Source organism: Xylophilus rhododendri, from assembly GCF_009906855.1.
Taxonomy (GTDB): Bacteria; Pseudomonadota; Gammaproteobacteria; order Burkholderiales; family Burkholderiaceae_C; genus Xylophilus; species Xylophilus rhododendri.
In genome coordinates, this window is record NZ_CP047650.1 from 2,189,602 (window position 1) to 2,244,138 (window position 54,537).

Consider the following 54,537-nt stretch of genomic DNA (forward strand, 5'->3'; position numbering starts at 1 on the left):
GTGGCCGCGCAAGGCACGCTGGTCAACAACCTGGTGCTGTACTCCAAGCCCGGCTACGACCCGCTGAAGGACTTCGCCTATGTGGCCCACATCGGCGACGTGCAGAACGTGCTGGTGGTGAAGGCCGATGCGCCCTATGCCGACGTGGCCGCGCTGCTCAAGGCCATCCGCGAGCAGCCCGACGAGCACTTCAAGTTCTCCTCCAGCGGCGCCGGCACCAGCCACCACGTGGCCGGCGTGCTGCTGGGCCAGCACCTGAAGAAGAAGCTGCTGCACGTGCCCTATACCGGCGCGCCGCAGGGACTGACCGCCATCCTCTCGGGCGATGTCGATTTCGGCCTCTACAACCTGCCGGCCGCCTACGGCCTGATCACCTCCGGCAAGCTCAAGGCGCTGGCCATGACCGGGCCGGCTCGCGCCACCGTGCTGCCCCAGGTTCCGACCCTGGCCGAATCAGGCCTGGACGGCTACTCGGTCACCCTGTGGTGGGGCGTGATCGCGCCGGCCGCCCTGCCGGTGCCGATCGCGCAGAAGCTCAACGAAGAGATCAACCGCATCGTGGCCCAGCCCGATGTGCGCAGCCGCATGGCCGAGCAGGGCTTCACCCTGCCGCCGCTGCCGGGCCGCACACGCGAGCAGTTCGCCGAGCTGGTGCGCAGCGACATCCGCACCTCGCTGCCGCTGCTGAAGCAAATGGGCCTGTCGGCCAGCGAATGAGGACATGAGCGACATGACCCTCTGCGAACAACTCGCCGCCCTGGCCGTGGACACCCCCCTGTCCGCCCTGCCCCCCCTGGCCATCGAACGCGCCCAGATGGTGCTGGCCAGCACCCTGGCCAGCGCCGCCGCCGGCTACGGCATCGATTCGACCCGCATCGTGCGCGGCCTGGAGATCGCCGACGGCGGCCGTCCCGCCGCCGCCGTCTGGTTCGGCGACCAGCGCCTGCCGCTGCGTGCCGCCGCCCGCGTCAACGCCATCGCCAGCGACGCGGCCGCATCGGACGACAGCGACCTGCGCAGCATCGCCCATATCGGCACGGTGATCAGCGCCGTCTCCCTGGCCGTGGCTGAAGCCAGCCGCAGCACCGGCGCGCAGGTGCTGGGCGCCATGGTGCTGGGCTACGAGATCGCCGGCCGCATCGACGAATCGCTCACGCCCGAACGCATGCGGCGCGGCTTCCACGGCTCGGTCTCCACCGTCTTCGGCGGCGTGGTCGCCGGCGGCCGGCTGCTGGGGCTGGACCAGGCGCGCATGGCCCAGGCCATTGCCCTGGCCGCCACTTCCATCGGCGGCATGGCGATGGCCGCCGACACCAGCTGCGCACGGGAATACCACGCGGGCCTTGCCGCCAGCACCGCCGTCAACGCCGTGCTGGCCGCGCAGGCCGGCTTCCAGGCCGAACTGGCCGTGCTCGAATCGCCACGCGGCTTCCTGCAGGCCCTGGGCGCGCAGGACACAAACGCCATCACCGCCGGCTGGGGCGAGAGCTGGGACATCGTCACCGACATGGCCATCAAGCTCATGCCCGGCGCCCACCCCTTCCACGCCACCGCCGAGGCCGCGGCCGATGCCGCCGCCCTGGCGCGCGCCGATGGCGGGCTGCGGCTGGAGGACATCGCCCAAGTCGAGATCTCCGCCGCCGTGCAGTGGACGCATTTCCAGGGCGATCCGCATCCACGCAACCTGGTCGATGCGGCCCACAGCATCGTCTACTTCGTGGCCGCCGCCATCGCCGACGGCGCCTTCGGCTGGCAGCACATGGACGTGCGGAAGATGGCCGACCCCGCCATCGCCGCCCTGCAGGACAAGGTGGTGATGGACCCCGCCCCGCCGCCCCTGCCCGACCGCTTCCCGCACCGCCACGGCGGCGCCGTGACCATCACCCTGGCCGACGGCCGACGCTTTCGCAGCGAATGCAAGGCCCCGCGCGGCTCCGGCCCGCGCGGCGTGTCGTGGAGCGACGTGGAGGACAAGTTCCACCGGCTGATGCCCGAGAGCGGCCTGGACGCCGCCGCCATCGCCGAATGCCTGGAGGGCGTGCGCCAGCTGCCCTCGGCCCAACGGATCGACCGACTGGTCGAAAGCACCCGCGTCGCGGGTGTGGTTCCCGCCTAGTTCCCGCCTGGTTCGAAACAAAAAAGGAGACATCCATGTTCAAGTTCCTCGCCCGCGCAGCCCTGCTGTCCGCGCTGGTCCTGCAGTCCGCCTTCGCGGCCGACGCCTATCCCTCGCGGCCGATCACCATCGTGGTCGGCGTGGCGCCCGGCGGCAGCCTCGATGCGCTCGCGCGCCTGGTCGCCGCGCAGATGACGATCGACCTCAAGCAGTCGGTGGTGGTGGAGAACACCACCGGCGCCGGCGGCCTGGTCGGCTACCAGAAGATGACCCGGTCCGCGCCCGATGGCTACACGCTGATGTTCAGCAACAGCTCCATGGTGCTGATCCCGCTGATGTTCCCCAAGGCGGGCCTCGACATCGTTGGCGACACCACCCCCATCGGCCATGTGGCCAACGTACCCATGGTGGTGGCGGTGAGCAACCAGAGCGGCATCCAGGACCTGGGCGCGCTGATGACGCAGATGAAGTCCGGCGGCGCCAAGCTCAACTTCGGCTCCGGCGGCCCCGGCACCACCTCGCACCTGGCCGAGGCGGTGTTCATCAAGATGGTCGGCGGACAGGGCGAGCTGGTCGCCTACCGCGGCTCCGGCCCGGCCCTGGCCGACGTGATGGCCGGCACCATCGAAGGGATCATCGACCAGACCGTCACCCTCACCTCGCTGCACCAGAGCAAGCGGGTGAAGGCCCTGGCCGTGTCCTCGCCCAAGCGCACCGCCCAGCTGCCCGACGTGCCCACCTTCGCCGAGGCCGGCCTGCCGCAGTTCGACATGCAGATCTGGAACGGCCTGGTCGGCCCCAAGGGACTTCCGCCGGCCGTGGCCGAGGTGCTGCAGAAGTCGCTGCGCCGCATCGTCGAATCGCCCGAATGGCGCGACCGCATCGGCCAGCTCGGCGCCGAGCCGCCGCCGGCATCCGAACTCGGCCCGCAGGCCCTGCGCGCCACGCTCGCCGCCGACCAGAAGAAGCTGGCGGGCATGGCCGGCGAACTCAATCTGCAGGCCCGCTGAAGCGCGGTCGCCTGGTCTTTTTTCGATGCATCACAAGGAGCGCAAAGTGACTCAGAAGGTTTATGGATTCGTCGGTCTCGGCAACATGGGCGGCCCCATGGCCGCCCGCCTGGTGGCGGCGGGCTACACGCTGCATGTGTACGACCGGGATCAAAAAGCGGTGGACGCCGTGGTCGCCAAGGGCGCGACCGCACAGGCCTCGGCCCGGGCGGTGGCAGACGCCAGCGACGTGGTGTTCCTGAGCCTGCCGGACGGCAAGATCGTGAACCTGGTGGTGAGCGGCGACGACGGCCTGGCCGGCGCCAGCCGCGCCAAGACGGTGGTGGACCTGTCCACCATCGGCCCCGATGCGGCCCGCAAGGCCTTTGCCACCCTGGCCGAGCGCAGCATCACCTATGTGGACGCGCCGATCAGCGGCGGTGTGGGCGGCGCGGTCAAGGGCACGCTGGCGGTGATGGTGGCCTGCCAGCAGGCGCTCTACGACGAGCTGCTGCCGGTGCTGCAGACCTTCGGGACCGGCTTCTACATGGGGCAGGACGCGGGGCTGGCGCAGGTCATGAAGCTGGCCAACAACCTGCTCTCCGCCACGGCTGTTGCCATTACGGCCGAGGCCATGGCCATGGGGGTGAAGTCGGGGCTGAATGCGCGCACCATGATCGATGTGATCAATGCTGGCTCGGGTCGCAACTCTGCTACTGCGGACAAGTTTCCCAAGGCTGTGTTGACCGGGACCTTCAATGTCGGTTTCGCTGCGAAGCTGGCGCACAAGGATGTGCGGTTGTGCCTGGCGGAGGCTGAAGCCATCGGGGTGCCGATGATGGTGGGGGCTGCGGTTCGGGAGATGTTGGTGGCTACCACGGCCATCTGCGGGCCTGAGGCGGATTACTCGGATGTGGCGCGGGTGGTGGAGGATTGGGCTGGGACCAAGATCCGAGGGTGATTTCTTCTTTTTGGGGGGCCTTGTTTTTCCTTCTTCCACTCCGTGGGAGGGTGGAGGTGGGGCTGGCGTCGCCCCACACCCCCGGTAACTTTCTTTCCATTGAAAGAAAGTCACCAAAGAAAAATTCAATGCGGGATCGGGGACGGGCTTTCGCCCGGGTCGGGCCTTTGTTTCGCTTCGCTTCACTCGGCTCTCGGCATGGCGTAGTGGGCTCAGCAACCGGAACGAATGCTCGAGGTTTGGGCCGCTCGTTCGCCAAAAGCTTCACGCTCTGGCGCGCTTGGTGAGCGCTTGGTTTCGCGCACTGGCGGTTTCCAGCGGATTGGACGCAGCGCTTGATCAAACTAGTCGGACGGCAGAGCGTGAAGCTTTTGGCGAGCGGGCGGCCCGATCCTCGAGCTTTTGCAGTCGTTGCTGAGATCAAATCGCCATGCCGAGAGCCGAGTGAAGCGCAGCGAAACAAAGGCCCGACCCGGGCGAAAGCCCGTCCCCGATCCCGCTTTCTAATTTTTCTTTGGTGACTTTCTTTCAATGGAAAGAAAGTTACCGGGGGTGTGGGGCGACGCGAGCCCCACCTCCACCCTCGGTAGGAGTAGAAGAAGTAAACAAGCCGAAGGCAGCCAACCAAAAAAAACCAACGCCGAAAAATCAAACGTGCTCAGCAGAAACAGCCCGCGTTTCCCCAGTCTCGACCAAAGTACGCGTAGCATCCACACGCCCATAAATCCAAAGGATCTTCATCCCATCAACATCAGAAGCATTCCGAAACCGATGCGGCACCCCCGAAGGAATAAACGTCGTATCCCGCGGCTGCAAATCATGGTGCTCATCACCAATATCAAAGACGGCATGCCCCTCCAGCAACATCACACTCTCCTCGCAGTTGTGAAAATGCCAGGGAATCTGCGCCCCAGGCCCGAACTCGGTAATCCCGTTGATGAAACTCTGCGCCCCCAGCCGCGCGGAAACCAGCGGAATCGTCCGCGCCCCCCGCCACGTTCATAGACCTTGAGGGCGCTAGGTCGCAAGATGGATGCTTCGCTCATGAATATCGGTCTCCTCTTATTCAGCCTTGATGTTGTTGGCCTGAATCACCTTGCGATACAGCTGGAACTGCTCCTGCAGCGCCACACCGAACTCGCCCGGCGAACTTCCGCGAATCGTCATGCCCTGGGCCACCAGCTGGCGCCGGGTGTCCGGGTCGTCCAATGAAGTCTTGACCGAGCGGTAGAGCCGGTCGACCACCGCCCGCGGCGTGCCCTTGGGCGCCACCAGGGCGAACCAGGAATTGAAGTTGAAGTCCGGCAGGCCGGACTCGCTCACCGTCGGTACGTTGGGGTACTGCGCCAGCCGCTGCGGGGCGGACACCGCCAGCAGCCGCAGCTTGCCGCCGGCGATCAGCGAGGTGACCGTGCCCAGCCCCTGGAAGGCCGCATCCACCTCGCCGCCCGCCACCGCGATGGCGGCCGGGGTGGCGCCCTTGTAGGGCACATGCACCATGTCCAGCCCGGCGCGGCTGGCGAACATCGCCATGGCCAGATGCTGCGGGCTGCCGCTGCCGCCCGAGCCGTAGTTGAGCTTGCCCGGCCGCGCCTTGGCGGCCTGGATGAAATCGGCCACGGTCTGGTAGGGCGAGTCGGGCTTGACCACCAGGCCCCATTCGATGGTGCCGACCAGGGACACCGGCACGAAGTCGGCCAGCGGATCCCAGTTGGCCTTGTAGATGTTGGGCACCATGGTCAGCACGCTGTCGTTGAAGCCGCCCAGGGTGTAGCCGTCCGGCGCGGCCTTGGCCACCCGCTCGGCGCCGATCAGGCCGGAAGAGCCGGGGATGTTCTCCAGGTAGAAGGACTGGCCGAGGTCGATGCCCATGCGCTGGGTGAGCACCCGGGCGCCGTTGTCCACCGCGCTGCCGGCCGCCAGCGGGATCACCATGTGGATGGACTTGGCCGCCGGCCAGGCCGGTTGCGCCAGGACGCCGGTCGTGACGGCGGCGGCGAGGACGGTGCCGGCCAGCAGGTGCTTGAGCAGGGTGTTCATGCTTGTCTTGTCTCCGGATGTCTTCTGTCGGGGTGCCGGCGCGCTCGATCGGCGCTTTTGTCAGGCCGGCGCGGCCACCGGCTCGCTGCGCGCCAGCGGCCGGATCGCCAGGCGCGCGGCCAGGCGGTCCAGGTCTTCCACCAGGGCCAAGGGCAGCGGCACGCCGGATTCGGCGTAGGCCCGGCGTTTGCCGTGGCTCTGCTCGCCGGGCAGCCAGATGCGTTCCACGCCGGGCAGTCGTTCGCTGCCGCGGATGTCGCGCACCAGCGCATCGACGGCGGCCTTGAAGGGGGCCGCGCCGCCGAAGGCCGCCAGATCGATCACCAGGATGGCCTGGCCGGTGTTGGTGGGCGTGCGGTGGTCGGTGTTGAAATCGACCACGTCGCGCCCCATGGCCGCGCCCTGCAGGGTGCCGGCCAGCAGGCCCACCATCAGCGCCAGGCCGTAGCCCTTGTGGCCGCCGATGGGCATGAGGAAGCCTTCGCTGGCCCGGTTCGGGTCGGTCAGGGGCTGGCCCTGGCGGTCGATCATCCAGCCCTCGGGCATGGGCTCGCCGCGCTTGGCCTTGGCCTTGACCTTGCCGTAGGCGGCCACGGTGGTGGCCATGTCCAGCACCACCGGCGGCTCCTCGGCGGTGGGGAAGGCGGCGGCGATGGGGTTGGTGGACAGCAGCATGTCCATGCCGCCCCAGGGCGGCAGGTGGTTGGCGTTGCCGACGGCGAAGTACAGGCCCACCATGTCGTGCTGCAGCGGCATGCGGGCGTAGAGCGATGCCGGTCCGGCATGGTTGCTGTTGCGGGTGCCGACCCAGGCGACACCGGCCTGGCGCGCCTTGTCGATGGCGATGTCCACCGCGCGGGAGACCACCAGGTGGCCCATGCCGTTGTCACCGTCGACCACGGCCATGGCGGCGCGCTCCTGAACCACGCGGATCCCGGGCCGCTGTTTGATGCCGCCGCATTCGATGCGCTGGATGTACTGCGGCAGGCGGATCACGCCGTGGCCGTCGGAGCCCTGCAGGTCGGCCTCGGCCATCAGGCGGGCGACGGTGGCGGCATCGGCATCGGGCAGGCCGACGCGGCCCAGGGCGGCGGCGATGAAGCGGCGCAGGTTCTCACCCTGCACCCGGATCTCGGAACTGGCGGATGTGCTCATGGCTGGACCGTCGCGCGCAGTCGCCGCGCCGGCCTCCCTGTCTGGTGCTTGTGGTGGCGCAGTCTAGGAAGCGGCGCGGGAGCGGTCCAATGCCGAATCCGTCGCGGCTCATATCATGCCGCTATGGCCCGCCACTTCCCGCCCCAGCCGTGAACCTGCGCACCCTGCGTTATTTCGTCGCCATCGCCGATGCCGGCAGCTTCACCGCGGCCGCCGCGGCGGTCGCCATCGCCCAGCCGGCGCTGACCCGCCAGCTGCGCGACCTGGAGGCCGACCTGGGCGTGCAGCTCTTCCAGCGCGGCGCACGCGGCGTGCGCCTGACACCGGCCGGCGCCACGCTTTACGAATCGGCGCGCCGCATGCTGGCCGAGGCCGAGCGGGTGCGGCGCCAGCTCGGCGGCGCGGCGGAGGATGCGGACAGCACCGTCACGCTGGGCCTGTCGCCCACCCTCACCCGCGTGCTGCTGCCGGGCGTGTTCGAGCGTTGCCACCAGCAGCTGGCCGGCGTGCGCCTGGTGGTGCGCGAGGCCTTCACGCCGCAGCTGCTCGACGGGCTGGAGCGCGGCGGGCTGGACATGGCCATCCTCACCAATCCCGAGCCCCAACGCGGCCTGGCGCTGCAGCCGCTGCTGGTGGAGCCCTTCGCCCTGGTCACGCCTGCCGCGCGCGGGCTGCCGGCGGTGGTGCCGCTGGCCCAGCTGGCGCGGGTGCCGCTGCTGATGACCCGCCTGCACCGCAGCATCGTGGAGCGCGGCCTGGCGCCGCTGGGCGCGCAGCTGTCGGTGGAGGCCGAGATCGACTCGGTGGATGCGATCCGCGAGCTGGTGCTGCAGGGGCGGCGCTGCACGGTGATGCCGGTGTCGGTTTTCAAGGATGCGCCGCCCGCCACGGTGCGCCTGTCGGAGATCTCGGGCGCGCAGCTGCACCGCATGCTGGTGCTGGCGCGCAAGGCCGAGGCCCGGCCGCGCGCCGCGCTGGGTGTGGTCGGCGAGCTGGTGCAGGCCGAGGCGCAGCGGCTGGCGGCCGAGGGTGTGTTCAGCTTCGGGCGGGTGCGCGCGCCGGAGCCGCCCGCTGCATGAAGAGCGGCTCTCTGGCACAGTGCACGCCTCTTCACGCCAGGCCCTCACCATGCGCCAGACCCCGTCCCTGCACCGCCGCCGGATCGCCGCGGCCACCCTCTTGCTCCCCTGGTTCGCCGGCTGCGCCAGCCCGGCGGCCGGCTGGCAGGCCAGCCCCGAGGCGATCGCCGCGCTGGCGCCCACCGGCCGGCTGCGCGCCTCGATCAATCTGGGCAATCCGGTGCTGGCCCGACGCGAGGCGAGCGGCGAACTGGCGGGTGTGTCGATCGACCTGGCGCGCGAACTCGGCCGCCGGCTCGGCGTGCCGGTGGATCTGATGGCGGTGGATTCCGCCGGCCGTTCGGTGGAGGTGGTGCGCGGCGCCAATGCCGACATCGGCTTCTTCGCCATCGATCCGCTGCGCGGCGAGGGCGTGGCCTTCACGGCGGCCTATGTGGTGATCGAGGGCGCCTACATGGTGCGGGCCGATTCGCCGCTGCAGGCCAACGCCGAGGTGGACCGCCCCGGCCGCACCGTCGCCGTCGGCAAGGGCAGCGCCTACGACCTCTACCTCAGCCGCGAGATCAAGCAGGCCACGCTGGTGCGCATCCCCACCTCGCCCAAGGTGGTGGACGAATTCATGGCGCAGAAGCTCGACGTGGCGGCCGGCGTGCGCCAGCAGCTCGAAGCAGATGCCAAACGCACGCCGGGCGTGCGCCTGCTGCCGGGGCGTTTCATGGTGATCGAGCAGGCCATGGGCGTGCCCGCCGGCCGCCCTCCGCTGGCGCAGCAGAGCCTGCGGCGTTTCGTCGAGGAGATGAAGGCCAGCGGCTTCGTGGCGCGCTCGCTGCAGCGCCACGGTATCGAGGGCGCGGCGGTGGCGCCGGCCGCCTGAGCCTTCAGGCCGCCGCTGTCGCGCCAGCCGACAGCCGCGCCAGCGCCAGCCGCAGCGACTGCGCCTGCGCCGCCTCGTACAGCGAGAACTCGTCGGCCACCGGCGCGCCCAGGTCGCGTTCGAAGGCCGCGCGGTTGCCGCCGCCCTCGTAGCTGCTCTGGCCTTCCGAACCCAGGTTGGAGCGGAAGATGCCGGCGGCGCTCACCGGCAGGAAGTCTTCGTAGATCAGCGGCTCGATGTCCAGCCAGCCCTGTGCGACCAGCTCGGCGGGCGCCAGGCCGGCCGGCGCGGCCTCGCCCGCATGCAGGCGCTGCGCGGGCGCCTGGAAACGCACATAGGCCAAGCCCTGGTCGAACAGGGCACGCAGATCGTCCGGGAAGGCGGTGAAGGCCTGCACCAAGGCCTCGCCACGCGGCTGGCCGGCCTTGCCGGCGGCCTGGGCCTGCTGCAGCAATGCGTCGTAGCGCTCGCGGCCGGCGGGGGTCAGGGCGCAGCCGCGCTGCTCGATCTCGCCGAAACGCGCGGTGTGGGTGCCGTCGTCCGCGCTGCCCACGAAACGGATCGGCTCCTGCAGCGCCAGGAAGCTGGTCTGGCGCAGCAGCACCGGGCAGGCGCGCTGCGGCGGGCCTTCGATGCTGTCCTTGGCGCGCATGCCGCGCGAGGCCATCGCCGCCTGGGCGGCATCGATGTCGAGCACCCGCGGCGTCAGGTGATTGATGTGCGGGCCCTTGAAGCAGACCACGTCGGCGATCAGCGGATGCATGGCGCGCAGCTGCTGGTAGCTCTGGGCGTCCACCGTGGCTTCGCGGTGCCAGCGGAAGGTTTCCAGGGCCTGGGCGACGAACTCCCGGGCCTGCGCCGCATCCAGGCCGCCCTGGCTTTCGGCGAGGGCGATCAGCTCGCGGCAGCGCGCGGTGTAGATGTCGCGCTGGCCCAGGATGGCGGCGGCGCGCTCGCGCAGCGCGGCGTCCTCGATCAGCTCCAGGCGCAGCAGGGAGGTGAAGACACGGAAGGGATTGCGCAGCAGCGCGGCCTCGTCGGTGCAGCGGAAGGCGGTGGAATGCACCGGCACGCCGGCCACCGACAGGTCGTAGTAGCCGACCGCCTCCATGCCCATCACGGCGAACAGTCGGCGCATGGTGGCCAGCTCGGCGGCGGTGCCCAGGCGGATCGCGCCGTGGCGCTCCACGCCCAGGCGCTGCTGTTCTTCCTCGGCCTGCGGGCCGGTGGAGAGCGGGCCGTCGCGGCGGATGACGGCGATGTTGATGTCGGCGACCAGCTCCAGCAGCGTGCCGTACTGCGGCACCTCGGCCTTGTACATGTCCGACAGGGCGCGGGAGAAGGCGGTGCGGATGTCGTCGGGATGGAGGAAGGCGGTGGGGCTCATGGGGCGTGCGTGGGCGGTTTTCGAAAGTGCCGCGACTATCGCAGCGCGCCGGCCGCCGCGCTAGCAAGGAATCGGAAGGACTTCATTCCCATATCGCAACAACTTGAGCGCAAGGTGCCGGCGGCGTGCGATGCTCTGCTTCATCGCGACCACGCCGGATGTTGCCGGCACGACATGATGTTCAAACGGGAACTGCTGCCGCCCACCGCCCTGCTGATGGCTTTCGAGAGCGCCGCGCGCCACGGCAGCGTCTCGCGCGCCGCCCAGGAGCTGCACCTGACCCAGAGCGCCATCTCGCGCCAGGTCGGCCAGCTGGAGACCCGGCTGGGCTGCGCCCTCTTCCACCGGGTGCGCCAGCGGGTGGTGCTGACCGACGCCGGCCGGGTCTACGCGGCGGAACTGCGCCAGCATTTCGAGGCGCTGTCCGCGGCCACCCAGCGGGTGATGACCCTGGGCGGCGGCGGCGAGGTGCTGAACCTGGCGGTGCTGCCGACCTTCGGCACCGAATGGCTGATACCGCGCATGCCGCGCTTCGCCGATGCGCATCCCGAGGTCACGGTGAACTTCTCCACCCGCTCCGAGCCCTTCGACTTCGAGCGCGAGCCCTTCGACGCGGCCATCCATTTCGGCGAGGACTTCTGGCCCGGCGCCTCCTGCGATTTCCTGCTGCGCGAGGACGTGGTGCCGGTGTGCAGCCCCGCCTTGCGCGACCGCCACGGCCTGCGGCGGGAATCCGACCTAGACGGCGTGCGCCTGCTGCACCAGTCCACCCGGCCCGAGCAGTGGAGCGAATGGTTCGCCCTGGGCGAGGTGGCGGCGCAGCAGGCGATGCGCGGGCCGCGCTTCGAGCAGTTCTCGATGATGGCCCAGGCGGCGGCCAGCGGGCTGGGCGTGGCGCTGGTGCCGCGGCTGCTGGTGTCGGAGCTGCTCGACAGCGGCCGGCTGGTGGTGCTGTTCGACCGGGCCCTGGCGTCCAGCAAGGCCTATTACTTCGTGATGCCCGAATCGCGCGCGCGGGACAAGCTGGTGCTGGCCTTCCGGCGCTGGCTGCTGGAGGAGGCGGCGGCCGGCGCGGCCGGCGCCGTTGCCTGAGCGGCGGCCAGGCGCGCGGCGGCGGCGCGGATATGCCGCTGGATCGCCTGCTCGGCCGCCGCCGCGTCGCCATCGACGATCGCCTGGTAGACCGCCCGGTGCTCGGCCTGCGCCTGCTGCGACAGCCCGTCGGCCTCGGCGCTGCGGCTGCGCGCCACGTCGATCGCCACCGCGTAGAAGCGCCGCAGGTAGTCCATGAAGAGCCGGTAATGGCCGTTGCCGGTGGCGTCGGCGATGGTGCGGTGGAATTCCAGGTCGGCCTCGCTGCCGCTGCTGCCCTCGGCCAGGGCCCGTGCCATGTCGTCCAGGCAGTGTTTGAGGCGGGCCAGCTGTTCGGGCGTGCGGCGCGTGGCGGCCAGGGCGGCAGCCATGCCCTCCACGCCCAGGCGCAGCTCGGCCAGTTCCAGGATGGACTGGGTCGATTGCGCGCTCGGCGCCTCGAAACGGAAGGGCGTGCGCACCGAAGGCGCCAGCACGAAGCTGCCGCGGCCCTGTTGGGTGTCGATCAGGCCATCGGACTTCATGCGCGCCATGGCCTCGCGCAGCACCGTGCGGCTCACGCCGTAGTGCTCGCACAGCGCGGGCTCGGCCGGCAGCTTGGCGCCCACGGGGTAGCGGCCGGCGGCGATGTCGGCGGCGATGGCGTCCACGAGGCGCTCGGGCAGCGAGGGCATGGCAAGAGTCATGGGGCTGGAAGATACCGCAGCCCAAGTCATACTATGATCTTACGTATGACGAATACGGCTCCGGCGTCCATCGCCCGCATCGCCCCGCCCGCGCCCCTGGCTGCGCTGTACCGCGACTTCCTGGCCGCCCTGCAGCAGGCGGGTTTCCAGGGCGACATAGGCGCCAGCCATGCCGAGCGCCTGGTGCTGGCCACCGACAACTCCATCTACCAGCGCCAGCCGCAGGCGGCCGTCTATCCGCGCGATGCGGAGGACGTGGAATGCCTGGCCCGGCTGATCGCCCAGCCGCAGTGGCGCCGCGTCGTGCTGGCGCCGCGCGGCGGCGGCACCGGCACCAACGGGCAGTCGCTGACCGACGGGCTGGTGGTGGACATCTCGCGCCACATGAACCGCATCCTGGAGATCGACCCCGCCGCCCGCCGCGTGCGGGTGCAGGCCGGGGTGGTGAAGGACCAGCTCAATGCGGCGCTGAAGCCGCACGGCCTCTTTTTCGCGCCGGAGCTGTCCACCTCCAACCGCGCCACCATCGGCGGCATGGTCAGCACCGATGCCAGCGGCCAGGGCAGCTGCACCTACGGCAAGACACGCGACCATGTGCTGGCGCTGGACTGCGTGCTGCTGGGCGGCGAGCGGCTGCGCAGCCAGCCGGTGGACGAGGCCGAGCTGGCTCGCCGCTGCGCCGAACCCGGCCGGGTGGGCGACGCCTACCGCGCCGCAGAGGCCATCCAGCGCGAGCAGCAGGCGCTGATCGAGGCGGTCTTCCCCAAACTCAACCGCTGCCTCACCGGTTACGACCTGGCGCATCTGCGCGAGGCCGATGGCCGCTTCAACCTCAACAGCGTGCTCTGCGGCTCGGAGGGTTCGCTGGGTTTCCTGGTGGAGGCCACGCTCAACGTGCTGCCGATCCCGAAACACACGGTGCTGGTCAACATCCGCTACGCCGGCTTCATGGATGCGCTGCGCGACGCGCAGGCGCTGATGGCCCACCATCCGCTGTCGATCGAGACGGTGGATTCCAAGGTGCTGCTGCTGGCGATGAACGACATCGTCTGGAACGGCGTGGCCGAGTATTTCCCCGGCGATGCGGCCCGGCCCACGCTGGGCATCAACCTGGTGGAATTCAGCGGCGACGACGCGGCCGAGCTGCAGGCCCGCGTCGCCGCCTTCACCGCCCACCTGCAGCAGGACCGCAGCGTGGAGCGCCTGGGCCATACGCTGGCCACCGGCCATGCGGCGGTGGAGCGGGTGTATGCGATGCGCAAGCGCTCGGTCGGCCTGCTCGGCAATGTGGACGGCGAAGTGCGGCCCCAGCCCTTCGTGGAAGACACCGCCGTGCCGCCGGAGAAGCTGGCCGACTACATCGCCGATTTCCGCGCCCTGCTCGACAGCCACGGCCTGGCCTACGGCATGTTCGGCCATGTGGACGCCGGCGTGCTGCATGTGCGCCCGGCGCTGGACATGAAGGACCCGGCCCAGGCCGCGCTGATCCGCCCCATCTCCGACGGCGTGGCCCGGCTCACCCGCCAGTACGGCGGCCTGCTCTGGGGCGAACACGGCAAGGGCGTGCGTTCCGAATACACGCCGGCCTTCTTCGGCGAGCTGTATCCGGCGCTGCAGGCGCTGAAGGCGGCTTTCGATCCGCACAACCAGCTCAACCCCGGCAAGATCGCCACGCCCGCGGCCGGGGACGCGGCGCTGCTGCGCATCGACGAGGTGCCGCTGCGCGGCGAGGCCGACCGGCAGATAGACCCCGCCGTCTGGAAAAGCTTCGGCGCCGCCATGCACTGCAACGGCAATGGCGCCTGCTACAACTTCGATCCCGACGACGCGATGTGCCCCTCGTGGAAGGCCACCCGCCAGCGCATCCACTCGCCCAAGGGCCGCGCCTCGCTGATGCGCGAATGGCTGCGGCTGCAGGGCGAGGCCGGCGTCGATGTGCTGGCGGCGCAGCAACGACCGCCCTCCTTCTGGGCTGTGCTGCCCGCGCGCTGGCGCAACGGCCGCGCCCGCCGCGCCGGCACGCCGGATTTCTCGCACCAGGTCTACGACGCCATGGCCGGCTGCCTGTCCTGCAAGTCCTGCGCGGGCCAGTGCCCGGTCAAGGTCAGCGTGCCGGACATCCGCTCGCGTTTCCTGCAGCTCTACCACCAGCGCTACGGCCGCCCGCTGAAGGACTACCTGATCGGCTCGCTGGAATCCACCGTGCCCTGGCTGGCGCGTGCGCCCGGTCTGTACAACCGGCTGATCGGTTCGGCGCCGGTGGCGCGCTGGCTGGAAAAGCACGCCGGCATGGTCGACAGCCCGCTGCTCAGCCGCTTCGACTTCGCCGCCACCCTGCGGCGCTGGAAGGTGCAGCCGGCCACGGCCGAGGCCCTGGCCGCGCTCAGCCCGGAACAGGCCGCGCGCAGCGTGATCCTGGTGCAGGACGCCTTCACCCGCTATTTCGAGACCCCCTGGCCGCCGCCTTCGTCGAACTGGCCGCCCGCCTGGGCTGCACCGTCTTCCTGGCGCCCTTCCGGCCCAACGGCAAGCCGCTGCAGGTGCAGGGCTTTCTGCAGGCCTTCGACCGGGCGGCCGGGCGCAATGCGGCGCAGCTGGCCGCGCTGGGCCGCTTCGGCATCCCGCTGGTAGGGCTGGATCCGGCGATGACCCTGGTCTACCGGCAGGAATACACCAAGCTGGCCAGCGCGCCCGAATGCCCGCCGGTGCTGCTGCCGCAGGAGTGGCTGGCCGATGCCGCCCCGGCGCGTGCCGGCGCCGCGAACGCCCCCGCCTTCCGGCTGATGGCGCACTGCACCGAAAAAACCACGGTGCCGGCCAGCGTCGGGCAGTGGCAGAAGGCTTTCTCGCGCTTCGGACTGGCCCTGGCGCCGCAGGCCAGCGGCTGCTGCGGCATGTCCGGCACCTATGGGCACGAGAGCCGTAACCGGCAGACCTCACGGCAGATCTTCGATCTGTCCTGGGGGCCGCTGCTCGACAAGGCCGAGGGCGGGCCGGAGGTGCTGGCCACCGGTTATTCCTGCCGCAGCCAGGTCGAACGGCTGGGCCGGGGCCGGCTGCGCCATCCGATCGAGGTTTTGCTGGAAAGCGTCTCTGCTACAGATTGAATGGGAAACGACGCCAACTTTACAAATTGCAAATACCGCACGGAAGCATGAAAGCGCTCACTCACACCTCCAGGCAAGCATAAAAGTTCACGCTCTTTAGCAGGTTCTCGTAGGAAAAGGCGCTGAAGACAGGTGAGAGCAGGACCACTCGGACTACAGGAAAAGCTATCGACTAGTGCCGATTGGTCCATTCGGTCTATTGAGGCTGGTTCACTCATATGTGACATTCGGTTCACAGTGTTTCCACCAATCCTCTCCACTCCTCGAAAGCTCCCCATGACCACCGTCTTCAAGAAAATCGCCATCGCTTCCGCCGTGGCACTCTCCCTGGGCGCGACGTCCCTGTCGGCCAACGCCGCAGTGGAACTCATCGGCCTGGGCAGCACCAGCTTCGACACGACGTTCACCACGAACGGCCTGTTCACCACCTTCTACAACTTCACCGTGGTGCCCAACAGCGGCAGCGCCCTGAGCGACACCAGCCTGTACCTGAAGAACTCGGGCGTCGGCGTGCTGCTGAGCTCGCTGTCCCTGTACCAAGGCCTCTACACCAGCACGGCCCAGCTGGCTGGCCTGACCGCCGCCACCACCGCTTCCTACACCGCCACCAACAGCCCCATCCAGCATCCTTCGCTGGACGCTTCGACCACCCTGAGCGCCGGCACCACCTACACCCTGGTGACCTACGGCAAGTCCGTCGGCGCATCGCTGGCCGCCCCGGTCAGCTTCAACACCCAGTTCGTCCTGGCTGCCGTGCCGGAACCCGAAACCTACGCCATGCTGCTGGCCGGCCTGGGCGTGATGGGCTTCGTCGCCCGCCGCCGCAAGACCAACACCCAGGCCTGAGTCGAGTTCGGCCTGCCGGCCCGTGCCGGCAGGAGGATGGGGATGGTGGAGACAGCTTTTCTCCTTTCCTCGACGCCTGTTTGAAAAAGGACCGCCCCGTGCGGTCCTTTTTTCGTTTCGGGCGGCCGATGGCTTCATGGCGCGCAAGGGGATGGCACAGCGCTTGCTGGACCAGGGGAGAGCCGGCCACGGCTCGTGTTTCCATCCCCCTCCAGGAAAGTCCATGAAGATCGTCAAACCGTCTGCCATCCTTCTGGCCTGCCTGCTCGGCGCCGGCATGTCCGCCGCCCAGGCACAGGAAAAAGTGCTGCGCATCGCCATGACCGCGGGCGACATCCCCCGCACCTCCGGCCAGCCCGACCAGGGCTACGAGGGCAACCGCTTCACCGGCATCCCGATGTACGACGGCCTGACGCAGTGGGACCTCAGCTCGGCCAGCAAGGCCAGCGTGGTGATTCCCGACCTGGCGCTGTCCTGGTCGGTCAACGACGCCGACAAGACGAAATGGATCTTCAAGCTGCGCCCGGGCGTGAAGTTCCACGATGGCTCGCCCTTCAACGCCGACGCGGTGGTGTGGAACGTCAACAAGGTGCTCGACAAGGAAGCCCCGCAGTTCGATCCGGCGCAGATCGGCGTCACCGCCTCGCGCATGCCCACGCTGCGCAGCGCCCGCAAGATCGATGACCTGACGGTGGAGCTGACCACCTCCGAGCCCGACTCCTTCCTGCCGATCAACCTCACCAACCTCTTCATGGCTTCGCCCACCCAGTGGGCGAAGAAACTGGCCGCCGTGCCGGCCTCGGTCGCCGACAAGGCCGAACGCAGCAAGCAGGCCTGGGCCGCCTTCGCCGCCGACGCCTCCGGCACCGGCCCCTTCAAGCAGGCCAAGTTCGTGCCGCGCGAACGCCTGGAGATGGTGAAGAACCCCGAGTACTGGGATGCCAGGCGCCGCCCCAAGATCGACCGCGTGGTGCTGCTGCCCCTGCCCGAGGCCAGCGCCCGCACGGCCGCCCTCATGTCCGGCCAGGTCGACTGGATCGAGGCGCCCGCACCCGATTCGCTGGACGCGATCAAGGGCCGCGGCTTCAAGCTCTATTCCAACCTGCAGCCGCATCTCTGGCCCTGGCAGTTCTCGCTGCTGCCGGATTCGCCCTTCAAGGACAAGAAGGTGCGCCAGGCCGCCAACCTGTGCCTGAACCGCACGGCCATGAAGGAGCTGCTGGGCGGCCTGATGGTCGAGGCCACCGGCATCGCCGAGCCGGGCGATCCGTGGCGCGGCAATCCCACCTTCCAAATCAAGTACGACCTGCCCGCGGCGCAGAAGCTGATGCAGGAGGCCGGCTATTCCGCCGCCAAGCCGGTGCATGTGAAGGTGCAGACCTCGGCCTCCGGCTCCGGCCAGATGCAGCCGCTGCCGATGAACGAGTTCATCCAGCAGAGCCTGAAGGACTGCTACTTCGACGTGCAGTTCGACGTGGTCGAGTGGAACACCCTGTTCTCCAGCTGGCGCCTGGGCGCCAAGGACCCGGCCGCCCACGGCGCGCACGCCACCAACGTCAGCGCGGCCACCATGGACCCCTTCTTCGCCATGGTGCGTTTCGTCAGCACCAAGGCGCAGCCGCCGGTCTCCAACAACTGGGGCTACTACAGCAACGCCGAGACCGACGCCATCATCGAGAAGGCCCGCACCACCTTCGACGACAAGCAGCGCGACGCCCTGCTGGCGCAGCTGCAGGCACGCATCATCGACGAGGCGCCCTTCCTGTTCGTGGCGCATGACGTGGGTCCGCGTGCCATGACGGCCAAGGTCAAGGGCGTCGTGCAACCGAAGAGCTGGTTCATCGACATCGCCACGATGTCGCTGGACTGAGCTTCGGCAAACAACCAGAAGGCCGCCCCATGATCGCCTACCTCTTGCGCCGCGCAGGCTATGCGCTTCCCATCATGCTGGGCGTGTCCTTCCTGTGTTTCATGCTGGTGCACATCGCGCCCGGCGATCCCCTGGTGGCCATCCTGCCGGCGGACGCCTCCACCGAGCTGCAGCAGCAGATGATGAAGCTCTACGGCTTCGACCGCAGCCTGCCGGAGCAGTTCTTCCACTGGCTCTGGCGCGCGCTGCACGGCGACCTGGGCACCAGCATCGCCACCAGCCGGCCGGTGACCGGCGAGGTCTTCAAGGCCGTCGGCAACACCTTCATGCTGGCCATGATGGCCACGCTGATCGGCTTCTTCTTCGGCTGCCTGTTCGGCTTCGTGGCCGGCTACTTCCGCCACTCCTGGGCCGACCGCGTCGCCAGCTTCATCTCGGTGATCGGGGTAAGCGTGCCGCACTACTGGCTGGGCATGGTGATGGTGATCGTGTTCTCGGCCAAGCTGCAGTGGCTGCCGGCCACCGGCGCCGGGCCGGGCGGCTCTGGCGAATGGACCTGGGACTACGAACACCTGCAATACATGCTGCTGCCGGCGATCACCATGTCCTTCATCCCCATGGGCATCGTGGCGCGCACCGTGCGGGCGCTGGTGGCCGAGATCCTGTCGCAGGAGTTCGTGGTGGGCCTGCGCGCCCGCGGCCTGGGCGAATACGGCGTGTTCAAGCACGTGGTGAAGAACTGCGCGCCCACCGCCCTGGCCGTCATGGGGCTGCAGCTGGGTTATCTGCTCGGCGGCTCCATCCTGATCGAGACGGTGTTCGCCTGGCCCGGCACCGGCTTTCTGCTCAACCAGGCGATCTTCCAGCGCGACCTGCCGCTGCTGCAGGGAACCATCCTGGTGCTGGCGCTGTTCTTCGTGGCCCTCAACCTGATCGTGGATGTGCTGCAGACCGTCTTCGACCCCCGCATCGAAAGAAGCTGATCCATGGCAGCCATCCTCACGCCCGGCGGAGCGCCTCTTGCATCCGTGGTCCGCTCGCGCAGCCACGGCGCCAATGTGCTGCGCCGGCTGGTGCGCAATCCCGTGGCCATGGGCGCGGCGGCGCTCATCCTGCTGCTGATCCTGGCGGCCCTGCTGGCGCCCTGGATCATGCCGGCCGACCCCTTCGCCACCTCGATGTTCAAGCGGCTGCGGCCGATCGGCACGGCGGGTTATCCGCTGGGCACGGACGAGCTGGGCCGCGACCTGCTCTCGCGCCTGATCCTGGGCGGTCGGCTGTCGCTGTTCATGGGCATCGCGCCGGTGCTGATGGCTTTCGTCGTGGGCGGCGCGCTGGGCGTGTTCGCGGGTTATGCGGGCGGCAAGCTGAACACGGTGGTGATGCGCTGCATCGACGTGCTGTATGCCTTTCCCTCGGTGCTGCTGGCGATCGCGCTGTCGGGCGCGCTGGGCGCGGGCATCACCAACGCGCTGATCTCGCTGACGGTGGTCTTCGTGCCGCAGATCGCCCGCATCGCCGAGAGCGTGACGACCCAGGTGCGGCGCAGCGATTACGTGGATGCGGCGCGGGCCTCGGGCGCGGGAGCCTTCACGATCGTGCGGCGCCATGTGCTGGGCAATGTGGTCGGGCCGATCTTCGTCTATGCCACCAGCCTGATCTCGGTCTCGATGATCCTGGCCTCGGGCCTGTCCTTCCTGGGCCTGGGCGTGAAGCCGCCGCAGCCGGAATGGGGGCTGATGCTCAACACCCTGCGCACGGCCATCTACAGCCAGCCGCTGATCGCCGCCCTGCCCGGCGCGCTGATCTTCGTCACCTCCATCTCCTTCAACATGCTGGCCGACGGCTTGCGCCAGGCCATGGAGGTCAAGCAGTGAGTTCCACCTTCATCCCCGACATCACGCCCGCCGCGCTGGCCGACCCGCGCGACATCGGCGGCCCGCGCCAGCCGCTGCTGCGGGTGCAGCATCTGCAGAAGCATTTCCCGCTCAAGCGCAAGGGCCTGGGCTTCGGCGGCCCGCGACCGGCCGTGCGGGCGGTGGACGACGTGAGCTTCGACATCCGCAAGGGCGAGACCCTGGGCGTGGTGGGCGAATCCGGCTGCGGCAAGTCGACCACCGCGCGGCTCTTGATGCAGCTCACCGTGCAGGACAAGGGCGAACTGGTCTTCGACGGCCAGGCGGTCGGCGGCCCCGGCCTGCCGCTGCGCGAGTTCCGCAGGCAGACGCAGATGGTGTTCCAGGACAGCTATTCCTCGCTCAATCCGCGCATGACGATCGAGGACTCGGTGGCATTCGGCCCGACGGTGCACGGCGTCTCCGCCAAGGCCGCGCTGGCCCGGGCGCACGACCTGCTGGCCCGTGTCGGCCTGGATCCCGCGCGCTTCGCCGGGCGTTATCCGCACGAACTCTCCGGCGGCCAGCGCCAGCGGGTGAACATCGCCCGCGCCCTGGCGCTGGAGCCGCGGCTGGTGATCCTGGACGAGGCGGTGTCGGCGCTCGACAAGTCGGTCGAGGCCCAGGTGCTCAATCTGCTGGAAGACTTGAAGCGCGACTTCGGCCTGACCTATCTCTTCATCAGCCACGACCTGCAGGTGGTGCGCTATGTGAGCGACCGGGTGCTGGTGATGTACCTCGGCCAGGTGGTGGAGGTGGGGCCGGCCGAGCAGGTGTTCGATGCGCCGCGCCATCCCTACACACGGGCGCTGCTGCAGTCCATGCCCAGCACCGATCCGCTGCGCCGCACCACCGAGGCGCCGCTGTCGGGCGATCCGCCCAACCCGATCGACCCGCCTTCGGGCTGCCGCTTCCACACCCGCTGCGCCTTCGCCCAGGCGGTGTGCAGCCAGCTGATGCCGCGTTTCGTGGAGCCGGTGCCGGGCCATGGCGTGGCCTGCCTGCGCTGGCAGCCGGGCTCGGGTTATGTGGCCGGCCCGGACTTCCCGCAGCCCGCGCCGCCGAAGGAAGACACCCTGGCGTCGCTGCACGGCATCAACATCTTTCCGGAGGCCCGCCATGGCTGAGCCCGCCGTCCGCATGAAGAACCTGCGGGTGGAATTCCACGCGCCGGGCAAGAAGGTGGAGGCCGTCAACGGCGTGGACCTGGAACTGCAGCCGGGCGAGGTGGTGGCGCTGATCGGCGAGTCGGGTTCGGGCAAGAGCGTGACCCTGCGCGCCATCATGCGCCTGCATGCCGAGCGCAGCACCCGCATCAGCGGCGAGCTGCATGCCGCCGGCGCGGATGTGCTGGCGCTGGACAAGGCCGGCCTCTCGGCCCTGCGCGGCAGGAAGGTGGCGATGATCTTCCAGGAGCCGCTGCTGGCGCTGGACCCGGTCTACCCGGTGGGCGACCAGATCGTCGAGACCATCCTGCGGCACGAGAAGATCGGCCGCGCAGAGGCCCGCGCCAGGGCGCTGGCGCTGTTCGAGCGGGTGCGCATCCCCAGCCCGGAGCGGCGCCTCGCGGCCTATGCCCACGAGATGTCCGGCGGCATGCGCCAGCGCGCCATGATCGCCCTGGCCCTGGCCTGCCGGCCCCAGGTGCTGCTGGCCGACGAGCCGACCACGGCGCTGGACGCCACGGTGCAGATCCAGATCCTGCTGCTGCTGCGCGAACTGCAGCAGGAGATGGGGCTGGCCATCGTCTTCGTCACCCACGACATCGGCGCCGCCGCCGAGGTGGCCGACCGCATGGCGGTGATGTATGCGGGCCGCATCGTGGAGCAGGGACCGGCCGCCGTGCTGCTGACCCGGCCGCGCCACCCCTACACCCTGTCGCTGCTGCAGAGCCGCAGCCATGGCGCCATGCAGAAGGGAAGGCGGCTGCAGACCATCGCCGGTTCTCCGCCCGACCTGTCGAAGCTGCCGCCGGGCTGCGCCTTCGCCGAGCGCTGCGCCTGGGCCGAGGCGGCCTGCCGCGCCATCCAGCCGCCGGAAACGGCGCTGGGCGCCGGCCACAGCGCACGCTGCATACGCCTGGACGTGGTGGACGGCGTGCGGCCGGCGGGGACGGTCAGCGCCTGATCGCGCCCGCGCTCCACCAACAAAAAGGCCGGCGATGAAGCCGGCCTTTTTATGGGTGCGGGTCAGCGTAGCTCAGACACCCCAGACCACGTCGTAACGTTCGGCCAGGCTGCGGTTGAGCATGTCGATGACCGGTGCCACGCGCTGGCGCAGGCTGATGTTGCCGTCGCTGTGCACGTGTTGCTCGCCTTCATGGTGGTCGCCGATCGACTCGCTCACGTCCGGCTGGGCATCGTGCTCTTCCACGGCCTTGCGCAGGGCCGCCACGGCGTCGGGAATCTGGGCGACGGTGATGACGCCCGGGGCTTCCGGATCCTTGCCGATGATGTGCAGGATCTGCAGTGCACTGGAGTCCAAGAGGATGACTTCTGCGGTGGCGCGTGACTTCAATTTCAGCATGCGGCCTTCCTTTCTGAATAGATATAGTCCCGTTCGAAGGGATAGACGGATTGTGCCCCCGCCATGCGGCCGGTGTTCAGCTGGCCATCGGGCTTGCTGGCGAGGATCTGGTGCAAGGATATCCAGCCCCGCTCGAAACTCATCGCGCACCCCGACAGATAAAGCCTGTAGGCGCGCAGCACTTTCTCCGCCCGGTCGGCGTCCGAGCCGGCCGTCAGCACACGCCGGGCTTCGTCGAGTTTGCCCTCCAGCGCATCCGACCAGGCCCACAAGGTGCGGGCGTAATGGGGGCGCAGGCTTTCTACGTCGACCGACTCCAGCCCGGCCTCTGCCATGTCGTGCAGCACATTGCTGAAGTGCATGAGTTCGCCGCCGGGGAAGATGTACTTCTCGATGAAGTCGCCCATGCCGCCGCCGAGCTGGGCGTTCTCCAGTCCGCCGGCCGTGATGCCGTGGTTGAGCACCAGGCCGCCCGGCTCCAGCAGGCGCATCAGCTGGCCGAAGTAGGCCACCATGTTGGCGCGGCCCACATGCTCGAACATGCCGACCGAGGAGATCTTCTGGAAGGGCTGGGCCGGCTGCAGGTCGCGGTAGTCGCACAGCAGCACCTGCACCCGGTCGCCCAGGCCGCGTTCCTCGATCAGCTTCTGCACATGCGCATGCTGGTTGTGCGAGAGGGTGATGCCGGTGGCCTGCACGCCGTAGTGCTCGGCCGCCCACAGCAGCAGCGCGCCCCAGCCGCAGCCGACGTCGAGATAACGCTCGCCGGGCTGCAGGTTGAGCTTGCGGCAGATGTGGTCGAGCTTGGCTTCCTGGGCCTGGGCCAGCGTCATGTCGCTGTCGCGGTAGTAGGCGCAGGAATAGACGCGTCGCGGGTCCAGCCAGAGGCGGTAGAAGTCGTCCGAGACGTCGTAATGGAACTGGATCTGCTCGGCGTCGCGCTCCCGGGTGTGGGCCGCCATCGACTTCGCCCTGCGCAGCAGCGGGCTCCACCAGTGCTCGTGGCTTTCGGTGGGATTGCCCGGCAGCAGCCCTGCCACCGCCTGCATCAGGTCGCGCATGCGGCCCTGGATCTCGACGCGGCCTTCGACCACCGCCTCGCCCAGCGCCCCGACCTGCCCGGCGATCAGCCTGGCCGCCGCACCCATGTCACGTATGTGAAGCATCACCGCGGCCTGCGCCGGTCCGATCCACTCACCCCCAGGTAAACGCAGCGCGACAGACACGGGTAGTTGTCGCAACCGCTCCTCTAACTGTTTTTGTAAAGCGTGCATGGTCGAAAATTTTTGCGCGCTTGTTATCAAACGTCAACAAGCACGATGTCGGACAAAGTCGCAGAATCTGCACCCAACGGCTCATTGCAGCAGGCGAGAAACCGGCTGCGCGGCCGCATGCCGGAACTCGTCCGGATGCTTTCATTCCGCTTTCATTTCGATGCGAAATATTTTTGAATCACGGCTTGTCCATCGGGTCTTTCCATGCCTTCTGGCGGCGCTACTGGCCGGCTGCACGGGGGTCGGGTCCAGCGGGCCGGGCTATTACTGGCAGTCCTTCACCGGCCATCTCTCGCTGATGCGCTCGGCCCGGCCGGTGGACGACTGGCTGGCCGACCCGGCCGCCAGCCCGGCGCTCAAGGACCGGCTGCGGCTGTCCCAGCGCATCCGCGCCTTCGCCTCTTCGCAGCTCGGCCTGCCCGACAACCCTAGCTACCGGCGCTACGCCGACCTGCACCGCACAGCCGCCGTCTGGAACGTGGTGGCCGCGCCGCCCCTGTCGCTGACGCTGCAGACCTGGTGTTTCCCGGTGACCGGCTGCATCGGCTACCGCGGCTACTACAGCGAGGCCGCCGCGCGCGAGGAAGCCGCCGGCCTGCGCGGCCAGGGGCTGGAGGTCTCGGTCTACGGCGTGCCGGCGTACTCCACGCTGGGCTGGCTGAACTGGGCGGGCGGCGATCCGCTGCTCAGCACCTTCATCGGCTATCCGGAGGGCGAACTGGCCCGCATGGTCTTCCACGAGCTGGCGCACCAGGTGGTCTATGCCGAGGGCGACACCACCTTCAACGAATCCTTCGCCACCGCCGTCGAGCAGATGGGCCGCGACCGCTGGCTGGCCAGCGAAGCCTCGCCCGAGGCACGCGAGGCCTACCAGCGCTTCGCGGGCCGGCAGCGCGATTTCCGTGACCTGACACGCGACACCCGCCGCTCGCTGGAAGAGGTCTACCAGGCCAGCGATGCGCCGCCTTCGGAGAAGCTGGCGCAGAAGGAGATCGTGATGGCCGGGTTCCGCGCCCGCTACGCCGCCCTGCGCGCGTCCTGGGGCGGCGATGGCGCCAACGTGGCCGGCTACGACCGCTGGGTGGCCGAGGCCAACAACGCCTCCTTCGGCGCGCTGGCCGCCTACGACACCCTGGTGCCGGCCTTCCAGGCCCTGTTCGCCAAGGTGGCGGCCGAGCCCGGCGGAGACCCCTGGCCGCGTTTCTATGCCGAAGTGCGCAAGCTGGCCGACATGCCCAAGCCCGAGCGCCTGGCCGCGCTGCAGGCCCTGGCGCCGTCCTGAGCCTGCCTCAGCGCCGGGGTGCCGGCGCGTCGAACCAGGACTGCACCAGTTCCACCCAGCAGCGCGCGCCCACCGGGATCAGCTCGTCGTTGAAGTCGTAGCTGGGGTTGTGCAGCATGCACGGGCCCATGCCATGTCCGGCGTCGCGGTGGTCGCCGTCGCCGTTGGCCAGGAAGGCATAGGCGCCGGGCTTGGCCATCAGCATGTACGAGAAGTCCTCGGCGCCCATGGTGGGCTCCTGCGCCGGCACGTTGTGCTCGCCCAGCACCCGCTGCGCCACGCCGCGCAGGAAATCGGCCTCGTGGGCATGGTTGATGGTGGGCGGGTAGTTGCGGTCGAACACGAACTCGCAGCCGGCCTCGAAGGCCGCGCAGGTGTGCTCGGCCACCTGGCGCATGCGGCGCTCGATCAGGTCCAGCACCTCGATGCTGAAGGTGCGCACCGTGCCCTCGATCACGCAGGTGTCGGGCACCACGTTGGTGGCCTCGCCGGTGTGGATCATGGTGACCGAGATCACACCCGCATCCAGCGGCTTCTTGTTGCGGCTGACGATGTTCTGGAAGCCCTGCACCATCTGGCAGGCCACCGGCACCGGGTCGATGCCCATGTGCGGCATGGCGGCATGGCAGCCCTTGCCGCGGATGGTGATCTTGAACTCGTTGGACGAGGCCATCACCGGCCCGGCGCTCACCGCCATCTGGCCGGCCTGCATGCCCGGCCAGTTGTGCAGGCCGAAGACGGCCTCGCAGGGGAAACGTTCGAACAGGCCCTCCTCCACCATCAGCCGGCCGCCGCCGCCGCCTTCCTCGGCCGGCTGGAAGATCAGGTGCACCGTGCCGTCGAAATCCCGGTTCTTCGACAGGTGCTCGGCCGCCGCCAGCAGGATGGTGGTGTGGCCGTCGTGGCCGCAGGCATGCATGCGGCCGGGGTGGCGGCTGGCGTGGGCGAAGCTGTTCTTCTCGGCGATGGGCAGGGCGTCCATGTCGGCGCGGATGCCAAGTGTGCGCTGGCCGCTGTCGCGGCTGCCGCGGATCACGCCGACCAGGCCGGTGCGGCCGATGCCGCGGTGCACGGGAATGCCCCAGGATTCCAGCCGCTCGGCCACCAGGGCCGAGGTGCGGACTTCCTCGAAACCGAGTTCGGGATGGGCGTGGATGTCGCGTCGCAGGGCGACGAGGGCCGGGAGGTCGGCGTCGAGGATGGGGGCGTTCATGTGGGGCTCCTGGTAGCGGGCCAGTCTACCCCCGCCCCGGGACGCGGCGGCCTAAGGGCAGGCCCATCAGCATGCCGCGCCGCCAGGTCTCGGTGATCAGCATCAGCGGGCCTTGCGGCGTGTGCACCCGCAGGGTGCGGGTGGCCTCGGGGTCGGGCAGGCCGGCGGCCTCCCACAGGCGCTGGCGCAGGGGCTCGGCGCCGGTTTCGTCGAACTCGCGGCGCACCCACATGCGGTCGAGCAGCGGGCCGATGGGGATGGTGGCGGCTTCGAGATCGGCGCGCACATCGTCGGGCAGGCCCTGCAGGGCGATGTAGCTGAGGTTGTCCATCATCACCTGGCCGTGGGCCGACAGGCAGACCCGCCGCTCGATGAAACGATCGCCCGGCAGGCTGGCGCGCACGATGCCGGGCACTTCGTCCGTGATGCGCTGCAGCGGCACCTCCAAATCCACCGGCCGGCCGGCCACGGCCTCGCACAGGCGGGTGGTGGAGCCGTCCTGCACCATCAGCAGTTGCAGGTAACGGCGTTCTTGCAGGGCCCGTTCGGGCGCCGCATCGGGCAGGAGAAAGCGCTGGCGCAGCAGGGACGGCACGGGTCTGGCCTCCGCACAGGAGGGGAATAAACAACAGGCGGAAGTCTATCGCCGGGGTTTACCCTTAAAATACATAGCAAGCTAATTAGTTTGAAGCTATCTTTTTCCAGAACCGTCCCGCCATGCCCTCTTCCACCACCGCCAAGCGCCGTGCCGCCAGCCTCATGGCATTCACCAGCCGCCTGCCGACCTTGCAGCGCGCCTACCGCTCCGCCGCCGACAAGGCGGTGGCCCATGTGGGCATGTCGCAGGCCATGGCCTGGCCGCTGGTGATGATCGGCCGGCTGGGCGACGGCGTGCGTGCCGGCGCGCTGGCCGAGCTGCTGGCGATCGAGGCCGCCTCGCTGGTGCGTCCGCTCGACCAGCTGGCCGAGGCCGGCCTGATCGAGCGCCGCGAAGACGCCTCCGACCGCCGCGCCAAGGGCCTCTACATCACCGCCGCCGGCCAGGCCGCGCGCGACAAGATCGAGAGCGCGCTCGACGAACTGCGCGCCGACATCTTCTCCGCCGTTTCCGACGAGGACCTCGAAGCCTGCCTGCGGGTGTTCGCCGCGCTGGACGCGCGTGTGGGCAAGAGTTCGCCCGGCCCGGGCGCACTGGCCGGCACCCCCGAGTCGGGTTCATGAGCCAGCCCCTGCTGCTGCCCGGCTTCCTGCGCTTCAACCGCGCGGAGTGGCTGTTCTCGGTCAAGACCTTCGCCGCCGCCATGCTGGCGATGTACCTGGCCAACCGGGCCGGCCTGCCGCGGCCCTTCTGGGCGATGACGGCCGCCTACATCGTCTCCAACCCGCTGGCCGGCGCCACGCGCTCGAAGGCGCTCTACCGCTTCCTCGGCACGCTGCTGGGCTGCACCGCCACCGTGCTGATCGTGCCGGCGCTGGCCAACGCGCCCTTCCTGCTGTCGCTGGTGCTGAGCCTGTGGCTGGGCACCTGCCTGTTCATCTCGCTGCTGGACCGCACGCCGCGCTCCTATGTCTTCATGCTGGCCGGCTACACCGCCGCGCTGATCGGCTTTCCTTCGGTGGAAGCGCCCAACCTGCTGTTCGACACCGCCATGGCCCGGGTGCAGGAGATCGGCCTGGGCATCCTCTGCGCCAGCCTGGTCCATGCGATCGTGCTGCCGGTGGGCATGTCGGCCACCCTGTCGGGCATGCTGGACCGCGCGCTCGGCGATGCGCGCACCTGGCTGTCCGATTTGCTCGGCCCGGCGCGGACGCAGGGCATGGTGGCGCCGGCGCGGCGCGAGGCGCTGTCGGTGGACCGCCGCCGCCTGGCGCTGGACATCACCCAGCTGCGCCTGCTGTCCACCCACATCCCCTACGACACCAGCCATGTGCGCTGGACCGCCGGCGCCATCCGCGAGATGCAGGACCGCATCGCCGCGCTCACGCCCACCCTGTCGGCCCTGGAAGACCGGCTGCTGGCGATGGAGCAGGACCGCGGCGGCCTGGCGCCCGACGTGCAGGACCTGCTGGGAAGCGCCGCCCAATGGCTGGAGGCCGGCGGCGATGCGGCCACCCTGCCGGTGCTGCGCCAGCAGGTGCAGGCCCTGGCCGATGACAGCCTGCCCGCCATCGATGACGGCTTCGTCGGACCGCCGGCCCCGCACTCCCCCTGGACCCGCGCCCTGCGCATCGACCTCGCCGCCCGGCTGGACCAGCTGCTGCTGGGCTGGCGCGCCTGCACCGTGCTGCGCCGCGACATCGAGGCGGGCCTGGCCGGCCATGCCGCGCCGCTGCGCCGTTCGGCCGCGCTCGGCAACCGGGTGCTGCACCGCGACGTCGGCATGGCGCTGCTGTCGGCCTTCGCGGCGGTAGTGGCGGTCGGCCTGTGCTGTTTCTTCTGGATCTACACCGGCTGGCCCAGCGGCTCGGTGGCGGCCATGATGGCCGGCGTCTTCTGCAGCTTCTTCGCCACCATGGACGACCCGGTGCCCGCCATCCACGGCTTCCTGGTGGCCACGCTCTGGTCGCTGCCGCTGGGCGTGCTCTACATGCTGGTGGCGCTGCCGCTGATCCACGACTTCGGCATGCTGGTGCTGGTCTGCGCGCCGGTCTTCCTGGTGCTGGGTTGTTATGCCGGCCGGCCAGCGACGATGCTGATGGGCCTGGGCATGGTGATGGGCATCAGCGGCTCGCTGGCGCTGCACGACACCGCCAGCGCGGACATCGCGAGTTTCCTCAACACCAACCTGGCGCAGATCGTCGGCATCGTCGCCGCCGCGCGGGTGACGCGGCTGATCCGCTCGGTCGGCACCGACTGGAGCGCCGCCCGCATCCGCCGCGCCACCTGGCGCGACCTGGCGGGCATGGCCTCGGCGCGCCGCGGCGAGGTGCAGCCCGATGCCTATGCCGCACGCATGCTGGACCGCATCGCCCTGCTGGCCCCGCGCGTGGCCGCCGGCGACACCCAGCCCGGCTCGCCGCGCACCCAGCGGGTGCTTCGCGACCTGCGGGTGGGCGACGACATCGCCCAGCTGCAGCAGCTGCGCACCCGCCTGCCGCAGGCGGGCCTGGGCGGCCTGCTGGCCGGCATCGCCGAAGTCTTCCGCGACCGCATCGCCGGCCGGGCCGAGGCCACCTCCAACGAGGTCGAACGTTCGCCCGGCCTGCTGCGGGAACTCGACCGCATGCTGGCCAGCGCCCTGCAGCAAATGCCCCGGCCGGACCACCGCCGCGCCGTCGCCGCCCTGGTCGGCCTGCGCCGCAACCTGTTTCCCGAAGCGCCGGCCGCACTGGCCGCCGCCCCTGTATCCGGAGTGAGCATCCCATGATCGGCCAAGCGAGTTTCTACGGCCTCTACCTGCCCTGGCTGATGCTGCTGGCCGGCGCCGCGCTGCTGGGCAGCTGGGTGCTGCGGCGCCTGTTCGCGGCCGTCGGTGTCTACCGCTGGGTATGGCATCCGGCGCTGTTCGACATCGGCGTGTATGTGCTGGTGCTCTACGCCCTGGCCTTCTTCACCGCTCCCGCCATTTCCTGAATTTTCGAGATCACCAGACCGAGACCGCGATGACCGCCCCCGCCTCCGCGCCCCAGCGCCACTTCCTCACCAAATCGTTCCTCTACCTCGGCCGCATGGCGCTGACCCTGCTGGTGGTGCTCGCCGCCTGCTGGGCCGGCCTGCAGCTCTGGGACCACTACGAACTCGCCCCCTGGACCCGCGACGGCCGGGTGCGCGCCAATGTCGTGCAGATCGCGCCGGACGTGTCGGGCCTGGTCACCGCCGTGCCGATCCAGGACAACCAGTCGGTCAAGGCCGGCACCCTGCTCTTCGAGGTGGACCATGCCCGCTACACGCTGGCCGAGCGCCAGGCCTCGGTCAACATCGGCATGCTGCGCACCGCGCTCGCCCAGGCCCAGCGCGAGGACAAACGCAACAAGGACCTCGGCGACCTGATCTCGCAGGAAGTGCGCGAGCAGACCCGGGTGCGCATGGAAGTGGCCCAGTCCAACCTGGCCGCCGCCCAGGTCGGCCTCGACGGCGCCCGGCTCAACCTGGAGCGCGCCTCGGTGCGCGCGCCCAGCGACGGCCTGATCACCAACCTCGACCTGCGCCAGGGCAGCTACGCGGCGGCCGGCCATCCGGTGCTGGCGCTGGTGGATTCGGGCTCCATCTATGTCGAAGGCTATTTCGAGGAAACCAAGCTGCCGCGCATCCACCTGGGCGACCGGGTGCGGGTGATGCCCATGGGCGGCGGCCAGCTAGAAGGCACGGTGGAAAGCATCGCCGCCGGCATCGCCGACCGCGACCGCAGCACCAGCGGCAACCTGCTGCCCAGCGTGAACCCCAGCTTCAACTGGGTGCGGCTGGCGCAGCGCGTGCCGGTGCGGGTGAAGCTCGATCCGCTGCCCGAAGGCACCCGCCTGGTGGCCGGCGAGACGGTGACCGTGGCGGTGCGCGAAGCCCATCCGGTGCAGTCGCCCTACGGCCTGCCCTTCCTGGGACGGACCAAGTCATGAAACCCGCCTTCTCCCTCGCCCCGCTGGCGCTGGGCGCCGCCGCCCTGCTGGCCGGCTGCGCCACGCATCCGGTGGGCCCCGACTACCACCCGCCCGAGGCGCTGCAACCCGCGCACGCCGCATCGGCCGGCGCCTTCGCCTCGGCCGAAGCCCAGGCTGCCTCTTCCGCCACGCCGCTGCCGCCGCAGTGGTGGCGTCTGTACGACGATGCGCGGCTCGACGCCCTGATCGAACAGGCCTTCGCCCACAACACCGACCTGCGGCAAGCCGTCGCCAACCTGGAGCGCGAACAGGCGGTCGACCAGGAAGTGCGCGGCGCGCAGAAGCCCAGCGTGACGGTGGGCGGCGGCCCGTCCTTCGGCCACAAGTCGGGCCTGGACCTGGTCAAGCCCGGCTACGAACCGCCGAGCACGATGAACTACGGCGCCACGGCGAGCCTCTCTTACCAGCTCGACCTGTTCGGGCAGATCCGCCGTGCCATCGAGGCGGCCGAAGCCGGCACCGGCTCGGCCGAAGCCGCCGTGGACCTGGTACGGGTGAACGTGGCCGCCGGCACCGCGCGCGCCTATGCCGAGGCCTGCTCGGCCGGGCTGCGGCTGCAGAGCGCCAATACCTCGATCCAGCTGCAGCAGCAGGCCGTGACGCTGTCCGACCGGCTGCAGCAGGCCGGCAAGGTCGGCGTGATCGACGCGGCCCGCGCCCGCGGCCAGCTGGAGCAGCTGCGCGCCGCCGTGCCGCCGCTGCAGGCCGCGCGCCAGAACGCGCTGTACCGGCTGGCCACGCTGACCGGCGCGCCGCCGCGCGAGTTCCCGCAGGCGGTGGCCGAATGCGCCGCGCCGCCGCGCCTGGCCGGGGCCATCCCCGTGGGCGACGGCGCCGCCCTGCTGCGCCGCCGGCCCGACATCCGCCAGGCCGAACGCGGCGTGGCCGTGGCCAACGCACGCATCGGCGTGGCCACGGCCGACCTCTATCCCAAGGTGTCGCTGGGCATCAGCGCCATCAGCGCCGGCCGGCTCAACGATTTCGGCAGTTCCGACACGCTGAACTACAGCCTGGGCCCGCTGATCTCCTGGACCATTCCCAACACCGGCGCGGCCCAGGCGCGCATCGCCCAGGCCGAGGCCGGCACCCGCTCGGCCCTGGCGCGCTTCGACGGCACCGTGCTCAACGCCCTGCGCGAGACCGAAACCGCCTTGAACGTCTACGCCCGCGAGCTCGACCGCCACGCCGCCCTGAAGGCCGCGCGCGACCAGAGCGCCATCGTGGCCGACCAGGCCCGCCAGCTCTACCGCAACGGCAAGACCGGCTCGCTGGACGCGCTGGACGCCGAACGCGCCCTGGCCGGCAGCGAGGCGGCGCTGGCCGCATCGGATGCGCAGCTGTCGGACGACCAGATCGGCGTCTTCCTGGCGCTGGGCGGCGGCTGGGAACAGCCTGCCGCCGTCGCGGCGCGCTGAATCAGTCGCGCAGCCCGTCGAGCCGGGCGTGGCAGCGGGCGATGTATTCGTCCAGCATCGCCAGCGGCTCGGTGGCCTCGCGCTGGCCCTGCAGGGCCGCGTCGACGACGGTGAGCACCGGGCCGTGGCGGGCGGCGAAGTCATGGGCGGCGTCGGCGGCCACTGCCAGCGCCTGGAGCAGCTCCTGCCGGCCCAGGCCGAAGAGCCGCCGGATGCCGTCCGCCGGCAGCATGGCGCGGGTCAGCTGCGGCGGGCTCAGGTCCAGGCCGTCGATGATGGCGAGCGCGCCGGTGTCGGACTGGACCAGGTTGAGCACCCGCTGCCGGTCCGGCTTGATCACGTCGTTGAGTTCCAGCAGCCAGGCCGCCGACAGCACCGCGGCGCCGGCGGGCGCCCCGATGAAACGGTCATAGGCCGCCCGGTCCGCGCGGATCTCCAGCTCCCGGCCCGGGGCGCGGCGTGAAGCCACGATGGCCCAGCGCCGGCCCGCCGGAGCCCGCCAGATGGCGATATCGGAGACGGGCCCCAGCCCCATCAGCGCCAGCGCGGTCTGCACCATCCGCAGCTTCAGGACCAGAAAAGGGCGAAAGCCGGGCGTGCCGAAACCGTTGAGGACCTCGTCGCATTTGACATAACGGCCGTCGATGCGCCTGACATGCTGCTTCCACCAGGCATCCCTGGCGCGCGGATGGCAGAGCCTGACCTCGCACCGGCCCGCGCCGTCCTGCAGCGCGACGCCGAAAGCGGGGCCGGCGACCAGCGCCGCCAGCCATTCGGCCAGCAAGGTGTGGGAGCGGAGATAGGACGTGATATCGAGGCTGCGCGTCGGCACACCGCGGAAGTCTTCGTCCGACGATGCGGCACGGCAAACACAGAGCAGCGACCTGAACCGGCTGGCCGCGTCCGGCTCGGCCACCGGTTCGGAGACGGGCAGGACGCCCTGCATGCGGAACACCGATGTCGGCACCGGCGCCACCCGGGAATGGGAACTCAGCGGGAAATCGGTGGAGCTGTCGTTCATGGGGGCGGTGACTGGCACGGCGGATCGCCGCAGCCACGCAGTCTCCGAAGCCTGCCCTACCGCTCACCAGGTGCCGACGAAGCCGGCGACCGGGCAACGAAAACCCGGGCTACAGCGCGGTCAGGCGCTTCGCATTGGCCGACGCACGCCGGCTGACCGGCGCCAGGCCCGCGCCCAGGATGGCCAGGCCGGCCTCGTTCCACTGGCGCTGCATGGAGCGCCGCCCGAAGGCCGGCTGGGCCAGCGGCAGCCAGCAGGCCGTCCACATCTGCAGGGCCATGCGCTGCTGGAACTGCACCGCCTGGGTCGCCATGGCCAGCCAGGATTCCTGGAAGGCGGCGACCTTCTCATCGACCATGAGCTTGAATTCCTCGCGGTCGCGTGCCGAAGGCGAGGCGCCCGCGGCGGCCATGCGGCCGAGCCGGTGGGCCATCACCTGCGGAACGGCCATGGACAGTTCCGCCGTCTGGGCGACCAGCGACAGGCGCCGGCGGTTGGTGCGTGTGGACATCGTGTTTTTCCCTGGAGTGCGTATGCGATCCATGATGGGCCGGGGCCCGTTGTCGTGCGTGGGAATACCGCCATCGACCCCATAGGCCGCCATGCCTACCGATGCGCAGGCGCCACTAATCTGCCGATTCGAGCAGGTGGCGCTTGTCGCGCACCTCGCGCCAGTCGATGTGGTCCGGCAGCGGCGGCTGCGGCCGGCGGATCGGTTTCCAGCGCGGATCCTTCGCCAGCCGGGCGTTCAGTTCGATGTAGGGCTGCTGCTCGGGCGTGGCCTCGGCCGCGTTGACGATGGCGCCCACCGGGCACTCACCCACGCAGACCGAGCAGTCGATGCAGCCGTCCGGGTCGATCGCCAGGAAGTTCGGCCCTTCGACGAAGCAGTCCATCGGACAGACCGCCACGCAGTCGGTGTATTTGCAGCGGATGCAGGGCTCGGTGACGATGAAGGGCATGGCCGCTCATTGCCCGCGCGCGGGCTTGTGGCCGGCCTCGCCTTGCTTCCAGTAGGCCGCCGCGCTGATGGCATAGCGGTCGTGGCCCTTCTCCTCGACCAGCAGGGCGCGCAGCGCGGCGCTGGTGCGCGATTCGCCGGCGCACCAGGCATAGCCCTCGCCCTGCGGCAGGGCCAGCGCTCGCACCGCATCGAGCAGGCCCTGGTTGCCGTCCACCCACTGCACTTCGAGCGCGGCGGCGCTGTGCAGCGGGCGGCGGTCGTCCTGGTGCGGCACGGTGGCGATGACGATGGCGCGGGTGCCGGCGGGCAATTCCTCCAGCCGGCGGGCGATGGCCGGCAGCGCGGTGGCGTCGCCCACCAGCAGGTGCCAGGCGAAATCGGTCGGCACCACGGTGGAGCCGCGCGGGCCGGCGACGGTGGCCGTCTGGCCGGGCGCGGCCTGCGCCGCCCAGGTGGAAGCGGGGCCGTCGCCGTGCAGCACGAATTCCAGGGTCAGTTCCCCGGCGGCGGCGTCGTAGTGGCGCGGGGTGTAGTCGCGCATGGCCTGGGCCTCGGTGCCGGGGTCGGTGATGAACTTCAGGTGGTCGTCGAAGGAGGCGCTGACGAAGCCGTGCAGCTCGGGACCGCCCAGCACCACGCGGCGGAAGCTGGGCCCGAGCGGCTCGACACGCAGCACCCGCAGCTCGCGGCGCACGATGTCGTGGCGCACACGCTGCACGCGGCGCAGGGAGACGGGTTCGAAAAGGGATTCGGAAACGGATTCGGTGGACATGGGCAGGCTCCTGGCGTTTTGCCGTGAAACGATTGACAATGTCTCCCATAATGCCCCACACAATTGACAATGTCAACCAATCGACGGATGACGTGCTGGATCTGATCCACACCGTCATGCACCAGGTGCGCTCGCAGCAGTACCGCATCCTGCGCGACGGCCCGCACGACATCACCCACATGGACAGCAGGGTGCTCGGCTACTTCGGCCGCCATCCCGGCGCCACGCAGAGCGACCTGGCCGCCTTCAGCGGACGCGACAAGGCGCAGCTGGCGCGGCTGGTCAAGGGCCTGCGCGACCGCGGCCTGCTGCGCGCCACGCCCGACGAGACCGACCGCCGCAACGTGCGCCTGGACCTGACCGAGGCCGGCCGCACCATCCAGGACACCCTGCGCCAGCAGGCCGCGCTGGTGGGCGAAAAGGCCGTCGCCGGCTTCAGCGAGGACGAACGCGCCCAGCTGGCGCTGCTGCTGCGGCGCCTGCAGTCCAACCTCGACGCTTAGTCACAAGCCGGTCACCCGGCTCGCAGACGATGGCGGGCTAACCGAAGAAAGCATCCCCATGTCCCTGAGCCAGATTCCGGACAACGACGAGCTGATGCAGCGCATCTCCCGCGACCTCGTCGACAGCTACGACGAGGAACTCGAACTCGAACTGGAAGACCGCGCCTTCGACGGCGAAGGCCACTACCAGGTCGACGACAAGGCCGCCCGCCAGGCCTATTTCCGTGAGCTGTTCCGGCTGCAGGGCGAACTGGTCAAGCTGCAGGACTGGGTGCAGAACACCGGCCAGAAGGTGGTGATCCTGTTCGAGGGCCGCGACGCGGCCGGCAAGGGCGGCGTGATCAAGCGCATCACCCAGCGCCTGAACCCGCGCGTGGCGCGTGTGGCGGCGCTTCCGGCACCCAACGACCGCGAACGCACCCAGTGGTATTTCCAGCGCTACGTGGCGCACCTGCCGGCCGCCGGCGAGATGGTCTTGTTCGACCGCAGCTGGTACAACCGCGCCGGCGTGGAACGGGTGATGGGCTTCTGCGACGAGGCCGAGTACGAGGAGTTCTTCCGCACCGTGCCCGACTTCGAACGCATGCTGGTGCGCTCGGGCATCAAGCTGATCAAGTACTGGTTCTCCATCACCGACGAAGAGCAGCACCTGCGCTTCCTGGGCCGCATCCACGATCCGCTCAAGCAGTGGAAGCTGAGCCCCATGGACCTGGAAAGCCGACGCCGCTGGGAGGCCTACACCAAGGCCAAGGAAACCATGCTGGAGCGCACCCACATCGAGGAAGCGCCCTGGTGGCTGGTGCCGGCCGACGACAAGAAGAAGGCACGGCTCAACTGCATCTCCCACCTGCTCGGCCAGCTGCCCTACCAGGCGGTGCAGCATCCGCCGGTGGAGCTGCCGGCCCGGGTGCGCAACCCCGACTACCTGCGCCATCCGCCGCCGCCGGAGATGATCGTTCCGCAGGTCTACTGAGGCCTGCCCGCGGCGCCTCCCGCGGCCATCTTCCGGCGCGTTCCTGAAACGGTATAAACTGTTTACACCGTTTAAGGAGATGTCGCATGGAAAACGCCGCAAAAGAAACCGCCCCAAGGCCGTCAAGACGCCCGCCAAGGCAGCCAAGACGGTGAAGGCCGCGCCGGCGAAGAAGGCCGCCGCGCCCGCCAAGGCGGTGAAGAAGGCTGTTCCCGCCAAAGCCGCTAAGCCCGCTGCGGCACCGCTGCCGGCCAAGGCCGAGAAGCCGGCAAAGCCCGCCAAGCCGGCCAAGGAAGCCAAGCCCGAGAAGCTGGTGCGCGACAGCTTCACCATCCCGCGCGGCGAATACACCCTGCTGCAGGACCTGAAGCTGCGCGCCTCCACCCTCGGCCGCCCGGCCAAGAAGAGCGAAGTGCTGCGCGCCGGCATCCAGGCGCTGAAGTCGCTGGACGACGCGGCCCTGCTGGCCGTGCTGGGCCAGGTGCCGGTGATCAAGACCGGCCGCCCCACCCGCGACTGAGATCACCAGCGGCCTACGCCGCTGTCATGCCGCGGTTACACGCGGCGGCTAAAAACGGCGGATGCATCGCATCCTGACCGCCACGGACGCGCCGGGATCGATCCACCGGCACAGCGCCTGCTTCGAGCGGCTGCCACAGCCTTCCAGGCTATAAGCTCGAAGTGACCGCTCTCTCCCTCTCCTCCGTGGACGCGGCCGTGTTCGCCTGGCTCAACGCCGGCCCCGAACCGACGCCCGCCATCCTGGCCCTGGCCACCTTTCTCTCGGAAATGACGCCCGACCTGGCCGGTGCCGGCCTGCTGGCCGCCGCGGTGGCCGGCGGACCGGCCCTGCGCCGCAGCATCCTGCGCACCGTGCTCGGCATGCTGCTGGCCTGGATCACCGTGACCGCCCTGCGCAAGGGCTTTCCCATGCCCCGGCCGGCCGCGCTCAAGGCCGGCTGGCAATGGCTGGCGCATGGCGGCAGTTCGAGCTTTCCCAGCCACCACGCCGCCGGCGCCTTCGCCTGCTGGTGCGGCCTGGCCCTGTCGCCCAGCCTGCGCAGCAAGCGGCTGCTGGTGGGCTGCGGACTGGCGATCGCGGTGGGCATCGCCTGGAGCCGGGTCTATCTGGGGGTGCATTTCCCGCGCGACGTGGTCGCGGGCGCGGGCCTGGGCTGCATTTCGGCGATCCTGCTGACCGCCGCGCTGGGCCAGGTCGGCTGGTGGTGGCGCCAGCGCCGGCATGAAAAAGCCGCCCGGCTGTCAGGCGCGGGCGGCTCGGCCGAAAGGGCGCAGGCGGCCGATCAGTCGGCGTAGACGCCTGCCGCCTTGATGATCGGGGTCCACTTGGCGATCTCGGCGGCGACGAACTTCTGGTGCTCGGCCGGCTCGACGCGCTTGTCGCTGGCGACCACGGCGCCCAGGGCCTCTTCGTTCTTCACGAAGACCGGATCCTTCAGCGCCACCTTCAGGGCGTCGTTCAGCCGCTTGACGATGGCCGGCGGCGTGCCCTTGGGCGCGTACAGGCCGTGCCAGATCGTCACCTCGAAGCCGGCGACGCCCACTTCCTGCATGGTCGGCAGGTCCTTCAGGCCGGGCGTGGTGAGGCGCTTGGCCGTGGTCACGGCGTAGGCCTTGACCTTCTTGCCCTCGATCTGCTGCGTGGTGTTGGTGGTCTGGTCGCAGAGCAGGTCGACCTGGTTGCCCATCAGGTCGGCGATGGCCGGCGCCGCGCCCTTGTAGGGCACGCCGGTCAGTTCGGTCTTGATGGCGCTCTGGAACAGCAGGCCGCACAGGTGCGAGGCCGAGCCGATGCCGGCGTTGGCCAGGTTGATCGTGGCCTTGTTGGCGGCGATGTAGCTGGTCAGTTCCTTGTAGTTGTTGGCGGGCAGGTTGGGCTTGCCGATCAGGGTCATGGGTACGTCGTTGACGATGCCCAGGTAGCTGAAGTCCTTCTCGACATCGAACGGCAGCTTGCGGTAGAGGCCCGGCATCGTCGCCATGCCGATGTGGTTGAGCAGCAGGGTGTAGCCGTCCGGCGCGGCACGCGCCACCTTGGCGGTGCCGATGGAGCTGCCGGCGCCGGCGGTGTTGTCGATGATGATGCTGGCGCCGCCCAGCGGCTTGGCCAGGGCCAGGGCCAGGTCGCGCGCCACCCGGTCGGTCGGGCCGCCGGCGGTGAAGGGCACCACGATGGTGATCGGACGGCCGCTGGCCGGGAATTCCTGGGCCTGCGCGCCCATGGCGGCCAATGCGCTCGCGGCGGCAAGGACGGAATAGGAGAAAAGCTTGGTCATGGAGAGGATTCCTCGCGGCTCGGCAAGATGGGAAAAGGGCGCCGATCTTATGTAGGGCCGTGATTTTTCAGCACGGTGGAAACACCGAGAGCCCGAAGACCCAGGTCGCTTACCGGCCTGCGCTACAGCGTCGACCCGGCCAGGGGGCGGAAATCGACGTCAGCTTTCTGAAAGGAATCAGCGGGACCTAGGAGCCTGGGCGCCGCGCCGCACGGCCAGGCCGTAGCGGGCGGCGATGTCCCGCGCCATCCGCGCCAGGTCACGGGCGCAGGCCTCTTCGCCCTCTGGCGGTGGCGCCTGGGTGGGATAGCAGCGGGCCAGGCTGCCCAGCAGGCGTTTGCCGTCCGGCGCCACGATGGCCACCGCCACGCCGCTGACCGAAGGCGTGATCTGGCCATTGCTCACCGCGTGGCCCGCCTTGCGCACCGCGATCAGCGTGCGCCGCCAGCCCTCCCAGTCATCGCCCAGGCCGGCGGCGCGGATCGCCGCCGCGTCGCGCAGATAGGTCTGGCGGATGCGGTGCGGCGACAGGTAGGGCAGCATCACCAGCGAGGCCGCGCCCTGGTAGAGCGGAAAGGGAATGCCGCGCGCCCGGCGGATGGTGATGCGGCTGCCGGCATGCTCCAGCACATCCGGCCCGGCCTTGTAGATGCACAGCACCTTGTCGCTGTAGAGCTTGTGCAGCAGCAGCGCGGAATTGCCGTGCGGCTGCGCGTCCATCACCTCGCGGCCGGCGCGGTAGAGCGGATCGGTCAGCGCGGTCAGCCGCTCCAGTTCGATGATGCGTGCGCCCAGGCTGTAGCTGCCGCCGGCCCAGGGCGTGACCAGGCCCGCCTCCACCAGTTCGCGCATGTAGCGGTAGGCGGTGGAGCGGGTGTAGCCCAGGCGCGCGACCACGTCGTCCACCCCCACCACCGGCGTCGCCAGCGAGAACAGGTCGAGCACGGCGAAGGCCCGCACCACGGTCGAGACACCCACATCGGCCATTGGAAATCCCAGTATTTGAGAACGTTGTCAAAGCCTAGCATGCAGGAACAAGATCGCGGCGCGCCGGCAGGGGCCGGCACTTCACCACGATCCCGATGAACAGACCCTTGACCGGCCGCGTGCCCGCAGAAGCCATCCGCCGCACCACGCTGCCCCGGCTCGATCCCCGGAAGCTGGCCCGCTTCGCCGCGCTGGAAGACCTCACCGGCACCGTCTCCGACGCCATGGACCTGCTCGGCCTGCAGGGCGCGCTGCCCGCCTCGCTGCTGGCGCCCAGCCTGCCCGGACAGCGCCTGGTGGGCCAGGCGGTGACGGTGCGCAATGTGGAGCGGGCCGAGTCGCCCGACGCGGCGGCGCGCTCCGGCATCGGTCGCATGGGCGAACACGAGGCCTACAACCAGGCCGATCCGGGGGATGTGGTGGTGATCGAGGGCCTCACCGGCGTCTCCAACATGGGCGGCCAGTCGGCCACGGTGGCGCACCGCGCCGGCTGCGCGGGGGCGGTGATCGACGGCGGCTTCCGCGACCCGGGCGCATCGCGCGGGCTGGGTTTTCCGATCTGGTCGCGCGGCGTCACGCCCGTCACCGGCAAATGGCGGCTGGAGACGGTGGAGATCAACGGCCGGGTGCGTATCGCCGGCGTGGCGGTCGATGCGGGCGACCTGGTGCTGGCCGACGAGGCCGGCGTGGTCTTCGTGCCCTTCGCCCAGGTCGACGCGGTGCTGGCCGGGGCCGAGCACATAGATGCCGGCGACCACCGCCAGAAGGCCGACATCGCCGCCGGCATCACCCTGGCCGCGCTGGCCGCCACCAAATACAAATGAACGGAGACAGGAAGATGGAGAACGCGAGAGACCTGGGCCTGCGCTGCGTGGTGCAGGGCGCCGACATCCTGGGCGAGGTGCCGCTGTGGTGCGAGCGCACCGGCCGCCTGTGGTGGACCGATGTGCGCCGCCCGGCGATCCAGTCCTGGGAACCCGCCACCGGCCGCCACCGCGCGCTGCGCATGCATGCGGACATGGGCAGCGGCTCGATCGCGCTGCGCGAGGCCGGCGGCCTGCTGCTGGCCACCGCCACCGGCCTCTATACCTTCGAGCCCGACAGCGGCCAGGCGCCGCGGCGCATCGCCGACCCGATCCAGGGCGCGCCCGGCATGCGCCTGAACGACGGCAAGGCCGACCGCCGCGGCCGCTTCTGGGTGGGCAGCATGCACGACACCGACCGCAGCCGCACCGGCGTGCTGTTCCGGGTGGAGCCGGACGGCCAGGTGACGGCGATGCTCGACGGCTTCGTGCTGCCCAACGCCATCTGCTGGAGCCCGGACGACCGCACCATGTACTTCGCCGACACCCACAACCAGCTGATCTGGGCCTTCGACTACGACCTGGACGAAGGCCGCATCTCGCGCCGCCGCGTCTTCAAGGACTGGACCCACCAGGTCGGCCGGCCCGACGGCGCCACGGTGGATGCCGAGGGCTATCTGTGGAACTGCATGGTGGCCAGCGGCCAGCTGATCCGCCTGGCGCCGGACGGCGAGGTGGACCGGGTGATCCAGCTGCCGGTGACCCACCCTACCTGCCCGGCCTTCGGCGGCCCGGGGCTGGACACGCTCTACATCACCAGCCATTCGCAGCGCCTCACGCCGCAGCAGCTGGCAGAGGAGCCGTATGCCGGCGCGCTGCTGGCCCTGGACGTGGGCATGCGCGGCCTGCCCGAGCCGCGCTTCGCGGGCTGAAGCGGCGGCGACAGAAGAATCACAACGGAGACAGACATGAAGACGCAATACAGGAGGCGCGCCGCGCTGCTGGCGCTGGCCCTGCTCGCCAGCGCCGCCCAGGCGGCACCCGAAGCCCTGAAGATGGTGGTGCCCTTCGCCGCCGGCGGCCCGGCCGACCAGATCGCCCGCATCGTCGCCCAGCCGCTCGGCCAGGCGCTGGGCCGGCCGGTCATCGTGGACAACCGGGGCGGCGCGGGCGGCACCGTCGGCGCGAACTACGCGGCCAAGTCGGCGCCGGACGGCAACACCATCCTGCTCAGCACCTCCGCCCTGGTGCTGAGCGCCGGCACCACGCCGCACCTGCCCGTCGATGCCCGCAAGGACCTGGTGCCGGTCTACCTGCTCGGCGAGGTGCAGACCCTGCTGGCGGTGCGGCCCACGCTGGGTGTCTCCACCCTGGCCGAGCTGACGGCCAAGGCGCGCGCCGGCAGCCTCAACTACGGCTCCACCGGCGTCGGCGGCACCATGCATGTGGGCGCCGAGCTGTACGCCAGCACCGCCGGGGTGAAGATGGTGCACATCCCGTACCGCGGGGCGGCGCCGGCCATCGTCGACCTGATGGCGGGCAATGTCGACCTGGTCAATGCCGACGTGCCGGTGCTCAAGCCCTTCGTGGCGGACGGCCGCATCAAGCCCATCGTGATCTTCGACACCCGGCGCTCGCCCCTGCTGCCCGAGGTGCCCACCGCCGCCGAGGCCGGCATGCCGGCGCTGCAGCTGACCAACTGGTATGGCGTGCTGGTGCCGGCGGGCAGCAGCAAGGCCTTCGTGCAGCAGCTGGCGGCGGCGCTGGCCCAGGTGGTCGGCACACCCGAGGTGGCGGCGCGTCTGGCCGAGGCGGGTTTCAGCCATCCGGCCGGCAGCGCCGCCTTCCAGGCGCGGCTCGATGCCGATTTCCAGCGCTGGCTGCCCTGGCTGCGCGCGGCCCATATCCAGACCGAGTGATGCCAGAAACACACCGCACCCTCCTGCAGATCGGCCCGCTGCCGCCCGGGCTGGAACAGGCCCTGCAGCGCCAATACCGCATCGAAACCCTCTGGACCCAGCCCGACCGCGCGGCCTTCCTGGCCGCGCGGCGCGGCGGCTTCGACGGCGCGGTCACCATGTCGCGCCACGGGGCGCAGGCCGATGTCTTCGAATGCCTGGGCGCGCGGGTGCTGGCCTGCTTCGGCACCGGCTTCGACGGCATTGACCTGGCCGCCGCGGCGCGGGCCGGCTGCGCGGTCAGCACCACACCCGATGTGCTGAGCGAATGCGTGGCCGACCTGGCCTTCGGCCTGATGCTGGCCAGCGCCCGCCAGCTGGTGACGGCCGACCGTTTCGTGCGGGACGGCCGCTGGCTGCAGGGCGGCTTCGGCCTGGGCTCGCGGGTGTGGGGGCAGCGCCTGGGCATCGTCGGCCTGGGCCGCATCGGCACCGCGATCGCCCGGCGCGCCGAGGGCTTCGGCATGCAGCTGCGCTACCAGGGCCGCCGCGCCCATGCCCATGTGCCCTGGGCTTTCGAGCCCGACCTGGCCGCCCTGGCCGACTGGTGCGATTACCTGGTGCTGGCCTGCCCCGGCGGCGCCGCCACCCGCCATCTGGTGAATGCCACCGTGCTGCGTGCGCTGGGGCCCGGCGGCTATCTGGTCAACATCGCCCGCGGCAGCGTGGTGGACGAGCAGGCACTGATAGACGCCCTGGCGGCGGGCGAGATCGCCGGTGCCGGCCTGGACGTCTTCGAGCAGGAACCAGATGTGCCACAGGCCCTGCTGCAGGACGACCGGGTGGTGCTCCTGCCGCATATCGCCGCCTCCACCCGCCAGACCCGCGCGGCCATGGAACAGCTGGTGCTGGACAACCTGCAGGCCTTCTTCGCTACCGGCCGCGTGCTCACGCCACCCGTCTGAACACCCATCCCATGATCTTCGAACACCGCACCTACACCGTCGCCCACGGGCTGATGGACGACTACCTGCAGCGCTACGAGGAATTCGGCCTGCCGGTGCAGCAGCGCCACCTGGGCCGGCTGCTGGGATTCTTCGTCAGCGAGATCGGGCCGCTCAACCAGGTGGTGCACATCTGGGTGTACGACAGCCTGGCCGACCGCGAGCAGCGCCGCGCGGCGATGGAGGCCGACCCGGACTGGCATGCCTTCAAGCGGTCCAACCGCGGCACCTTCGTGGCGCAGGAGGTGAAGATGATGGTCGGCGCGCGCTTCAATCCGAAGCACGTCTGAGCCGGGGCGGACTCAGGCGGCGGTGCCGGCCGGCCAGTCGGCCATCGGCTGGCCCAGGCGCACCGCGCCGCCCGGCGCCCAGCCCGCCTCGAAATGCAGCGGCGCGGCCGGGAACAGCATCACCACGGTGGAGCCCAGCATGAAGCGGCCCATCTCCTGGCCCTTCTTCAGCACCACTTCGCCCTCCGGATAGTCCCAGGTGCGCACCGCGGCCAAGCGCGGCGGGTTGACCGCGCCGTGCCACACGGTGGCCATGCTGCCGACGATGGTGGCTCCCACCAGGGCCAGCACGAAGGGGCCGGAGGGTCCGTCGAACACACACACCACCCGCTCGTTGCGGGCGAACAGCCCCGGCACGCCGCGCGCCGTCACCGGGTTGACGGAGAACAACTCCCCCGGCACATAGACCATGCGCCGCAGCACGCCGTCGCAGGGCATGTGGATGCGGTGGTAGTCGCGCGGGCTGAGGTAGATGGTGGCGAAATGGCCGTTCTCGAAGCGCTTGGCCAGGGCCTCGTCGCCGCCGACCAGGGCGCAGGTGGAATAGCGGTGCCCCTTGGCCTGGAAGATCTGGTCGTGGGCGATGGCGCCGAACTGGCTGATCGCGCCGTCCACCGGGCTGACCAGGGCGCTGTCCGCGATCGGCCGGGCGTCCTCGCGCAGGGCGCGGGTGAAGAAGGCGTTGAAGGTGGCGTAGTGGGCCGGGTTGGGATCGGCCGCCTCGGACATGTCCACGTCGTACTTGCGGATGAACCAGCGGATCAGCTTCGTCGTGCGGGCGCCGCCCTCGTGGCCGGCGACACGGCCGGCGAAGCGGGTGAGGGCCTTCTTGGGCAGGGCGTATTGCGGCAGGACGGGCAGGCGTGGGTGCAAGAGCGGGATCCGGTTGGGCTTCGCGGGTGGCGACGGGTCGCGGGATTCTATGCGCCGCACCGCGCTGCCGCAGGCGCCGATTACCCGCGCATGGGCAGCGCGGCCGCGGCTCTCAGGACCGGGCCTCGCCGTCGCTGCTGGCGGGCCGATCGCCCACGATGCGCTCCAGCTGCGAGGCCACCCGGTCCAGCTGGTCGGCCATGCCGTCGCAGCGGATGCGCATCTGCATGCGCAGGGTCTGCGCCGCATCGGCGCTGCTGCCGGCCTGCTCGGCCAGGCTGCGGTCCAGCCAGGCCAGGTCCATGCGCAGGCCGACCAGCAGGCTGTCGAGGTGGGCGTGGATTTCCCGGCCCAGGCGCTCTCGCTCGTCCTGGCGCGCGCCCTGGACGGCATTGGCGGCGCCGCGCGGGCCGATGGGACGGCTGCGCGCGACCACGGCGGCACGGCCGGAGAGGGCTGCGCCGGCGGAGGGGGCGAGGACATTGGGAGGCATGGCCTAGCCATAGCAACGGGTATGCCGGAATCGCTTCCAGACCGGTCCGCGCAACGACTGTTACTTTTACCGACCGGGCTGGGCGGGCGGGCCGGCCTGCGCCGCGCTGCAGATCTCGCCCATCAGCAAGGCCAGCTGCGAGGCCGCCGCATCGATCAGCGCCCGGCCCTTGTCGGCCGTCGCGGCCGCCGCATTGCCCACGGCGCCGGCGGGGTTGTAGTCCTCCATCGCCCAGGACAGCTTGGCGCTGCGGCCGTCGCCCAACAAGCGGTACTGGCCCGCGCGCGCCTCGGAGGCCGAGGCGAAGTGGCGGGCCTGGGCCATGTCCACCTGTTCGGGATGCAGGGCCAGCATCATCGAGGTCTCGCTGTCGCCGGCATGGATGCCGTAGCGGTGTTCCTGCGGCGGGAACAGTGCCGCCACCTCGGGCGGCTGGGGCAGGGAGAACCAGCTGCTCGACCAGACCGTGAGGCCGAGCCGGCTGCGCAGGTCGCGCCCGACCACATCGAGCAGACCGACCTGGCCGCCATGGCCGTTGAGCAGCAGCAGCTGGCGCACGCCGGTGCGGGCCACCGCCTCGCCGATCTCGGTCCAGATGCGGATCAGGGTTTCGGCGGAAAAACTCAGGGTGCCGGCGAAACCGGTGTGCTCCGGGCTGAAACCCACCGCCTGGGTCGGCAGCACCAGCACCGGCAGGCCGGCGGGCAGCAGTTGCAGCGCGGCCGACAGCACGCCTTCGAGCAGATTCGTATCCACGCCCAGCGGCAGGTGCGGGCCGTGCTGCTCGGTGGCGGCCACCGGCAGCACCGCCAAGGTGCGGGACAGCGTCCCATTCTGGGCCAGGCGGTCGAAGTCGGTGGTGCGCAGCTCGGCCCAGTAGCGGCTGGGCAGGCTGGGGGGCGGGGCGGCGGTCATGGGCCTATGTTATCGGCCGGACAGCTGCCACTCCGCGCCCGCGAAGGCCCGCGCCAGCAGTTCGACGAAAACCTGCACCCCGCGCGAGGCCTGGCGGTGCTGCGGATACACCGCATGGACCACGATGGGCGGCCGGGCGAAGTCCTGCAGCACCGGCACCAGCGCGCCGCTGTCCAGCGCATCGCCGACGATGAAGCCGGGCAGCAGGGCGATGCCCAGGTCCTGCCGGGCCGCTGCCAGGGCCAGCTCGCCGTTGTTGGCCAGCAGCCGGCCGGTGACGGCCACGTCGCAGGGCTTGCCGTCCACCTGGAAAGGCCAGTCCACGCTGCGGCTGTGGCCGTAGAGCAGGCAGGCATGGGCCGACAGCTCGCGTGGCGTGGCCGGCGCGCCATGCCGCGCGATGTAGCCCGGACTGCAGCAGGCGATCAGCTGGGTGCGGCCGACGGCCCGCGCCACCAGCGAGGAATCGGCCAGCACGCCGATGCGGATCGCCATGTCGAAGCCCTCGCCCACGATGTCGACCATGCGGTCGTTGAGCACCACCTCCACCCCCATGCACGGCTGCTCCACCAGGAAGCGCGCCAGCACCGGCGCCAGGTGCAGGGTGCCGAAGGACATGGGCGCGGAGATGCGCAAGGTGCCGCGCGGCGGCCCGACCTGGTTGCCGACCAGGTTCTCGACCTCGTCCACGTCTTCGATGATCTTCACCGCCCGCTCGTAATAGGCGCGGCCCAGCTCGGTGACGCTGAGCCGCCGGGTGGTGCGCTGCAGCAGCCGCGCGCCCAGGCGCTCTTCCAGCGCGCCGACGCGCCGGCTGACGAATTGCTTGGAGAGTCCCAGGCGCTGCGAGGCCGGGGTGAAGCCGCCGGCATCGACCGTGGCCACGAGGATGCGCATGTCGTCGAGAGCGTCCATGGATTCGGTGTTGGCGACGACAACAGTGGATTCGATTGTCGCCGGATCGTTGACGATCTTATTCAGTTCAGGTGATTTATCCGGCGGGCGGCAATCCCTACAGTTCATCCATCGCATCGCAATGCCCCTGCGATACCGCCCACCAGGACGGTAAGACGAACCCGATACCGACGCATCGCTCCAAAGGAATACACCATGAACGCCAACCGCACCCTCTACGCCCGCAACGCTTTCGCCGCCGCCGCCCTCGCCCTGCTGGGCTCGGTCGCCGCCACGCCGGCCTTCGCCCAGGACGCCACCCGCACCCAGGCCCGCGCCGACGTGCTCGCCGCCCAGGGCGACGGCTCGCTCGGCTCGGTGGCCGCGCAGTACGGCCTGGACACCCAGGCCCGTCCGCTGCTGGGCACCAGCAACATCAGCCGCGCCGATGTGCGTGCCGTGGCCGAACGTGCCGTGGCCAGCGGCGAGATCGAAGCCCAGCTCGGCGACAGCTACGGCGCCCGGGTGCCGCTGGCCGCCAGCAGCCTGAGCCGCGCCGAAGTGCGCGCCGCCACCGTGCAGGCGCTGCGCGACGGCCGCATCGAAGCGCAGGTCGGCGAAAGCTACGGCAGCCGCGCCCTGCCCCAGCGCGCCGGCCGCGTCCTCTGAACCCCCTGCACTGAACGGAAACCCATCATGACCGCCGCCTCCCTGCCCGCCCTCCTCCTGCAGCACGGCCCGCTGCTGGTGCTGGGCGTGACCGCGGCGGCGCGCATCGGCCTGCCCCTGCCGGCCGCCGCGCTCATGATGGCCACCGGTGCGCTGGCCGCCTCGGGCCACCTGTCGGGCCCCTGCCTGCTGATGCTGGTGGCCCTGTCGGTGCTGGCCCAGCTGCTGGGCGACGGCGCCTGGTTCTGGGCCGGCCGCCGCCATGGCGACCGGGTGCTGCGCCTGCTGTGCCGCCGCCAGTCGCAGGACGGCGAATGCCGCCAGCGCGGCGCCCGCACCATGCGCCGCTGGGGCGCCGCCTCGCTGCTGGCCGCCAAGTTCGTGCCGGGCGTGTCGGCCGTCGCGCCGCCGATGGCCGGCGCCATGGGCATGTCGCTGCGCCGCTTCGTCGTCGCCGAATCGATCGCCGCGCTGGTGTGGACGCTGGTCTTCATGGCCCTGGGCGCGGTCTTCGGCAAGGAGGTCGAGCGGCTGATGCTGTGGCTGTCGGGCCTCGACGGCACCACCATCGGCAGCGCCATCGCCGCCCTGGCCGTGGCCGGCGCGCTGGCCTGGGGCTGGAGCCGGCGCCGCCGCGCCATGCCGCACAACGCGATGGCGCAATGAGGATTTGCTGACACGGACGGCGCGGGCCGCCGGCCAGAATCCGCGGCATGACCGATGCCGCCACCGCCCACATCCCCGCCCGCCTGGACCGCCTGCCCTGGTCGCACTGGCATTGGCGGGTGGTGATCGCCCTGGGCGTGGCCTGGGTGCTGGACGGCCTGGAGGTGACCCTGGTCGGCTCCATCGGCGCCGTGCTGCAGCGACCCGACACCCTGGGCCTGACGGCCGCGCAGATCGGCGCCTCGGGCTCGCTCTACATCGCCGGCGCGGTGGTCGGCGCCCTGCTCTTCGGACGCCTGGCCGACCGGCTGGGGCGCAAGCGGCTCTTCATCGCCACGCTGCTGGTCTACACCGCCGCCACGCTGGCGACCTCGCTCTCGCCCGGCTTCGCCTTCTTCGCGGCCTGCCGCTTCCTCACCGGCCTGGGCATCGGCGGCGAATACGCGGCGATCAATTCGGCCATCGACGAGCTGATACCGGCGCGGGTGCGCGGCCGGGTCAACCTGGCGATCAACGGCAGCTTCTGGCTGGGCGCGGCGCTGGGGCGGGGCTGTCGCTGGTGCTGCTCGATCCGCGGGTGCTGGGCCCGGTAATCGGCTGGCGCATCGGTTTCGCGCTGGGCGCGCTGCTGGCCGTGGCGGTGCTGCTGGTGCGGCGCGATGTGCCGGAGAGCCCGCGCTGGCTGGCCGCCCACGGCCGCGGCGAGGAGGCGCTGCGCATCATGGACGGCATCGAGGCCCGGGTCATCGCCCAGCATGGGCCGCTGCCGCCGGTGTACAGCGCCGGGACCGCCCCCCAGTCCGGCAGCACCAGCCTGCGCGAGGTCGCCACCGTGCTGCTGCAGCGCTTTCGGCGCCGCAGCGTGGTGGCCATGGCCTTGATGGTGTCGCAGGCCTTCTTCTACAACGCCATCTTCTTCACCTACTCGCTGGTGCTGACGCGTTTCCACCATGTGGCCGAGGAGCGTGTCGCCCTCTACATCTTCCCCTTCGCGCTCGGCAATGTGCTGGGCCCGCTGCTGCTGGGACCGCTCTTCGACAGCTGGGGCCGGCGCCGCATGATCGGGCTGAGCTACGGCCTGTCGGGCATCGGCCTGGCGCTGACCGGCTGGGCCTTCATGGAAGGTTATTTGAACGCGCTGACGCAGGCCCTGGCCTGGTCGGCGGTGTTCTTCCTGGCCTCGGCGGCGGCCAGCTCGGCCTATCTGACGGTCAGCGAGGTGTTCCCGCTGCGCATGCGGGCGCTGGCGATCTCGCTGTTCTACGCGGTGGGCACCGGCGCGGGCGGCTTCGCCGCGCCGTGGATCTTCGGCCTGCTGATCGAGAGCGGCAGCCGCGCGGCCGTGGCCGGCGGCTATGCGCTGGGCGCCGCCATGGTGATCGCCGCCGGGCTGATGGCCTGGCGCTGGGGGTGGATGCGGAGCGCAAGCCGCTGGAGGAGATTTCGGGACAGGGCTGAAGCACAATTCCACGCACCCACGTTGCCAGGGAACGGCCGACTCGATACCCTGGCCCATTCGCATTCGAAGCAGAAAGCCAGGAAGGAAATCCGATGAACGCGATCGTGATCGAGCATGTACTGGTGGCCGAACTGCCGCAGGCATGGCGCGACCGCCTGCGGTCGGTGGCGGATGACCGGGTGACGGTGCGCATCGAGGCCGAACCCACCTCTGATATCCAGAGTGGCCCCGAGCTTGCCGACGACCCACTTTTCGGCATGTGGCGTGACCGCGAAGACATGGGGGACGTGGCGGCCTACATTCGGTCCAGCCGCGCCCCACGCTTTACCGGTGGAACTGGCGAGGACTGGTACAGGGGTGCCGCGACAAGTCCGAATGGGCCCGGCTGAAGAAAGGGCTGGCGGCGAAGCAGACCGAAGTGCTGCATATCACCCCGGCGATCTCGCAACGTGCCGCCGCACCGGTCGATGCGCTTGCGCTTTCGCACGGCATGCGCCTGGCCGATGCCTTGATCGGCGCCACGGCCGTAGAACACGGTTTCCCTCTGGTCACAGCCAACATCAAGCACTTCGGTGCGATCGATGAATTGCAGTTGGAAGCTTTCATTCCCTGAATCCGGCGCGAAACGTGCGCCGTGCCTAACGCGCCTCCGTCGGCAAGGCCTCCAGCGCCTCCTGCACCACCTTGGCGAGCAGGGCGATGCCGGCATCGATCTGCGCTTCGGTGGCGGTCACATAGGACAGCCGCAGCGCGCGTTCGTCCGCATCGCCGGCGAAGAAGGGCGTGCCGGGCACATAGGCCACGCCCTTTTCCACGGCGCGCGGCAGCAGTGCGGTGGCCGACAGGCCCTCGGGCAGGCGCAGCCAGATGAACATGCCGCCGCTCGGGCGGTTCCAGCTCGCGCCCAGCCCGCGCATGTGGCGGTCGAGCGCGGCCAGCATGGCGTTGCGCTTGCGTTGGTAGAGCTCGCGAATGGCCGGCAGGTGGCGGTCGAGGAAACCGTCGCGCAGCACCTCCAGCACCACATGCTGGTTGAAACTGGCGCTGTGCAGGTCGGCGGCCTGCTTGAACTTGACCAGGGTCTGGTAGAGCTTCATCGGCGCGACCAGGTAGCCCAGGCGCATGCCGGGCGCCAGGATCTTGGAGAAGGAACCGGTGTAGATCGTGTTCTCCGGCAGCTTCGCGGCCAGCGGCGCGGGTGGCGGCTGTCGGTACCAGAGATCGCCGTAGGGGTTGTCCTCCAGGATGACCAGCCCCAGCCGGGCCGCGACCTGGCCGATGGCCTCGCGGCGCTCCGCGCTCATGCAGGTGCCGGTGGGGTTCTCGTAGTTCGGCTGGAGGTAGAGGAAACGCGCGCCGGCCGCCTTGGCTGCCAGGTCCTCGGGCAGCATGCCGTCGGCATCGCAGGCCACGCTGACCATTTTGGCCTGCATGGTCGTGAAGACCTGCTGCGCGCCCAGGTAGCTCGGCGAGCCGACCAGGACGACGCTGCCCTTGTCGATCAGCGCCTTGGCCACCAGGTCCAGCGCCTGCTGGGAACCCGTGGTGATGAGCACCTGGTCTTCATGCACCGGCCAGGGCAGCGACTCGGCGACCCAGCGGCGCAAGGCCGGCAGGCCTTCGCTGGGGCTGTACTGCAGGGCCGTGCGTGCATCGGGTGAACGCAGCACCCGCTCGCAGGCGGCGAGCAGGGCGTCAATCGGAAAGCCTTCCGGCGCGGGCAGGCCGCCGGCCAGGCTGATGACGCCCAACTGGCTGATGACCTTGAGCAGGTCGCGGATCGCCGACGAGGTCATGCCGTCGTTGCGCTCCGCCAGGGCGATGACCGGGGCCTGCCGCACGGTCCTGGCCGCCGCGCTGGCCTGGTCGAAGCAGGCCTTCTGCTCGGAGGGCGTCAGCGAGGCACGCCGCGGCAGTCGGGCGGGCGCGAGAGCGCCATCGTCCTCCGGGCCGGCGCGGTGCGATGCGCCGCGGCCTGGATGGGACAGCAGCGTGCCGATGGCGGCGGCCCATTCAGGATGCATGCGGGCGAGCTGGGTCAGGATCGGGTGCGACAGCATGGTGGTGCTCCATCCAAAATCCCACTGTCGGTGCAAGCCGCCCGCCCGCGCCGGGCGCTTGGCGCAGATGTCCGGTGCGGCGCGAAAGCTACAGCCAGGCCTGGCCGGCGATGCAGTCGGCCACGTCGCCGCCGATCCAGACCTGCTCGGCCTCGTCCCGCGCCACATGCACCCGGCCGGCGCGGCCCAGGCATTCGCCCTGGCTGGCGATGTATTGCGCAGGCGCCAGGCCGTCGCCGATCAGCCATTGCGCCAGGCTGGCGTTGAGGCTGCCGGTGACCGGGTCCTCGTTCACGCCGATGGGTGCGGCGAAGGCGCGCACCGTGAGGGCTTCGGCGGACGGATCGTCCGGCAGATGCGCCACGCCGACCTTGGTGCCAAGCTGGCGCAGCCGGGCATGGTCGGGCTCCAGCGCCAGCACGGTGCTGCGGCTGTCGAGCAGCAGGCCGAGCCAGACCGGGCCGTTGTCCAGCAACTGGGCCGCACGGATCTCCTGCGGCTGCAGTCCCAGGGCACGCGCCACCTGGGCCAGCAGCGAGGGGGCCGGCGCGCTGCGGCGGCAGGCGGGCGCGGCGAAGGCCAGGCGGCCGTCGGCGCCGCGGCGGATGCGCACCGGGCCGGCGCCGCACTCCTGCACGATCACTTGCGGATCGCGCGGCTGGCCGCCGTTGGCCAGCCAGGCGTGGCAGCTGCCGAGGGTGGGATGGCCGGCGAAGGGCAACTCGCCGCCGGGGGTGAAGATGCGAACGCGGTAGTCGCAGTCCGGCCGCGTGGGCGGCAGCACGAAGGTGGTTTCGGAGAGGTTGGTCCAGGCCGCGAAACGCTGCATGGCCGCGTCGTCGAGCCCGCTGCCGTCCAGCACCACGGCCAGCGGGTTGCCCCAGCCGGCGCGGTCGGTGAAGACATCGACCTGGCGGAAACCGCGCAGGCGCGGGGCGGCGGCCGGTTCCATGCGCTCAGCTCAGCGGGAAATCCAGCACGCCGCGCGCGCTGGGCCGCTCGGCCAGCAGCTTGAACCAGCGCTCCACATGCGGCCAGCCGCGCCGCTCGATCGGCAGCGCGTACCAGCGGTGCACATCGCAGGCCACGGGAATGTCGGCCATGGTGAAGCTGTCGCCGCTCATATAGGGCTGGCCAGCCAGGTGCTGGTCCAGCACGTCGAGCAGCGGCTCCATGGCGGCGATGGAGGCGGCGATGACCGCCTCGCTGCGCTGCTCGGCCGGCGTGCGCACGATCTGCCAGAAGGCGCCGCGGCCGGCCGGGTTCATCGTGGTCTGCTGCCAGTCCATCCAGCGCTCGGCGTCGAAGCGCGCGGGCAGGGCTTCCGGATAGAGGCGGCCCGGGGCGTAGCGGGCGCAGAGGTAGCGCACGATGACGTTGGATTCCCACAGGCGCACATCGCCGTCTTCCAGCAGCGGCACCAGGCCGTTGGGATTGCGGCGCAGGTAGTCGTCCTCGCGCACCAGGCCGAACTGGCCGCCGGCGTCGGTGCGCTGCATGGTCTGTTCCAGCTCCTGCACGGTCCAGACCACCTTGCGCACATTGATCGAGGAGATGCGTCCCCAGACATGCAGCATCGTCGTGTCCCTCAGGCCACGGCCAGCGCGGCGTCGCGCTGGGCGGCGGGCAGTTCGGCGATCGCCTCGCGCACGGCGGCGGCGAGCGCGGCCACGCCGGTGGCGATCTGCTCGCGGCTGGCGGTCACGAAGGACAGGCGCAGGGTGCGGTCGTCGGGCTGGCCGGCGTAGAAGGGCTCGCCGGGCACGAAGGCCACGCCCTTTTCCACGGCGCGCGGCAGCAGCGCGGCGGCCGACAGGCCGGCCGGCAGCCGCACCCACAGGAACATGCCGCCCGCCGGGCGGTTCCAGCTGACGCCCAGGCCGGACATGTCGCGGTCGAGCGCGGCCAGCATGGCGTCGCGCTGGCCCTTGTACAGGGCGCGGATGGTGGGCACGTGGCGGTCCAGGAAACCGTCCTTCAGCACCTCGGCCACCACCCGCTGGTTGAAGCTGGGGCTGTGCAGGTCGGCGGCCTGCTTGGCCATCACGAGACGGTGGTGGATCTCGGTGGGCGCCACCAGGAAACCCAGGCGCAGGCCGGGCGCCAGCACCTTGGAGAAGGATCCCATGTAGATCGTGTTCTCGGGATCGCGCGAGGTGAGCGGCGCGGGCGGCGGCGCATCGAACCAGAGTTCGCCGTAGGGGTTGTCTTCCAGGATGGGCACGCCGGACTGGCGGGCGGCTTCGGACACGGCCACGCGGCGGGCCTCGTCCATGGTGCGGCCGGTGGGGTTCTGGAAGTTGGGCAGGGCGTAGAAGAAACGCGCTCCCTCGGCCTTGGCCTTCAGGTCGTCGGGCAGGGCGCCGGACTCGTCGCTGGCCACGCCGACCACGGTCGGCTCCATCGGCTGGAAGGCCTGCAGGGCGCCGAGGTAGGTGGGCGTCTCCACCAGGATCCTGCTGCCCGGATCGATCAGCACCTTGGCCGCCAGATCCAGGCCCTGCTGCGAGCCGGTGGTGATCAGCACATTGGCCGGATCGACCTTCCAGGGCAGCGAGGCGGCGACCGCTTCGCGCAGCGCCGGCAGGCCCTC

The 54,537-nt window shown here is 70.2% G+C and carries 56 protein-coding genes and 2 pseudogenes (2 of these 58 cut by a window edge); 35 read left to right on the forward strand and 23 right to left on the reverse strand.

Going from position 1 to position 54,537, the window contains the following annotated elements:
* The 4 genes in view from GT347_RS10100 to GT347_RS10115 are tightly spaced (at most 35 nt apart) and all read left to right on the forward strand, a layout consistent with a single transcriptional unit that may run on beyond the window.
* Window positions 1–717, forward strand: the 3' portion of a protein-coding gene (locus tag GT347_RS10100; protein WP_160551831.1) for a Bug family tripartite tricarboxylate transporter substrate binding protein. Its footprint begins 282 nt before the window's first position; the window shows 717 of its 999 coding nt (coding positions 283–999); the start codon falls outside the window, past its left edge; the stop codon is at window positions 715–717.
* A 4-nt stretch (window positions 718–721) separates the two neighbouring features.
* Complete coding sequence (locus GT347_RS10105; protein WP_160551832.1) at window positions 722–2,116, forward strand: MmgE/PrpD family protein; 1,395 nt, start codon at window positions 722–724, stop codon at window positions 2,114–2,116.
* Window positions 2,117–2,151: 35 nt separating this feature from the next.
* Window positions 2,152–3,126 (forward strand): Bug family tripartite tricarboxylate transporter substrate binding protein, encoded by a 975-nt coding sequence (locus GT347_RS10110; RefSeq protein WP_160551833.1) that lies wholly within the window; start codon window positions 2,152–2,154, stop codon window positions 3,124–3,126.
* Window positions 3,127–3,151: 25 nt separating this feature from the next.
* Complete coding sequence (locus tag GT347_RS10115) at window positions 3,152–4,066, forward strand: NAD(P)-dependent oxidoreductase (RefSeq protein ID WP_160551834.1); 915 nt, start codon at window positions 3,152–3,154, stop codon at window positions 4,064–4,066.
* Between the two features lie 648 nt (window positions 4,067–4,714).
* Here the strand turns inward: GT347_RS10115 and GT347_RS27500 are convergent.
* From GT347_RS27500 to GT347_RS10130, 3 genes are all read right to left on the reverse strand, one after another.
* Window positions 4,715–4,936 carry a cupin domain-containing protein gene (locus GT347_RS27500; RefSeq protein WP_229722819.1) on the reverse strand — a complete coding sequence of 74 codons (222 nt, stop codon included), beginning with the start codon at window positions 4,934–4,936 and terminating at the stop codon, window positions 4,715–4,717.
* A 192-nt stretch (window positions 4,937–5,128) separates the two neighbouring features.
* Window positions 5,129–6,106 (reverse strand): Bug family tripartite tricarboxylate transporter substrate binding protein, encoded by a 978-nt coding sequence (locus GT347_RS10125; protein WP_160551835.1) that lies wholly within the window; start codon window positions 6,104–6,106, stop codon window positions 5,129–5,131.
* A gap of 60 nt (window positions 6,107–6,166) precedes the next feature.
* The gene (locus GT347_RS10130; RefSeq protein ID WP_160551836.1) at window positions 6,167–7,261 is read right to left on the reverse strand and encodes an Ldh family oxidoreductase; all 1,095 of its coding nucleotides are present in this window, start codon (window positions 7,259–7,261) and stop codon (window positions 6,167–6,169) included.
* Between the two features lie 149 nt (window positions 7,262–7,410).
* Here GT347_RS10130 and GT347_RS10135 point away from each other — a divergent pair, with 149 nt between their 5' ends.
* Together GT347_RS10135 and GT347_RS10140 are read left to right on the forward strand one after the other, a co-directional pair.
* Window positions 7,411–8,340 carry a LysR family transcriptional regulator gene (locus GT347_RS10135; protein ID WP_160551837.1) on the forward strand — a complete coding sequence of 310 codons (930 nt, stop codon included), beginning with the start codon at window positions 7,411–7,413 and terminating at the stop codon, window positions 8,338–8,340.
* A 49-nt stretch (window positions 8,341–8,389) separates the two neighbouring features.
* Window positions 8,390–9,214, forward strand: a complete 825-nt coding sequence (locus GT347_RS10140; RefSeq protein WP_160551838.1) for an ABC transporter substrate-binding protein — start codon at window positions 8,390–8,392, stop codon at window positions 9,212–9,214.
* A gap of 4 nt (window positions 9,215–9,218) precedes the next feature.
* On the opposite strand, the gene hglS is transcribed toward GT347_RS10140, so the two are convergent.
* Complete coding sequence (gene hglS, locus GT347_RS10145) at window positions 9,219–10,601, reverse strand: 2-oxoadipate dioxygenase/decarboxylase HglS (protein ID WP_160551839.1); 1,383 nt, start codon at window positions 10,599–10,601, stop codon at window positions 9,219–9,221.
* 177 nt (window positions 10,602–10,778) lie between these two features.
* Between hglS and GT347_RS10150 the strand changes: the two genes are divergently transcribed.
* Window positions 10,779–11,693: a LysR family transcriptional regulator gene (locus GT347_RS10150; protein WP_160555294.1), complete on the forward strand. Its 915-nt coding sequence runs from the start codon at window positions 10,779–10,781 to the stop codon at window positions 11,691–11,693.
* Here the strand turns inward: GT347_RS10150 and GT347_RS10155 are convergent.
* Window positions 11,588–12,379, reverse strand: coding sequence for a FadR/GntR family transcriptional regulator (locus GT347_RS10155; protein ID WP_229722820.1), 792 nt, complete (start codon window positions 12,377–12,379; stop codon window positions 11,588–11,590). The two genes, GT347_RS10150 and GT347_RS10155, sit on opposite strands and share 106 nt — an antisense overlap.
* Before the next feature lie 45 nt (window positions 12,380–12,424).
* Between GT347_RS10155 and ydiJ the strand changes: the two are divergent.
* The 7 genes and pseudogenes from ydiJ to GT347_RS10190 all read left to right on the forward strand — a co-directional run bounded on the left by ydiJ (window position 12,425) and on the right by GT347_RS10190 (window position 22,224).
* Window positions 12,425–15,486 (forward strand): annotated as a pseudogene (gene ydiJ / locus GT347_RS10160) (D-2-hydroxyglutarate dehydrogenase YdiJ).
* 276 nt (window positions 15,487–15,762) lie between these two features.
* Window positions 15,763–16,332 carry an FxDxF family PEP-CTERM protein gene (locus GT347_RS10165; protein ID WP_160551841.1) on the forward strand — a complete coding sequence of 190 codons (570 nt, stop codon included), beginning with the start codon at window positions 15,763–15,765 and terminating at the stop codon, window positions 16,330–16,332.
* A gap of 223 nt (window positions 16,333–16,555) precedes the next feature.
* Window positions 16,556–18,202 carry an ABC transporter substrate-binding protein gene (locus GT347_RS10170; protein WP_160551842.1) on the forward strand — a complete coding sequence of 549 codons (1,647 nt, stop codon included), beginning with the start codon at window positions 16,556–16,558 and terminating at the stop codon, window positions 18,200–18,202.
* Window positions 18,203–18,231: 29 nt separating this feature from the next.
* On the forward strand, window positions 18,232–19,185 hold the full coding sequence (locus tag GT347_RS10175; RefSeq protein ID WP_160551843.1) for an ABC transporter permease: 954 nt from the start codon (window positions 18,232–18,234) through the stop codon (window positions 19,183–19,185).
* Window positions 19,186–19,188: 3 nt separating this feature from the next.
* Window positions 19,189–20,079 carry an ABC transporter permease gene (locus GT347_RS10180; protein WP_160551844.1) on the forward strand — a complete coding sequence of 297 codons (891 nt, stop codon included), beginning with the start codon at window positions 19,189–19,191 and terminating at the stop codon, window positions 20,077–20,079.
* A complete protein-coding gene (locus GT347_RS10185) occupies window positions 20,076–21,224 on the forward strand; it encodes an ABC transporter ATP-binding protein (protein ID WP_407704144.1) in 1,149 nt (382 codons plus the stop codon). Before GT347_RS10180 ends, GT347_RS10185 begins: the two co-directional genes overlap by 4 nt.
* A complete protein-coding gene (locus GT347_RS10190) occupies window positions 21,217–22,224 on the forward strand; it encodes an ABC transporter ATP-binding protein (RefSeq protein ID WP_160551845.1) in 1,008 nt (335 codons plus the stop codon). The genes GT347_RS10185 and GT347_RS10190 overlap by 8 nt, the downstream gene beginning before the upstream one ends.
* 72 nt (window positions 22,225–22,296) lie before the next feature.
* Here GT347_RS10190 and GT347_RS10195 read toward each other — a convergent pair whose 3' ends face one another.
* Entirely contained in the window at window positions 22,297–22,623 is a 327-nt protein-coding gene (locus tag GT347_RS10195; RefSeq protein ID WP_160551846.1) for a DUF1840 domain-containing protein, read from the reverse strand.
* A complete protein-coding gene (locus tag GT347_RS10200; RefSeq protein WP_160551847.1) occupies window positions 22,617–23,897 on the reverse strand; it encodes a class I SAM-dependent methyltransferase in 1,281 nt (426 codons plus the stop codon). The genes GT347_RS10195 and GT347_RS10200 overlap by 7 nt, the downstream gene beginning before the upstream one ends.
* Before the next feature lie 45 nt (window positions 23,898–23,942).
* On the opposite strand from GT347_RS10200, the gene GT347_RS27830 reads away from it, so the two are divergent.
* Window positions 23,943–24,074 carry a hypothetical protein gene (locus GT347_RS27830; protein ID WP_268236192.1) on the forward strand — a complete coding sequence of 44 codons (132 nt, stop codon included), beginning with the start codon at window positions 23,943–23,945 and terminating at the stop codon, window positions 24,072–24,074.
* A 121-nt stretch (window positions 24,075–24,195) separates the two neighbouring features.
* Window positions 24,196–25,179 (forward strand): aminopeptidase, encoded by a 984-nt coding sequence (locus tag GT347_RS10205; protein WP_326830399.1) that lies wholly within the window; start codon window positions 24,196–24,198, stop codon window positions 25,177–25,179.
* Window positions 25,180–25,186: 7 nt separating this feature from the next.
* Here the strand turns inward: GT347_RS10205 and GT347_RS10210 are convergent, their stop codons facing one another.
* Together GT347_RS10210 and GT347_RS10215 are read right to left on the reverse strand one after the other, a co-directional pair.
* A complete protein-coding gene (locus tag GT347_RS10210; RefSeq protein WP_160551849.1) occupies window positions 25,187–26,392 on the reverse strand; it encodes a M20 aminoacylase family protein in 1,206 nt (401 codons plus the stop codon).
* A gap of 25 nt (window positions 26,393–26,417) precedes the next feature.
* Window positions 26,418–26,987: a chorismate--pyruvate lyase family protein gene (locus tag GT347_RS10215; protein ID WP_160551850.1), complete on the reverse strand. Its 570-nt coding sequence runs from the start codon at window positions 26,985–26,987 to the stop codon at window positions 26,418–26,420.
* 122 nt (window positions 26,988–27,109) lie between these two features.
* On the opposite strand from GT347_RS10215, the gene GT347_RS10220 reads away from it, so the two are divergent.
* The 5 genes from GT347_RS10220 to GT347_RS10240 are packed head-to-tail and all read left to right on the forward strand — an operon-like array spanning window position 27,110 to window position 32,403.
* Complete coding sequence (locus tag GT347_RS10220) at window positions 27,110–27,613, forward strand: MarR family winged helix-turn-helix transcriptional regulator (RefSeq protein WP_229722821.1); 504 nt, start codon at window positions 27,110–27,112, stop codon at window positions 27,611–27,613.
* Complete coding sequence (locus GT347_RS10225) at window positions 27,610–29,760, forward strand: FUSC family protein (protein ID WP_160551851.1); 2,151 nt, start codon at window positions 27,610–27,612, stop codon at window positions 29,758–29,760. Before GT347_RS10220 ends, GT347_RS10225 begins: the two co-directional genes overlap by 4 nt.
* Window positions 29,757–29,966, forward strand: a complete 210-nt coding sequence (locus GT347_RS10230) for a DUF1656 domain-containing protein (protein WP_160551852.1) — start codon at window positions 29,757–29,759, stop codon at window positions 29,964–29,966. The genes GT347_RS10225 and GT347_RS10230 overlap by 4 nt, the downstream gene beginning before the upstream one ends.
* A gap of 29 nt (window positions 29,967–29,995) precedes the next feature.
* A complete protein-coding gene (locus GT347_RS10235; RefSeq protein ID WP_160551853.1) occupies window positions 29,996–30,946 on the forward strand; it encodes an efflux RND transporter periplasmic adaptor subunit in 951 nt (316 codons plus the stop codon).
* Window positions 30,943–32,403 (forward strand): efflux transporter outer membrane subunit, encoded by a 1,461-nt coding sequence (locus GT347_RS10240; protein ID WP_160551854.1) that lies wholly within the window; start codon window positions 30,943–30,945, stop codon window positions 32,401–32,403. Before GT347_RS10235 ends, GT347_RS10240 begins: the two co-directional genes overlap by 4 nt.
* A 1-nt stretch (window position 32,404) precedes the next feature.
* On the opposite strand, the gene GT347_RS10245 is transcribed toward GT347_RS10240, so the two are convergent.
* The 4 genes from GT347_RS10245 to GT347_RS10260 form a co-directional block, all read right to left on the reverse strand.
* Window positions 32,405–33,424 carry a hypothetical protein gene (locus tag GT347_RS10245; protein WP_229722822.1) on the reverse strand — a complete coding sequence of 340 codons (1,020 nt, stop codon included), beginning with the start codon at window positions 33,422–33,424 and terminating at the stop codon, window positions 32,405–32,407.
* Between the two features lie 109 nt (window positions 33,425–33,533).
* Window positions 33,534–33,935, reverse strand: a complete 402-nt coding sequence (locus GT347_RS10250) for a polyhydroxyalkanoate granule-associated phasin (RefSeq protein ID WP_160551856.1) — start codon at window positions 33,933–33,935, stop codon at window positions 33,534–33,536.
* A gap of 115 nt (window positions 33,936–34,050) precedes the next feature.
* The gene (gene fdxA / locus GT347_RS10255; protein WP_160551857.1) at window positions 34,051–34,386 is read right to left on the reverse strand and encodes a ferredoxin FdxA; all 336 of its coding nucleotides are present in this window, start codon (window positions 34,384–34,386) and stop codon (window positions 34,051–34,053) included.
* Window positions 34,387–34,392: 6 nt separating this feature from the next.
* On the reverse strand, window positions 34,393–35,160 hold the full coding sequence (locus tag GT347_RS10260; RefSeq protein WP_160551858.1) for a siderophore-interacting protein: 768 nt from the start codon (window positions 35,158–35,160) through the stop codon (window positions 34,393–34,395).
* A 92-nt stretch (window positions 35,161–35,252) separates the two neighbouring features.
* Here GT347_RS10260 and GT347_RS10265 point away from each other — a divergent pair, with 92 nt between their 5' ends.
* From GT347_RS10265 to GT347_RS10280, 4 genes are all read left to right on the forward strand, one after another.
* Window positions 35,253–35,663 (forward strand): MarR family winged helix-turn-helix transcriptional regulator, encoded by a 411-nt coding sequence (locus tag GT347_RS10265; RefSeq protein ID WP_326830400.1) that lies wholly within the window; start codon window positions 35,253–35,255, stop codon window positions 35,661–35,663.
* Between the two features lie 58 nt (window positions 35,664–35,721).
* Window positions 35,722–36,636, forward strand: coding sequence for a polyphosphate kinase 2 (ppk2, locus tag GT347_RS10270; protein ID WP_160551860.1), 915 nt, complete (start codon window positions 35,722–35,724; stop codon window positions 36,634–36,636).
* Window positions 36,637–36,715: 79 nt separating this feature from the next.
* On the forward strand, window positions 36,716–37,156 hold the full coding sequence (locus tag GT347_RS10275; RefSeq protein WP_160551861.1) for a hypothetical protein: 441 nt from the start codon (window positions 36,716–36,718) through the stop codon (window positions 37,154–37,156).
* A gap of 161 nt (window positions 37,157–37,317) precedes the next feature.
* Entirely contained in the window at window positions 37,318–37,953 is a 636-nt protein-coding gene (locus GT347_RS10280) for a phosphatase PAP2 family protein (RefSeq protein ID WP_160551862.1), read from the forward strand.
* Here the strand turns inward: GT347_RS10280 and GT347_RS10285 are convergent.
* Together GT347_RS10285 and GT347_RS10290 are read right to left on the reverse strand one after the other, a co-directional pair.
* Window positions 37,941–38,933, reverse strand: a complete 993-nt coding sequence (locus GT347_RS10285) for a tripartite tricarboxylate transporter substrate-binding protein (protein ID WP_160551863.1) — start codon at window positions 38,931–38,933, stop codon at window positions 37,941–37,943. The genes GT347_RS10280 and GT347_RS10285 overlap by 13 nt on opposite strands.
* A 177-nt stretch (window positions 38,934–39,110) precedes the next feature.
* A complete protein-coding gene (locus tag GT347_RS10290; protein WP_160551864.1) occupies window positions 39,111–39,920 on the reverse strand; it encodes an IclR family transcriptional regulator in 810 nt (269 codons plus the stop codon).
* A 95-nt stretch (window positions 39,921–40,015) separates the two neighbouring features.
* On the opposite strand from GT347_RS10290, the gene GT347_RS10295 reads away from it, so the two are divergent.
* Genes GT347_RS10295 through GT347_RS10315 form a run of 5 tightly spaced genes read left to right on the forward strand, consistent with a single transcriptional unit; the run spans window position 40,016 to window position 43,915 of the window.
* Complete coding sequence (locus tag GT347_RS10295; protein WP_160551865.1) at window positions 40,016–40,744, forward strand: RraA family protein; 729 nt, start codon at window positions 40,016–40,018, stop codon at window positions 40,742–40,744.
* Between the two features lie 14 nt (window positions 40,745–40,758).
* Complete coding sequence (locus tag GT347_RS10300) at window positions 40,759–41,655, forward strand: SMP-30/gluconolactonase/LRE family protein (RefSeq protein ID WP_160551866.1); 897 nt, start codon at window positions 40,759–40,761, stop codon at window positions 41,653–41,655.
* A gap of 36 nt (window positions 41,656–41,691) precedes the next feature.
* Window positions 41,692–42,642 carry a Bug family tripartite tricarboxylate transporter substrate binding protein gene (locus GT347_RS10305; protein WP_160551867.1) on the forward strand — a complete coding sequence of 317 codons (951 nt, stop codon included), beginning with the start codon at window positions 41,692–41,694 and terminating at the stop codon, window positions 42,640–42,642.
* A complete protein-coding gene (locus tag GT347_RS10310) occupies window positions 42,642–43,586 on the forward strand; it encodes a 2-hydroxyacid dehydrogenase (RefSeq protein WP_160551868.1) in 945 nt (314 codons plus the stop codon). The genes GT347_RS10305 and GT347_RS10310 overlap by 1 nt, the downstream gene beginning before the upstream one ends.
* Window positions 43,587–43,597: 11 nt before the next feature.
* Window positions 43,598–43,915: an NIPSNAP family protein gene (locus GT347_RS10315; protein ID WP_160551869.1), complete on the forward strand. Its 318-nt coding sequence runs from the start codon at window positions 43,598–43,600 to the stop codon at window positions 43,913–43,915.
* Between the two features lie 12 nt (window positions 43,916–43,927).
* Here GT347_RS10315 and asd read toward each other — a convergent pair whose 3' ends face one another.
* The 4 genes from asd to GT347_RS10335 all read right to left on the reverse strand — a co-directional run bounded on the left by asd (window position 43,928) and on the right by GT347_RS10335 (window position 47,111).
* Window positions 43,928–44,788 (reverse strand): archaetidylserine decarboxylase, encoded by an 861-nt coding sequence (gene asd / locus GT347_RS10320; protein WP_160551870.1) that lies wholly within the window; start codon window positions 44,786–44,788, stop codon window positions 43,928–43,930.
* Window positions 44,789–44,900: 112 nt separating this feature from the next.
* Window positions 44,901–45,281 carry a sensor histidine kinase gene (locus GT347_RS10325; protein ID WP_160551871.1) on the reverse strand — a complete coding sequence of 127 codons (381 nt, stop codon included), beginning with the start codon at window positions 45,279–45,281 and terminating at the stop codon, window positions 44,901–44,903.
* A 66-nt stretch (window positions 45,282–45,347) separates the two neighbouring features.
* Window positions 45,348–46,196 (reverse strand): creatininase family protein, encoded by an 849-nt coding sequence (locus GT347_RS10330; RefSeq protein ID WP_160551872.1) that lies wholly within the window; start codon window positions 46,194–46,196, stop codon window positions 45,348–45,350.
* A 9-nt stretch (window positions 46,197–46,205) separates the two neighbouring features.
* Window positions 46,206–47,111: a LysR family transcriptional regulator gene (locus GT347_RS10335; RefSeq protein WP_160551873.1), complete on the reverse strand. Its 906-nt coding sequence runs from the start codon at window positions 47,109–47,111 to the stop codon at window positions 46,206–46,208.
* Window positions 47,112–47,306: 195 nt separating this feature from the next.
* On the opposite strand from GT347_RS10335, the gene GT347_RS10340 reads away from it, so the two are divergent.
* The 5 genes and pseudogenes from GT347_RS10340 (at window position 47,307) to GT347_RS10360 (ending at window position 50,497) form a co-directional block, all read left to right on the forward strand.
* The gene (locus GT347_RS10340) at window positions 47,307–47,759 is read left to right on the forward strand and encodes a hypothetical protein (protein ID WP_160551874.1); all 453 of its coding nucleotides are present in this window, start codon (window positions 47,307–47,309) and stop codon (window positions 47,757–47,759) included.
* Window positions 47,760–47,786: 27 nt separating this feature from the next.
* Window positions 47,787–48,425 carry a DedA family protein gene (locus GT347_RS10345; RefSeq protein ID WP_160551875.1) on the forward strand — a complete coding sequence of 213 codons (639 nt, stop codon included), beginning with the start codon at window positions 47,787–47,789 and terminating at the stop codon, window positions 48,423–48,425.
* A 47-nt stretch (window positions 48,426–48,472) separates the two neighbouring features.
* Window positions 48,473–49,883 (forward strand): annotated as a pseudogene (locus GT347_RS10350) (MFS transporter).
* 93 nt (window positions 49,884–49,976) lie between these two features.
* On the forward strand, window positions 49,977–50,273 hold the full coding sequence (locus tag GT347_RS10355) for a hypothetical protein (protein WP_160551876.1): 297 nt from the start codon (window positions 49,977–49,979) through the stop codon (window positions 50,271–50,273).
* Between the two features lie 29 nt (window positions 50,274–50,302).
* Window positions 50,303–50,497: a PIN domain-containing protein gene (locus GT347_RS10360; RefSeq protein ID WP_160551877.1), complete on the forward strand. Its 195-nt coding sequence runs from the start codon at window positions 50,303–50,305 to the stop codon at window positions 50,495–50,497.
* 25 nt (window positions 50,498–50,522) lie between these two features.
* Here the strand turns inward: GT347_RS10360 and GT347_RS10365 are convergent, their stop codons facing one another.
* The 4 genes from GT347_RS10365 to GT347_RS10380 form a co-directional block, all read right to left on the reverse strand.
* Window positions 50,523–51,944: an aminotransferase-like domain-containing protein gene (locus GT347_RS10365; protein WP_326830401.1), complete on the reverse strand. Its 1,422-nt coding sequence runs from the start codon at window positions 51,942–51,944 to the stop codon at window positions 50,523–50,525.
* A gap of 88 nt (window positions 51,945–52,032) precedes the next feature.
* The gene (locus GT347_RS10370; RefSeq protein WP_160551878.1) at window positions 52,033–52,896 is read right to left on the reverse strand and encodes a PhzF family phenazine biosynthesis protein; all 864 of its coding nucleotides are present in this window, start codon (window positions 52,894–52,896) and stop codon (window positions 52,033–52,035) included.
* 4 nt (window positions 52,897–52,900) lie between these two features.
* Window positions 52,901–53,521, reverse strand: a complete 621-nt coding sequence (locus GT347_RS10375) for a glutathione S-transferase family protein (protein ID WP_160551879.1) — start codon at window positions 53,519–53,521, stop codon at window positions 52,901–52,903.
* 11 nt (window positions 53,522–53,532) lie between these two features.
* Window positions 53,533–54,537 carry the 3' portion of an aminotransferase-like domain-containing protein gene (locus GT347_RS10380; protein WP_160551880.1) on the reverse strand. Its footprint extends 207 nt past the window's final position, so 1,005 of the gene's 1,212 nt are visible here — the last part of the coding sequence; its start codon lies beyond the right edge, outside the window; the stop codon is at window positions 53,533–53,535.

Coding starts and splice junctions, on each gene's coding strand:
- GT347_RS10105 (WP_160551832.1), top strand. CDS start 722: ATGAGCGACATGACCCTCTGCGAACAACTCGCCGCCCTGGCCGTGGAC.
- GT347_RS10110 (WP_160551833.1), top strand. CDS start 2,152: ATGTTCAAGTTCCTCGCCCGCGCAGCCCTGCTGTCCGCGCTGGTCCTG.
- GT347_RS10115 (WP_160551834.1), top strand. CDS start 3,152: ATGCATCACAAGGAGCGCAAAGTGACTCAGAAGGTTTATGGATTCGTC.
- GT347_RS10125 (WP_160551835.1), bottom strand. CDS start 6,106: ATGAACACCCTGCTCAAGCACCTGCTGGCCGGCACCGTCCTCGCCGCC.
- GT347_RS10130 (WP_160551836.1), bottom strand. CDS start 7,261: ATGAGCACATCCGCCAGTTCCGAGATCCGGGTGCAGGGTGAGAACCTG.
- GT347_RS10140 (WP_160551838.1), top strand. CDS start 8,390: ATGCGCCAGACCCCGTCCCTGCACCGCCGCCGGATCGCCGCGGCCACC.
- hglS (WP_160551839.1), bottom strand. CDS start 10,601: ATGAGCCCCACCGCCTTCCTCCATCCCGACGACATCCGCACCGCCTTC.
- GT347_RS10150 (WP_160555294.1), top strand. CDS start 10,779: ATGTTCAAACGGGAACTGCTGCCGCCCACCGCCCTGCTGATGGCTTTC.
- GT347_RS10155 (WP_229722820.1), bottom strand. CDS start 12,379: ATGACTCTTGCCATGCCCTCGCTGCCCGAGCGCCTCGTGGACGCCATC.
- GT347_RS10165 (WP_160551841.1), top strand. CDS start 15,763: ATGACCACCGTCTTCAAGAAAATCGCCATCGCTTCCGCCGTGGCACTC.
- GT347_RS10170 (WP_160551842.1), top strand. CDS start 16,556: ATGAAGATCGTCAAACCGTCTGCCATCCTTCTGGCCTGCCTGCTCGGC.
- GT347_RS10175 (WP_160551843.1), top strand. CDS start 18,232: ATGATCGCCTACCTCTTGCGCCGCGCAGGCTATGCGCTTCCCATCATG.
- GT347_RS10180 (WP_160551844.1), top strand. CDS start 19,189: ATGGCAGCCATCCTCACGCCCGGCGGAGCGCCTCTTGCATCCGTGGTC.
- GT347_RS10190 (WP_160551845.1), top strand. CDS start 21,217: ATGGCTGAGCCCGCCGTCCGCATGAAGAACCTGCGGGTGGAATTCCAC.
- GT347_RS10195 (WP_160551846.1), bottom strand. CDS start 22,623: ATGCTGAAATTGAAGTCACGCGCCACCGCAGAAGTCATCCTCTTGGAC.
- GT347_RS10200 (WP_160551847.1), bottom strand. CDS start 23,897: ATGCACGCTTTACAAAAACAGTTAGAGGAGCGGTTGCGACAACTACCC.
- GT347_RS27830 (WP_268236192.1), top strand. CDS start 23,943: ATGTCGGACAAAGTCGCAGAATCTGCACCCAACGGCTCATTGCAGCAG.
- GT347_RS10205 (WP_326830399.1), top strand. CDS start 24,196: ATGCGCTCGGCCCGGCCGGTGGACGACTGGCTGGCCGACCCGGCCGCC.
- GT347_RS10210 (WP_160551849.1), bottom strand. CDS start 26,392: ATGAACGCCCCCATCCTCGACGCCGACCTCCCGGCCCTCGTCGCCCTG.
- GT347_RS10220 (WP_229722821.1), top strand. CDS start 27,110: ATGCCCTCTTCCACCACCGCCAAGCGCCGTGCCGCCAGCCTCATGGCA.
- GT347_RS10225 (WP_160551851.1), top strand. CDS start 27,610: ATGAGCCAGCCCCTGCTGCTGCCCGGCTTCCTGCGCTTCAACCGCGCG.
- GT347_RS10230 (WP_160551852.1), top strand. CDS start 29,757: ATGATCGGCCAAGCGAGTTTCTACGGCCTCTACCTGCCCTGGCTGATG.
- GT347_RS10235 (WP_160551853.1), top strand. CDS start 29,996: ATGACCGCCCCCGCCTCCGCGCCCCAGCGCCACTTCCTCACCAAATCG.
- GT347_RS10240 (WP_160551854.1), top strand. CDS start 30,943: ATGAAACCCGCCTTCTCCCTCGCCCCGCTGGCGCTGGGCGCCGCCGCC.
- GT347_RS10245 (WP_229722822.1), bottom strand. CDS start 33,424: ATGAACGACAGCTCCACCGATTTCCCGCTGAGTTCCCATTCCCGGGTG.
- GT347_RS10250 (WP_160551856.1), bottom strand. CDS start 33,935: ATGTCCACACGCACCAACCGCCGGCGCCTGTCGCTGGTCGCCCAGACG.
- fdxA (WP_160551857.1), bottom strand. CDS start 34,386: ATGCCCTTCATCGTCACCGAGCCCTGCATCCGCTGCAAATACACCGAC.
- GT347_RS10260 (WP_160551858.1), bottom strand. CDS start 35,160: ATGTCCACCGAATCCGTTTCCGAATCCCTTTTCGAACCCGTCTCCCTG.
- ppk2 (WP_160551860.1), top strand. CDS start 35,722: ATGTCCCTGAGCCAGATTCCGGACAACGACGAGCTGATGCAGCGCATC.
- GT347_RS10275 (WP_160551861.1), top strand. CDS start 36,716: ATGTCGCATGGAAAACGCCGCAAAAGAAACCGCCCCAAGGCCGTCAAG.
- GT347_RS10285 (WP_160551863.1), bottom strand. CDS start 38,933: ATGACCAAGCTTTTCTCCTATTCCGTCCTTGCCGCCGCGAGCGCATTG.
- GT347_RS10290 (WP_160551864.1), bottom strand. CDS start 39,920: ATGGCCGATGTGGGTGTCTCGACCGTGGTGCGGGCCTTCGCCGTGCTC.
- GT347_RS10295 (WP_160551865.1), top strand. CDS start 40,016: ATGAACAGACCCTTGACCGGCCGCGTGCCCGCAGAAGCCATCCGCCGC.
- GT347_RS10300 (WP_160551866.1), top strand. CDS start 40,759: ATGGAGAACGCGAGAGACCTGGGCCTGCGCTGCGTGGTGCAGGGCGCC.
- GT347_RS10305 (WP_160551867.1), top strand. CDS start 41,692: ATGAAGACGCAATACAGGAGGCGCGCCGCGCTGCTGGCGCTGGCCCTG.
- GT347_RS10310 (WP_160551868.1), top strand. CDS start 42,642: ATGCCAGAAACACACCGCACCCTCCTGCAGATCGGCCCGCTGCCGCCC.
- GT347_RS10315 (WP_160551869.1), top strand. CDS start 43,598: ATGATCTTCGAACACCGCACCTACACCGTCGCCCACGGGCTGATGGAC.
- GT347_RS10325 (WP_160551871.1), bottom strand. CDS start 45,281: ATGCCTCCCAATGTCCTCGCCCCCTCCGCCGGCGCAGCCCTCTCCGGC.
- GT347_RS10330 (WP_160551872.1), bottom strand. CDS start 46,196: ATGACCGCCGCCCCGCCCCCCAGCCTGCCCAGCCGCTACTGGGCCGAG.
- GT347_RS10335 (WP_160551873.1), bottom strand. CDS start 47,111: ATGGACGCTCTCGACGACATGCGCATCCTCGTGGCCACGGTCGATGCC.
- GT347_RS10340 (WP_160551874.1), top strand. CDS start 47,307: ATGAACGCCAACCGCACCCTCTACGCCCGCAACGCTTTCGCCGCCGCC.
- GT347_RS10345 (WP_160551875.1), top strand. CDS start 47,787: ATGACCGCCGCCTCCCTGCCCGCCCTCCTCCTGCAGCACGGCCCGCTG.
- GT347_RS10355 (WP_160551876.1), top strand. CDS start 49,977: ATGAACGCGATCGTGATCGAGCATGTACTGGTGGCCGAACTGCCGCAG.
- GT347_RS10365 (WP_326830401.1), bottom strand. CDS start 51,944: ATGCTGTCGCACCCGATCCTGACCCAGCTCGCCCGCATGCATCCTGAA.
- GT347_RS10370 (WP_160551878.1), bottom strand. CDS start 52,896: ATGGAACCGGCCGCCGCCCCGCGCCTGCGCGGTTTCCGCCAGGTCGAT.
- GT347_RS10375 (WP_160551879.1), bottom strand. CDS start 53,521: ATGCTGCATGTCTGGGGACGCATCTCCTCGATCAATGTGCGCAAGGTG.